We start from the raw sequence: 57,671 nt of genomic DNA, 5'->3' as shown, positions 1-57,671 counted from the left end.
TTCGGAAGCCGGCATGGTGATGGTCAACCTGCCGACCGCCGGCGTCGATTTCCACGTGCCCTTCGGCGGCCGCAAGGGCTCCTCCTTCGGTTCGCGCGAGCAGGGCAAGTATGCGAGCGAGTTCTTTACAACCGTCAAGACGGCCTACACGCTGGCCTGATGATACGGCGAGGGGGAGGTTGAGCCTCCCCCTTGTTCCACGCACTGCCGCTGCCGAGCGACTTAAGCCGGCGCAAACACCGCCTCGTTGGCCGAATACGAAGCCCGCTGCCGGACAGCGTCACCCGCAACGCACCGGCACCGCCGTCCGGAAGCAATCTGACCAAAATTGGCTGCTGGCTCTCACTAACTTTCAATGAACATATGAGGTAAGCATGCCTGCAGCAATGCACGCATGAGAAACCGAAAACACTGCAACGACATATCCCGTCGATGCAAGAAAACCCGCGTTCACGAAAATTACTTCGCAATACCACACTACAAAGAAAGAGTTGCGAAATGGCTGACCTGTCAGTTTTTCAATCTTACACGAATACGCCGCAGAGAAGAAATTCTTTCTATTGTTATTCTACAAAATTTTTCATTCAGGACGCAGCGATATTCTTTATACTCGTCGAGGCCTATCGCACCTATCGCAGCAAGAGGCAGGCGGTTTTCCTGAACGACTGGTTCATCGACGGCAAGATCCCGGACGATTTGCAGGAAGGCGGCTATCTCAGCCAGATCAACATCTCCTCCGACCTTCGCAAGGAATACAGCAAGGGAGCGTCCGACGCCGTCAACGCCGTCGGACGCACCTTTGCCGACAAGGCGAAAAACCATGGTGGCGGCATCACCGGCTTCTTCGGGGCGCTGAAACAGAAAACCGGTGATAACAGGCTGTCGGCCGGCGTTTTCGACGAACCGCAATCGCGGGTGGTCGAGATGCTCGACTCCAACAATGCCCACGGTTTTGGCGACGACGGCGGCGCCGGTGCGACGTTCAAGCCGCATCTGCACTACCAGCCCTTCGGCAAATTCGCCACCCAGACGCTGAAATTCCGCGGTGCGCTGAAAGCTGTCGGATTCAATCCCGACGCGCTGGGAATTTATTGACGCTGACGGAATGGGCTGGGGCCATGCCGAAAGAGGTGGAAATACCCAATTTTTGGGCAAACGAAAGAATTGACTAAAACCGGGTCATGTTCTAGCCTCACTCTCGAAAACGGCAGAAGATGCCAACGGCAATAGAGCCCCGACACCGCAAACGCGGTTTGGGGCTTTTTGCGTTTCTGGTGCTTTTTTTGCCGCCGATAACGGGGAGCCTGACTTGGCGACGACGCTGCATACGGCATGGATGGGTTTCGCGACGCCGCGCCAGGCGTGCGGACGACAGGTGCCGTGCCCATGACGCGCCACACCGTTCCGGTCTCCATCCTCTATTCGACCACCGGCGCCTATGCCAGTCTCGGCCGCGAGGCGCTGGCCGGCGCCATGGCGGCGATCTCCGAGGTCAATGCCGATTCCAGCCTTGCCTTCCGGATCGAGCCGCGGATCGACGATCCCGCCGGCCGGGCGGAACGGTATGCGCTGCTGTCGGAGGCGGCGATCCGCGACCATGGCTGTCGCCATGTCATCGGAACGATCACCTCCTGGAGCCGCAAGGACGTACTGCCCATCGTCGAGCGCCGCGGCGCGCTGCTCTGGTACGGTTTTCCCTATGAGGGCTACGAGGCGAGCGAAAGTGCCATCTATCTCGGCGCCTGTCCGAACCAGCACCTGCTGCCGCTGTTCGATCACATGCTGCCCCGCTACGGCCAGCGGCCGTTCATCGTCGGTTCCAACTACATCTGGGGCTGGGAAATCAACCGGCTGGCCCGCGAAGTCACGGAAGCGGCCGGCGGGCAGGTGGTGGCGGAACGCTTCGTGCCGCTCGGCTCGACCGAGATCGAGCACCTGATCGCCGAGATCCACCAGAAACAGCCGGATTTCGTGCTCTGCAATCTCGTCGGCGAATCGGCAACCGCCTTCATCGCCGCCTATCACGCCCTGCGCGAAACAGTATCGGTGCCGCCCGTCGCCACCTGCAACGTCACCGAACTGGAACTCGAAAACCTCGACGTCCCGGCCCGGGCCGGACACATCTCGACATCGATCTATTTCGACGACTTGGACACGCCGGAGAACCGTGATTTCAAGGCGCGCATGGCGCTGCGGCACGGCCGGGAACGCCGGCTGACCACCTCCTTCGTCGGCGCCTACATGAGCGTCTCCATCCTGGCGCGCGCCATCGCCGATGCCGCCACCGATGCACCCGATGCCATCCGCGGCACTGTCACCTCCCGGCTGTTCGACACGCCGATCGGCCAGGTCGGCATCGATCCGCGCACCCAGCACGCCAGCCTGCGGCCGCATCTGGCGTTCTCGGACCGGAACGGCGAGTTCCGCATCATCAGCAGCGCGCCGGCCGCCATCGAGGCGGACCCGTTTCTGGTCCACGCGCTCGGCAAACCTGCCGTCGGCAGGGACAACACCGGAACGGTGTTGAAGGTGATCAAATGAGCCGTGGCGACCGTCTTCCGCTCGCCACCTGGCGCGCCATCATCCTGCACCGGGAGCATCCGTCCGTCGATGCGCTGAAACGGCAGCTGGAGCTGATGCACATCCGCGTCAGCACCGTCTGGCCGCAGCTCGACGAAACGGATGCCGACGCCGATGTCGTGTTCTTCGATGCCGACATGGGGCATGACGGCCAGTTTCCCTGGCCCGCCGGCTTCGCACCGATGCCGATGGTCGCGCTGATCGGCTCGGAAGCGCCGGGGCGCGTCGAATGGGCCCTGGCGCAGGGGTCCAACGCCCATCTGCTCAAGCCGATCGGCTCGACCGGCGCCTATAGCGCGCTGCTGATCGCGGCGCATGCCTACCAGCTTTCCCGCAGCCAGGCCGACGACATCAAGACGCTGGAGGACAGGCTGCGCCAGCGGCCGGCCGTGGTCCATGCGGTGCTGAAACTGATGCAGCAGAACCGCTCCGACGAGGCCGGCGCCTGGAAGCGGCTGCGCAAGATCGCCATGGACTGGGGAATGACCGTGGAGGAGGCGGCGGAAGCGATCTGCCGCGACGAACGGCGCACGCGCAGCGGCGCCTGAGAGAGAGTGGAACAAGGAGAATGCAAGTGTCGATCACTGAAGGTTTTGCCCCTTACGGCGACTACAAGACCTGGTACCGCGTGACGGGGGATCTCGCATCGGGCAAGCCGCCGCTGATCGTGGCGCATGGCGGGCCGGGCTGCACCCATGATTACGTCGACAGTTTCAAGGACATTGCCGCCACCGGCCGCGCCGTCGTCCATTACGACCAGGTGGGCAACGGCAAATCGACCCACCTGCCGGAAAAGGGCGGGGATTTCTGGACCGTCGCCTTCTTCAAGGCCGAACTGCACAACCTCATCGACCATCTCGGCATCCGCTCCGGCTATTGCCTGCTTGGCCAGTCCTGGGGCGGCATGCTGGGCGCGGAATTCGCCGTCGACCGGCCGGAGGGCCTGAAGGCGCTGATCATCGCCAATTCGCCGGCCGCCATGGTCACCTGGATTTCGGAAGCCAACCGCCTGCGCGACGAACTGCCGGCCGATGTCCAGGCGACCCTGCTTCGTCACGAGCAGGCGGAAACCACCGGCAGCGCCGAATACAAGGCAGCCACCGATGTCTTCAACGAACGGCATGTCTGCCGCGTCGTGCCGATGCCGCCGGAGGTCAAGCGCACCTTCGACGCGATCGACGCCGACCCGACCGTCTACCACACCATGAACGGTCCGAACGAATTCCACGTCATCGGCACGATGAAGGACTGGTCCATCGTCGGCCGCCTGTCGACCATTTCGGTGCCGACGCTGTTGATTTCCGGCCGCTACGACGAAGCGACGGAAGCCTGCGTCATGCCCTATTCGCAGGAGATCCCCGACGTGCGCTGGCGCATCTTCGAGGAATCCAGCCATATGCCGCATGTCGAGGAGCGCGCGGCCTGCATGGCGGAAGTCTCAGCCTTCCTCGACGAGAAAGCCTCCTGAAACCTTTGCCTGCCGGACGAAAGTCCCAAAAAGCCGCCCGCAAAAGGGTGCACACCGAACAGTTCAATTCAAACAAGAGGGAACAATAGTATGGGTCTCAATTTTTCTTTCCTTACCCGCAAGACCGGCCAGCTGCTGGCCGGCGTGCTGCTGGCGCAGACGGCGCTGTGCAGCGCCGCACTCGCCGAAGACCGTGCGGAGCTGATGGCGAAACACCGCGGCGGCACGATGACGCTCGCCGCCGTTTCCGCTGCCGGCACCATCGATCCGATGATCAACTACACCGCCCAGTTCTGGCAGATCTACCAGATGACCTATGACGGCCTCGTCAAGTTCAAGCAGGCGGGCGGAACCGACGGCTTCGAGATCGTCCCGGCAATCGCCGAGGCGATCCCGCAGGCGGAAAACGACGGCAAGACCTATGTCTTCAAGATCCGCAAGGGCATCATGTTCTCCAACGGCAAGGAAGTGACGCCGTCCGACGTGCTGGCCTCGTTCCAGCGCATCTTCAAGGTCAAGGGCCCGACGACCGGCAGCTTCTACGGCGGCATCGTCGGCGCCGACAAGTGCATCGAGACGGCGGAAACCTGCACGCTCGAAGGCGGCGTGATCGCCGACGACGCAGCCGGCACGGTGACGATCAACCTCACCGCCCCGGATGCCGAGTTCTTCTCCAAGCTCGCCGTGCCGCACGCCTCGATCCTGCCGGCCGACGCGCCGCTGGCCGATGCCGGCACGACGCCCATTCCCGGCACCGGCGCCTATTTCTTCGAAAGCTACAATCCCAACGAACAGCTGGTCATGAAGCGCAATCCGCACTTCAAGGAGTGGAGCGTCGATGCGCAGCCCGATGGCTTTGCCGACGAGGTCATCTACAAGTTCGGCCTGACGGAAGAAGCGGCGATCAACGCCATCATCAACGGCCAGCTCGACTGGCTGTACGATACGCCGCCGGCCGACCGCCTGCCGGAAATCGGCTCGAAATATGCAAGCCAGATCAAGATCGACCCGCTGGCCGCCTTGTGGTACGCGCCGATGAACACCAACCTCGCGCCCTTCAACGATGTGAGGGTTCGCCAGGCGGTGAACTACGCACTCGACCGCGATTCGCTCGTCGGCCTGTTCGGCGGCGAAGTGCTGGCCCAGCCGACCTGCCAGATCCTGCCGCCGGACTTCCCCGGCCATGTCGACGACTGCATCTACACCAAGGAACCCGGCCCGACCTGGGCTGAGCCCGACATGGAAAAGGCGATGCAGCTCGTCGAGGAATCCGGCACGAAGGGCCAGAAGGTCACCGTCATTGCCGAAGACAACGCCGTTGCCCGCGGCATCGGCACCTACATCCAGAGCGTCCTGTCGGAACTCGGCTACGACGCTTCGATGAAGGCGGTTTCGCCCAACATCCAGTTCACCTACATCCAGAACACCAACAACAACGTGCAGATCAGCATTTCGCAGTGGTACATGGATTATCCGGCCGCTTCGAACTTCCTGAACGTGCTGCTGTCGTGCGCGTCGTTCACGCCGGGCAGCGATTCCTCCGTCAACATGTCCGGCTACTGCAACAAGGACCTGGATGCGACGATGAAGGACGCCATGACGCTGGCGCTGACCGACCAGAATGCGGCCAATGCCAAGTGGGCGGAAGCCGACAAGGGTTTCATGGAGCAGGCCCCGATGGCGCCGCTGTTTACGCCGAAGAGCGTCAACTTCACCTCGGCACGGCTGGGTAACTACCTGTTCAACAAGCAGAACCGCTGGATCATCTCGCAGTCCTGGGTTCAGTAATCAAGACAAGGGACAGGCGGCGTGACCGCGCCGCCTGCCTGCCGATCCGCACAGCCCCGCGCATCCGGACCTTCGGATAAGAAATGACCGACGCTTCCAATACCGTTCTGAACGACCCCGCCCTCCCGACTGCGGTTGCCGCTCGCCCCGCCTCCGGGCCATGGCAGCGCTCCTGGCGCATTCTCAAGCGCGACCGCGCGACGCTGCTTGCCGCCGCCGTGCTGATCCTCATCATCCTGTCCAGCCTGGCGGCGCCGTTTTACGCGCGCTACGTTTCGGGTACCGATCCGTTCCGCTCCAACCTCAGCGCCCGTATCACCATCGACGGCAAGCGGACCAAGGTCATGCAGGCCTCGACGGAAGGCCTCGGCCTCGGCGTCACGCCGATCGGGCCGACCTGGAGCGCACAATACATGCTCGGCGCCGATACGCAGGGACGCGACGTCGCCGCCCGGTTGCTCTATGGCGGCCGCAATTCGCTGCTGATCGCCGCGTCCTCCACCGCGATCTGTCTTTTCTTCGCCGCGGTGGTCGGCATATCGGCCGGCTTCTTCGGCGGCGTCGTCGACAAGGTGCTGTCGCGCATCCTCGATATCCTCTGGGCCTTTCCGGTCTACCTCCTGGCGATTTCGCTTTCCATCGTCTTCATCTCGCAGGGCATCGTCATCGGTCCGGTGGAAATCACCGGCGACAGCCTGTTGCTGCCGATCTTCATCATCGGCATCATCTACGTGCCTTATGTCGCCCGGCCGGTGCGCGGGCGGGTGCTGTCGCTGAAGGAAAGCGAATTCGTGCTGGCGGCGCGCGGGCTCGGCATTCCGGCCTGGCGCATCCTGGTCTACGACATCCTGCCCAACGTCTCGACCATGCTGATCGTCTTCGTGCCGCTGATGATGGGGCTGAACATCATCACCGAATCCTCGCTCTCCTTCCTGTCGATCGGCGTGCAGGCGCCCGATGCCAGCTGGGGGACGATCATCCAGGACGGCCAGACGCTGCTGTACACCCGGCCCGCCGTGGCGCTGGCGCCGGGCATCGCCATCGTCCTGACCGTGCTCTCGCTAAACGTGCTTGGCGACAGCCTGCGCGACGCGCTCGATCCGCGCACGAAACTGGTCTGAGGAGGGTCTTATGGTTTTTGCCGTTCTCCAGCGCATCGGCCAGATGATCTTCGTCATGTTCGGCATCTCGGCGCTCGTCTTCCTGATCTTCTTCGCCACCCCCGGCTCCGATCCGGCCGCCCGCCTTGCCGGCCGCAACGCCTCGCCGGAAACGGTCGAGGCGGTCCGCAAGGAATTCGGCTTCGACCGGCCGCTGCCGGTGCAATATGCCATCATGATGAAGCGGCTGTTCATCACCCAGGACCTGACGTCCTTCGTCAACCGCGGCTACAAGATCGTGCCAGCCGTCGCTTCCGCCGCGCCGGTGACGCTGTCGCTGGTCGCCGGTGCCGCCATCCTCTGGCTGATCGGCGGCGTCTTCGTCGGCGTCGTCGCGGCGCTGACGCGCGACAGCTGGATCGACCGCGGGCTGATGGCGCTGGCGCTGATCGGCGTCTCCATGCCGGTCTACTGGCTGGGTGAGGTGATGAACCTTGTCACCCAGAGCCGTTTCCACGACACCTGGTTGTTTTCCTGGGTGCCGGCGCTTGGCTACAAGCCGCTGCTCGTCGATCCCGTCGGCTGGTTCAAGACCCTGATCATCCCGTGGTTCACGCTTGCCGTGCTCTATATCGGCATCTACGGCCGGGTGCTGCGCGCCAACCTGGTCGAGGCCTATCAGGAGGATTTCATCCGCACCGCCCGCGCCAAGGGCCTCAGCCCGGCGCGCGTGATGATCCGCCACGCATTGCGCACCTCGCTCATCCCCTTCGTGACGATGTTCGGGCTGGATTTCGGTGTTCTGGTCGGCGGCGCAGCGCTTCTGACGGAAGTGGTGTTCAGCCTCAACGGCGTCGGCCGGCTGACCTACCAGGCGCTGCTCAACCTCGACCTGCCGATGATCCTCGGCACGGTGATGTATGCCTCCTTCTTCGTCGTGCTCGCCAATGCGCTGGTCGACGTCGTCTATGTGTTGATCGACCCGCGGGTCAGGGCGGATTGAGACGATGGAACAGAAAGACAAACCCATCCTTCTCGATGTCGACGGTCTGTCGGTATCCTTTGCCACCGACCGCGGCCCGGTGCGCGCCGTCAGCGACGTCTCCTTTCGTGTACACGAAGGCGAAATCCTGTCGATCGTCGGCGAAAGCGGCTCCGGCAAGTCGGTGACGCTGTTGTCGCTGCTCGGCCTGCACGATCGCAAGACGACGCAGGTTCAGGGCGCCGTGTCCTTCCGAGGACAGCACCTGCTCGACCTGCCGGCCAGCAGGATGCGGGCGATCCGCGGCAAGGAGATCGGCCTCATCTCGCAGGACCCGATGACGGCGCTGACGCCGGTCTATACGATCGGCTGGCAGATCGCCGAGCAGATCCGCGCGCATGAGGCGATTTCCGCCCGCGCTGCCCGCAAGCGTGCCATCGAACTGCTCGGCGAAGTCGGCCTTTCCAACCCCGGCGAGGCCGTCGACCGCTATCCGCACCAGTTGTCCGGCGGCATGCGCCAGCGCGCCGTTATCGCCATGGCACTGTCGTGCAATCCGGCACTGCTCGTCGCCGACGAACCGACTACGGCACTCGACGTCACGGTGCAGGCGCAGGTGCTGGACCTGATCCTCAGGCTGCGCAAGGATTTCGGCTCCGCCATCATCCTGATCACCCACGACATGGGCGTGGTCGCCGAAGTGGCCGACGAGGTGGCGGTGATGTATGCCGGCCGCATCGTCGAGCGTGGCCGGACGGAACAGCTGTTCTCGGCGCCGATGCATCCCTACACCTGGGGGCTGATGGCCTCGATACCGCCGCTTTCGGGCGCGCGCCTGCCGCGGCTGCGCTCTATACCCGGCATGCCGCCGACCCCGGAGACGATCCCGCCGGGCTGCGGTTTTGCCCCGCGTTGCGCCTTCGTGCAGCCGGCCTGTGCCGAGCCGCCGCCTTTGCATCGCGCCGGCGACCAGGCCGCCCTCTGCATCATCGACGACACCGAACGCCCGGCCCTCAGGCGGGCAGCCCTTCCCCTGGAGGAAACCCCATGAGCGCGGAAACCTCCGCTGCCACGCCGCTGCTGTCGGCGCGCACGCTGACGAAAAACTTTACCGTCGGCAAGACACTCAAGCCGGGCTCCGGCCGCACCCTGCATGCCGTCGATGCCATCAGCCTCGATGTCTATCCGGCCGAAACGCTCGGCCTCGTCGGCGAATCCGGCTCGGGCAAATCGACGCTCGGGCGCTGTCTCACCCGGCTCTACGACATCACCTCCGGACAGCTGACCTTCGACGGCGCCGACATCACCAAGGCCGGCACCGCCGCGCTGAAACCGGTGCGGCGCAAGATGCAGATGATCTTCCAGGACCCGTCCGCCTCGCTCAATCCGCGCCGCCGTATCCGCGACATGCTGGCCGAAGTATTGCGCGTCCACAGCATCCGCGAGGGCGCCGCCGTCAATGCGCGCCTGGAAGAGCTAATGGAACTCGTCGGCCTGCGCCGCGAATATCTCGACCGCTATCCGCACGAATTTTCCGGCGGCCAGCGACAGCGCATCGGTATTGCCCGCGCGCTTGCCGTCGAGCCGAAGCTGATCGTCGCCGACGAGCCGGTTTCGGCGCTCGACGTCTCCGTGCAGGCGCAGGTCGTCAACCTGTTCGGCGATTTGCGGGAAAAACTGAACCTCACCTATGTCTTCATCGCCCACGACCTGGCCGTCGTGCGCCATGTCTCGACGCGGGTGGCGGTGATGTATCTTGGCTCCATCGTCGAGACCGGCGAAACCGAGGCGCTGTATTCCCGGCCGCACCACCCGTATACGGAAGCGCTGCTTTCCGCCATTCCGCAGCCGCACAATCGCGGCCGGCGCGAGCGCATTCTGCTGCAGGGGGAAATTCCGAGCCCGCTCTCACCGCCCGCCGGCTGCAAATTCTCCAGCCGCTGTCCTTATGCCCGCGATATCTGCCGCGAGGTGCGACCGCCGCTGACGGCCATTGCCAGCGGACGCGAAGTCGCCTGTCATTTTCCGCTGGAATAGCGGTCAGCTGTCCGCGGACTTCCCGTCGAGCGGCATGCGGCACGCTTCGAGAAGATTGACCTTCATCGTCGCCAGCATGCCGAACAGTTTTTCGCGGTCGTCCGCCAAGATGCCCTCAAGCGCTTCTCCGCGGGTGACGTCGCCGATCTCCCGCATGACGTCGAGCAGCGGCCGGGCGTCCTCGCGCAGGTAAAGCAGCCAGACACGCCGGTCCGTCGGGTGCTGGCGCCGCTCGATCAGCCCGCGCTCGGACAGCTTGTCGAGAATGCGCACCAGCGTGATCGGCTCGACTTCGAGGATATCGGCAAGCCCGCCCTGGTGGATGCCCTCGTTGTTGGCGAGATAGGCCAGTGTCTGCCATTGCGAGCGTGTGAGGCCGAGCCCGCGGGCGCGCTGTTCGAAACGCTTGCGCAGCAGCCTGGCGACATCGTGCAGCAGAAAACCGAGGGTGGGTGTTGTGCTCATGAGAAAGAAAGCCTGCTTTTCGTAAGCTTCCTTATCATATAGGCCCGGATGATATCACGGCCAAGCGAAATCCCCTGAGCGCGCCCTCAAACAATCAGTATTGCCCTGAAATCGTTGACGTTCGTGCCTGTCGGACCGGGAACGAACAGATCGCCGGAAAGCCGGAAGGCCGACCAGGCGTCGTGACCGGCCAGGAAGGCACGCGGATCTCCGCCGGCCGCCCGAATGCGCGACACGCTGGCGGCATCCGCAAAGGCGCCGGCATTGTCTTCCGAACCATCGATGCCATCGGTATCGGCGGCCAGCGCGGTGATGCCTTCGGTGCCTTCGATATCCACGGCGAAGGAGAGCAGGAATTCGCTGTTGCGGCCGCCCTTGCCGTAACGATCGGTGATCGTCACCGTCGTTTCGCCGCCGGACAGGATGACGACAGGCTTGGGGAACGGCCGGTTGCGGCCGGCAACCTCGCGGGCGAGCGCCGCATGCATGCGGCCGATGTCGCGGGCTTCGCCTTCGATGGCGTCGGAGAGGATCACCGCCTCGATGCCGGCTTGCCGGGCGCGTTCGGCGGCGGCTTCGAGCGAGACGCGCGCCGACGCGATGACATGGCATTCATGGTTTGCAAAAGCGGCGTCACCGGGGTCGGGAGCGGCGGCGGCCGGCGACCGCAGATGGTCCATCACCGCCTGCGGCAACACCATCCGGTATTCGGCGATGATGGCAAGCGCGTCTTCCGCCGTCGATCCATCGGGAATGGTCGGGCCGGAGGCGACGAAGGCCGGATTGTCTCCCGGCACGTCGGAGACGATGAGGCTGACCACCCTTGCCGGTGCCGCGGCATACGCCAGGCGGCCACCCTTGATGCGCGAGACATGCTTGCGCACGACGTTCATCGCCGAAATCGGCGCGCCCGAGGCCAGCAGCGCCTTGTTGACGGCAATCTCGTCCGCCAGCGTCAATCCCTCGGGCGGCGCCGGCAGCAGCGACGATCCGCCGCCGGAGATCAGGGCGATGACGAGATCGTCCTCCGTCAGCCCTCCCACCAGCTTCAAAAGCGCCGCCGAGCCGGCAAGGCCGGCCTCGTCGGGGACGGGATGGGCGGATTGCAGCACTTCGATCCGTTCGCACGCCTCGACCGGGCCATGCCGGGCGACGACGACACCTTCGATCGGTCCATCCCAGCAGGCTTCGAAGGCCGCCGCCATCTGGCTTGCGGCCTTGCCGGCGCCGACAATAATCGTCCGGCCTTTCGGTTTGGCCGGAAGGTGCGCCCGGATCGCCGCCAGCGGATCGGCGGCGATGACGGCAGTTTCGAACAAGGATGTCAGGAAGGAGCGGGGGTCGATGGACGTCACGGAATCACCTGTCTGGAGCATGCACCGGAAAATCTGCAGATTCTTCGGATAATCATACATGAAAACAAAAGGTTAGAGAGAGAGATGCTTCATCTCGCTCCAGGATTTCGGCGTCACCTTATATCGGCGCGGGCGCGGGGGCGAGCATCGTTGCGCTCATGGCTGAAAATCGTCGGCGGCAGCGGATCGCGGTTGCGGATGATATCGGCCGCCTTTTCACCGACCATGATCGTCGGCGCATTGGTGTTGCAGGAGGGAACCCGCGGCATGACGGAGGAATCGCAGACGCGGAGGCCTTCCAGCCCATGCACCTTCAGATCGAGGCCGACCACGGCCATCGGATCGGTGCCCATCCTGCAGGTGCCGACGGGATGGTGATCGGTCTTGGCATTGGCGCAGCCGTAGTCGAACAGCTCTTCTTCCGTATTGACCTTCGGCCCCGGCAGGCGCTCGGCAAGGATGTAGGGCTTCAACGCCGCCTGCTGGAAGATTTCGCGGGCGATGCGCAGGCCTTCCAGCGACATTGTCCGGTCGTGCGGATCGGACCAGTAGTTCGGGTCGATCAGCGGCGCCGCCGCCGGATCGGAGGAAGAGAGGCGCACCGTGCCGCGCGAGCGCGGGTGCAGGTAGGCGGAATTCAGCGTGACGCCGGCATTCTTCAGCTTTTCGACGCCGGCCTCGATGCCCGAGCCGAGCCCGAGATGGAACTGGATGTCGGGCGAGCGGGCATCCGGGTCGGCATACCAGAAGCCGCCGGTCTCGAACAGCGACGAGGCGACGGGGCCGGAGCGGAACAGCACATATTGCAGCCCGGCCCACAACGTCCGATGCAGCCTGGCGACACCGTCATAGGTATGGTCGCCGGTGCATTCGGAGATAACGAACAGGTCGAGATGGTCCTGCAGGTTGGAGCCGACGCCCGGCAGGTCGTGGCTCACCTTGACGCCGACGGAGGTCAGGTGATCGGCAGGGCCGATGCCGGATTGTTGCAGCAGTTTCGGCGAGCCGATGGCGCCTGACGTAACCAGCACCTCCCGCTCGGCCCGGATGATCTCCGATCCGCCCGAGGTCACCACTTCGACACCGACCGCCCGCCGGCCTTCGAGCACGATGCGGGTGACGCGGGCGCCGAGCTTCACCGTCAGGTTCTTGCGGTGGCGGATCGGCGAGAGATAGGAGAGCGATGCGGAGGAGCGGCGGCGATTGCGCTGCGTCAGCTGGTAGAAACCGACGCCGGCCTGCTGGCGGCCGTTGAAATCATGGTTGTAGGGAATGCCGAGTTCCTGGCCGGCGCGGATATAGGCGTCGCAGATCGGCAGGGCCGAGACCGGCATCGAAACGCCGAGCGGGCCGCCGTAGGAATGGTAATCGTCGGCAAAACGCTGGTTGTCCTCGGCGCGCTTGAAATAGGGCAGGATCGAGCGGTAGTCCCAGCCGGCGCAACCGTCTTCGCTGGCCCACAGGTCGTAATCGGCGGCATTGCCGCGGGTATAAAGCTGGGCGTTGATCGAGGAGCCGCCGCCGATGACCTTGGCCTGGGTGTAGCGCAGGACCCGGCCTTTCATGTGTTTCTGCGGCACGGTTTCCCAGCCCCAGCTGGCGACGCCCTTGGTCATCTTGGCGAACCCGGCCGGCATGTGGAACAACGGGTTCCAGTCGCTGCCGCCGGCCTCGATGAGCAGCACCGTGACGGCGGGATCCTCGGTCAGGCGGTTGGCAAGCACGCAACCGGCCGGGCCTGCGCCGGTGATGATGTAATCATAGGTCATGTCGTCGTTCCTCAAATGATTTGGCGGACGCAGTTGGCGCCGCAGCGCCTAAAGCCGCCCGATCGCCAATCCGCCATCCGCCTGGATCACCGATCCCGTCGCGAAGGCGAACTGGCCGGAGGCCAGCGCAGCGCAGATCGAACCGATATCGCCGGCTTCGCCCCAGCGCTTCATCGGCACCAATCCGGCTTCGATCAGCCTGTCGTATTTGCCGGCAACGCCTGATGTCATGTCGGTGCGGATGATGCCCGGCCGGACCTCGAAGACGCCGATGCCGTCTTCCGCCAGCCGGAGCGCCAATCCCTGGCTGAAGGTCGCAAGCCCCGCCTTGCTGATGCAGTAATCCAGCCGCTCCGGCGAACTCAGCGCGGCAGAGACGGAGGTGATGTTGATGATCGAACGGGGGCCATCCAAGTTGGCGGCTCCCAACATGCGCTTGACAACGGCTTGCGTGAAAAACACCGTGCCGCGCAGATTCGTCGCCAGGATCGTGTCGAAATTTTCCGGCGTCAGATCGAGGAAATCGCCGCGGACGACCGAGGCCATGCCGGCATTGTTGACGAGGCAATCGATGCGGCCGAAGCGGCCGACGACGGTCTCGAGGGCGGCCTCATGCGTGGCGAGGTCGGAAAGATCGGACTGGACGTAGATTGCCTGGGCACCGAGATCCCGCAGCTCCTGCAGGGCCGGGTCCGCCGGATCTTCCGGGCCGATACCGGTGAGCGCGATATCGAAACCGGTACCGGCCAGCGCCTTGGCGATACCGAGGCCGATGCCGCGCCGGCCGCCGGTGACGATGGCGACGGGGCGGGTCATGCGCCAAACTCCGTCTTGGTGATATGGTCGGCAACCCGCAGGGCTTGCGCTGCAACCGTCAGCGCCGGATTGACGGCGGCCGAGGTCGGCAGGAAGCTGGCGTCGACGACGAACAGATTTTGGTGCTGGAAGGCGCGGCAATAGACATCCAGCGGCGCTTGCGCCGGGTCCGTGCCGATCACCACCGTGCCGCATTGATGCGATGGCGTGCGCTTGTCGAAGGCGCGCGACAGCACGATGGGGAAACCGGCGGCGCGCAAGACACCCTTTAGCTTCGAGACGAGATCGAGATGCGCCTGCCAGTTGGTGCGGTGCCATTTCAGCACGATGCGGTCGCCATCGACCATGATGCGGCTTTCCGGATGCGGGATGTCCTCGCTCATGGCGTAGAAATCGATCGCATGCGATGCGACGCGATCCAGCAGCCATTCGGGAACGCTCGGCATGTTGGCCTTGAGGATCTTTCCCGAAACCTTGCCGAGCAGCTGGACATTGCCGAGCGGCGGGCCGCCTTCGCCGTCGGAAAGATAGAAATCGTTGAAACCAAACGTCTTTTGGTAGACGGCGTCGTTTCTGTATAAGGGTGAAAGCGCGATGACGGCACTCGAATTGTGGTTCATGAAGTTGCGGCCGACCTGATCCGAGGCGTTGGCAAGGCCGGTCGGATGCTTGTCGTTGGCCGAGCGCTGCAGCAGCACGGCGCTCTGGACGGCGCCGGCCGAGAGGATCACCAGTTTCGGCGAAATTCTGTGCCGCTCGCCGGCCTTTTCGTATTCCACCGTTTCGATGGCGCCGCCATCGGCGGCGGTGACCAGCCGGGTGACCCGCGCGCCGGTCTGCAGCCGGACGTTCGGATGTTGCAGGGCAAGCGCCAGCGCCACGGTTTCCGCATCCATCTTGCCGTCGGCGCTGTTGGGGTGCGCGTCCCACGGCGTCTTCGCCTTGGCGAGCCAGCGATCGATATCGACGCCGAGCGGCAGCGAGTAGGGATGGATGCCGTTCGCCTTCAGCCGGGCGCGCACTTTGGCGATGGCCGGCTCCTCGGGAACCGGCGGGAAGGCGTAAGGGATGGAGTGGGCGGGCTCGGTCGGGTCCTCGCCGAGCGCGCCGCGCACCTGGTACATCTGCTCAGCCTTCGAATACCAGGGCTCCAGCTCTTCATACGGAAACGGCCAGGCGGGCGAAACGCCTTCCAGATGCGCCATTTCCTCGAAATCTTCCTTGCGATAGCGCACCAGCACCGCGCCGTAGAATTTCGAATTGCCGCCGACATTGTAATAATTGCCGGGGTTGAAGGCGGTTCCATCCGCCTCGTACCAGAATTCCTTGGGGCGGAAGTGGCCACGCTGGAAGATGGCGCGCTGGTCGCGGTTCTCCGGCCGGTCCTCGATGTGGTTGCCCGCCTCGAGGATGAGGATATCGGCGCCGGTCGCCGCAAGCCCTGCCGCGACGGTCGAGCCGCCGATGCCCGAGCCGATGATGACGATATCCGGTTGTGTGCTCATGGTCCGTCTCAGGCTATGCGCGACTGGCTCTGCGGATCGAAGAACACCGCCTTGTCGAGGTTGAATGCCAGGCGGGCGACCTGTCCGGCGGCGATCTTGGCATCGGCGCGCAGGCGGGCGACGACTTCCTTCATGCCGAGCTTGGTGACGGCAAAGGTGTCGGAACCGGCCGGCTCGACCACCTCGATGGCGCAGTCGCCTTCGGCAATGGTCTGGGCGTTGCGGTCGGCGCCGTCAGGATCGGTCAGGGCTTCCGGGCGGATGCCGAAGATGACCTGTTTGCCGACATATCCCGCGAGCGCATCGCGGCCGGGGGCGACGGGCAACTTGAGCGGCGCTGCGTTCGGCCGCTCCAGCGACACCTGCAGGGCATCGCCGTTCTTCTCGATGGTGGCGGACAGCAGGTTCATCGCCGGCGAGCCCATGAAGTCGGCAACGAACATGTTGGCCGGGTTGTTGTAGATCTCGGCGGGCGAGCCGAACTGCTGCAGGATGCCGTCGCGCAGCACGGCGATCTTGGTCGCCAGCGTCATCGCCTCGATCTGGTCGTGGGTGACGTAGACGATGGTGGTCTTCATCCGCTGGTGCAGGCGCTTGATTTCGGTGCGCATGTCGACGCGCAGCTTGGCGTCGAGGTTCGACAGCGGTTCGTCGAACAGGAAGACCTGCGGGTTGCGCACCAGCGCCCGGCCCATGGCGACACGCTGGCGCTGGCCGCCGGAAAGCTGGCCGGGCTTGCGGTCGAGCAGGTGGCCGATCTGCAGCATGTCGGCGACCTCCTTGATCGCCTTTTCCCGCTCGTCCTTCGGCACGCCGCGGATTTCCATGCCGAAGGCGATGTTGCCCGCCACCGTCATGTTCGGATAAAGCGCGTAGGACTGGAACACCATGGCGATGTCGCGCTTCGACGGCGGCAGGTCGGCGACGTTGCGGCCGTTGATGGCGATCTCGCCGGATGAAATCGGCTCCAGGCCGGCGATGGTGTTGAGCAGGGTCGACTTGCCGCAGCCGGAGGGGCCGACCAGCACGAGGAAGCCGCCTTCCTCGATCTCCAGGTTGATGTTCTTGAGGATTTCGAGCGCGCCGTAGGACTTGCGCAAATTGGTGATTTTCAGGAACGACATGGTTCTTACCCCTTGACGGCGCCGGACATCAGGCCGCGGACGAAGTAGCGGCCGGAAACGATGTAGACGATCAGCGTTGGCAGGGCGGCGAGGATCGCGCCCGCGAAGTGGACATTGTATTCCTTCACCCCGGTGGAGGAGGAGACGAGGTTGTTGAGCGCGACGGTCATCGGCGTCGAGGTGGCGCCGGAGAAGGAGGCGCCGAACAGGAAGTCGTTCCAGATGTTGGTGAACTGCCAGATGACCGAGACGACGATGATCGGGCCGGAAGACGGCAGCAGGATGCGGTAGAAGATCTGGAAGAAGCTCGCGCCGTCGATCTGTGCCGCCCGCACCAGCTCGGTCGGGAAGTTTTCGTAATAGTTGCGGAAATAGAGCGTGGTGAAGCCGAGGCCGTAGATCACGTGCACCATGATCAGCCCCCAGATGGAGCCGGCGAGGCCGAGCATGCCGAGAATGCGCGCCATCGGGATCAGCACGATCTGGAACGGGATGAAGCAGGAGAGCAGCAGCAGGCCGAAGAAGATGTTCGAGCCCCTGAACTGCCACTTGGTCAAAACATAGCCGTTCAGTGCGCCGAGGATCGTCGAGATGGCGACGGCCGGCACGACCATCAGGATGGAATTGAGGAAGAACGGCTTCAGGCCGGTCGGCTGCACGCCGATCTGCGCCGTCGACCAGGCGGAAATCCACGGCTCGATGGTCCAGACCTGCGGCAGGTTCAGCATGCCGCCCTGGCGGATCTCGTCCAGCGGCTTGAAGGAATTCACCACCATGACGTAGAGCGGCAGCATGTAATAGACGGCGAAGAGGATCAGCGCCGCATAGATCAGCGTGCGGGTCAGGTGGCCGTGGGAAATGGCGTTCTGGGGGTTGGCGGCTCCGCTCATCAGCGTTTCCCTCCACGGATTTCGGAATAGAGATAAGGGATGATGATCGAGAAGATCATCGCCAGCATGATGATCGCCGAGGAGGCGCCGATGCCCATCGAATTGCGGGTAAAGGTGTAGGAATACATGAAGGTCGCCGGCAGCTCGGTCGCCTGCCCGGGTCCGCCGCCGGTCAGCGCCACGACGAGGTCATAGGCCTTGATGGCGAGGTGGGCGAGCACGACGAAGGCGGAGAGGAAGACCGGGCGCATCAGCGGGATGATGATGCGGCGGTAGACGGTGAGCGTCGAGGCGCCGTCGATCTGGGCCGCCTTGATGATCTCGTTGTCGACGCCGCGCAGGCCCGCGAGGAACATCGCCATGACAAAGCCGGAGGACTGCCAGACGGCGGCGATGACGACGCAGTAGATGGCGTAGTTGCGGTCCTTGATCCAGTTGAACGAGAAGCTTTCCCAGCCCCAGATGTGCATGGTGTTCTCAAGGCCGATGCCGGGGTCGAGGAACCATTTCCATGCCGTGCCGGTGACGATGAAGGACAGCGCCATCGGATAGAGATAGACCGGCCGCAAAAAGCCTTCGCCGCGGATCTTCTGGTCGAGCAGGATGGCGAGGAACAGGCCGAGCACCGAGCAGATGATGATGTAGAGCGAAGCGAAGATCGCCAGGTTGGTGATCGCCCGCCACCAGTGCGGCAAGGCCCAGAGCTTCGAATAGTTGGTGAAGCCGATCAGGTTGTAGGACGGCAGCATCTTGCTGTCTGTCAGCGACAGATAGCCGGTATAGGCGATGAAGCCGTAGACGAAAATCAGAATGACGACGAAGCTCGGCGCCAAGACCAGCTTGGGCAAGAACTCCTGCAATCGGCTGCGACTGTCCATGTCGATCACCACCTGGATGCGCCTCTGCGGGCGCTTTTATTGAAAGAAAGTGGAGAGCAAGCCCCCTCATCCGGCTGCGTCCTGCGGACCCTTCCACCCGCTGGGGAGAAGGCCTTTGCGGCTCGCTCGACATCCCCTCTCCCCTCGGGGAGAGGGCAGGGTGAGGGGGAAGTTCTCCAGCGTCTGCCGGGTGAAGCCTGTTCACCCGGCAGGGTGTTGATGCTTACTTCGCAGCCTCGACGGCGGCAGCCAGTTCCTTCACGGCATCTTCGGCACTCAGTTCGCCGTTGAATTCGCGGGTCACGACGTCGTAGATGGCGTTCTTGACGGCAGCCGGGTTGGCATGGCCGTGTGCCATCGAGCCGAACAGCTTGCCGTTCTTGTCGGCGTCTGCGAGGTCGGCGATCGCCTTCTTGCCGCAAGCGTCGAAGGCTTCGTTGGACACGTCGGTGCGTGCCGGAGCCGAACCCTTGACGACGTTGAAGGCCGACTGGAAGACCGGGCTTTCGATTGCCGAAGCCATGGCCATCTGCGCCGGGATCTTGTCGTCGGCAACCTTGAACATCGCGAACTGGTCGGAGTTGAAGGTGACAGCGCCTTGGGTTTCCGGATAACGGATGCAGACGAAGTCGGTGCCGGGCACCTTGTTGGCCTTGACGAACTCGCCCTTCGCCCAGTCACCCATGAACTGGACGCCGGCCTTGCCTTCGATGACCATGGCGGATGCCAGGTTCCAGTCGCGGCCCGAGAAGTTGTCGTCGACGTAGGACCGCAGCTTGGTCATGCGCTCGAAGGCGGTCTTCATCTTGTCGCCGCCGAGAGCCGCCGGGTCGAGATCGATGAAGGCGCTCTTGTAGAAGTCGGTGCCGAGCGAAAGAACGACGGCGTCGAAGATCGTCGCATCCTGCCACGGCTGGCCGCCATGGGCGATCGGGGTGATGCCCTGGGCCTTGAAGTTGTCGAGCAGGGCGACGAGTTCGTCCCAGTTCTGCGGCTCCTTGCCGCCGGCCTTGTCGAGGGCAGCCTTGTTGATCCACATCCAGTTGGTGGAGTGAACGTTGACCGGCGCGGCGATCCAGTGGCCGTCATACTTCGAGAACTGCTGCAGGGCGCCCGGGATCACCTTGTCCCAGCCTTCCTTGGCAGCGACCTCGTCGAGGTTGCCGAGCGCGCCTTCCTTGGCCCAGTCGAGAATGTCGAAACCGAGCATCTGCACGGCGGTCGGCGCGTTGCCGGCCGTAACGCGGGCGCGCAGGACGGTCATGGCTTCCGTGCCGCCACCGCCGGCGACCGGCATGTCGGTCCAGGAAATGCCCTTGCCTTCGAGGTCCTTCTTGAGGACGTCGAGCGCGGCAGCTTCACCGCCTGAAGTCCACCAATGCAGGACTTCCACGTTCTCGGCAGCCTGTGCGGCGCCTGCCATCATTGCCAATGCTACTGCCGTCGTCGTCAAAAACTTGCGCATCGTATACCTCCCGTTTGCAAGTTGTATCGGCGGAAACTCCCTCTCCGCCTGCTGTGCTCATCGCGTCCTTCCCGAGGACGAGTGGGCCACGGCCTCCCGGCCGTTGGTGCCATTTAAAACGTTATAAATCCTGTCAAGTCAAGATCCGTTTCCATTGACCGGGGAATTTGACCCCGACATCATTACCTGTTGAATTCCAATGCTTTTTCCTGAGTACGCATAATGCCTTACGTACCGCATCGCACAATTTAAATCGTTTGCAGTGCAAGATTGCCTGCCTTGCCCGACCGCGTTATGGTGCCGCCGCAAATGCCGAGAGGGAAGACGACCGACGTGTCCAGCATACCGAAATTTCCCGCCGCGAAGGGCAAGCCCACCCTGCGCACCATCGCGGAGCTGACCGGCCTTGCCGTGACCACGGTTTCCCGCGCGCTGAGCGATGCGCCGCAGATTTCCGCCGAGACCCGTCGTCGCGTTCACCAGGTGGCGTCCGAGATCGGCTATTCGCCGGATCGGGCGGCCCAGCGCCTGAAGACCGGGCGAACCAATGTCATCGCCGTGCTGCTCGAACCGCACGAGGAAATCCTCGGCTACGGCACCTCGATCATGGCCGGCGTCGCCAAGGCGATGCAGGGCACCGCCTACCACCTTATCGTCATGCCGAACCTGCTGCACGCCAGCAACATCGCCGCCGTCAGCTACATCATCCGCAACGGCATGGCCGACGGGCTGATCATCTCGCGCACCGAGCCGCTCGATCCGCGCGTCAAATTGCTGATGGAGAACGACTTTCCGTTCGTCACCCACGGCAGGACGGAGCTTTCCAGTTCCCACCCCTATGTCGACTACGACAATTTCACCTTCACCTACGAGGCCACCAAGCGGCTGATCGCCAAGGGAAGGCGCAAGCCGGCGCTGATCAGCGGTCCGTCGCAATTCACCTTCGCCAGCCATATCCTGCACGGATTCATGACGGCCGTGCGCGAGGCCGGCTGCCCTTACGAGATCATTTCCGATATCGACCTCGACCACCCCGCAGGCGTGATCCGCGACCGGATCGCCACACGCTACCGGCAGGGCGATGCGCCGGATGCCTATATGTGCGGCGGTGAGGTCTGCGCCCTGGCGACGATCACCGGCATGAGCGACTGCGGCCTGACGCTGGGCGTGGAATACGACATCGTCGCCAAGCAGACCTCGCAGCTTCTCTCCGCCATCCAGCCCAAGGTCGAAAGCATCTACGAGGACCTGATGGCGACCGGCGAGCATATGGGCCGCATCCTGCAGAAACGCATCGCCGGCGAGACGGATATGCAGGAATTGCAGGTGCTGCTCTGTCCGCAGGTGCCGTTCGCGGACACGAAGTAAGGAGGGCGCGAGACGCCCGGCATGTCCTGTCATCTTTTCCCTCCTTTCTTTCGAGAGCCGCTTCGTTTCCGACGATTATCGCGGCATCCACCAGCCGGTGCGATTGCCGATATGCATGTTGAGCGTCTTCGTCTCGGTGTAATCCTCCACCGCATGGCGGCCGAGTTCGCGGCCGAGGCCGGACTGCTTGTAGCCGCCGAAGGGCAGTTCCGAAGCGCCGTCCATGAACGTGTTCATCCAGACCGTGCCGGCGCGCACCTTGCGGCCGATCGTCAGGCAGGTGTCGAAATCGCGGCTCCAGACGCCGGCCGAAAGGCCGTAATCCACCGAGTTGGCGATGCGGATCGCCTCGTCCAGCGTCTCGAAGGTCAGCACGGAGAGCACCGGCCCGAACACTTCTTCACGGGCAACGGCCATGTCCGGCTTGACGTCGGAAAGAATGGTCGGCGCCATGAACTGGCCGAGGCCGAGATCGAGCGCACCGCCACCATGGGCCATGGTGGCACCGCCTTCCATTGCCCCCGATACATAGCGGCTTATCTTGTCGAGATGCTGCGGCGTGATGATCGCGCCGACCTGCGTCGAGGGGTCGAGCGGATCGCCGACCTTGACCTTCTTCGACAATTCGGCGACGCGGGCGACAACATCGCCGGCGATGCTCTTGTGCAGGATGAGGCGCGAACCGGCATTGCAGCATTCGCCGGCGTTAAAATAAGCGCCGAACACGGCGGCATCGACGAAGGCTTCGAGATCGCAATCGGGGAAGACGATCTGCGGGTTCTTGCCGCCGAGTTCCAGCGACACTTTTTTCAGCGTCTGCGCCGCATTGGCCATGGTCAGCCGGCCGACGCCGGTGGAACCGGTGAAGGACACCATGTCGACATCGGGATGGCTGGTGAGCGTCGGGCCGACTTCGGCGCCGGTGCCGACGATGATGTTGACGACACCTTCCGGCACGCCGGCTTCCAGCAGGATTTCACCGAGCACCAGCGTCGAGCCGGAGGTCAGTTCCGAGGGCTTGACCACCGTCGTGCAGCCGGCGGCGAGCGCGAAGGGCAGTTTCTGACCGACGATCAGGAAGGGGAAATTCCACGGCGTGATGATCGAGACGACGCCAACCGCCTCGCGCAGCACGACGCCGAGGGTTCCGTCGCCCAGCGTGTTGTAGCTTTCCCCGTGCAGGTCGCGGGCAAGCGCTGCCGCATAGCGCCAGATATCGACGGAACCGGCGATTTCGCCGCGCACCTGGGAAATCGGCTTGCCGGCCTCGATGGCATCGAGGAAGGCGAGTTCTTCGGCCCGGTCGGCGATCAGGTCGGCGACTTTCAATAGGATGCGCGAGCGCTCCGAAGCGGTCATGCGCGGCCAGGGGCCGGTGTCGAAGGCTTGGCGGGCGACGGAGATGGCGCGCTCGGCATCCGCCCTGGTGGCCGCCTGATAGCGGCTGACGGTGACGCCGTGGCTCGGCGCGATGCGCTCGATGGTGCGGCCTTCGGCGCCCTTGCCCCAGGAGCCGCCGATCAGCATGGAGAACTCGCGCAGCTTCAGGTCCGCTGAGGGCTTCGGGCGGATTTCGATCGTCATTACCATTCTCCCGTAAAATGTGCGGCGCGCTTTTCCGAAAAGGCCGCGACGCCTTCCTTCAGATCGCCGGTCTTGGCGACGAGGATGGAGCCCAGCGCCTCGACGGCTGCGCCATTGTCTTCACCGTTGGCAACGGCGAGCATCAGTTTCGAAATTTCGAGCGCTGCCGGTCCGCGGCTGGCGATGCGGGCGGCGTATTCTTTTGCCGCGGAGACGACGGTGCCGGTCTCGACCACCGCATCCGTCAACCCCAGCGCCAGCGCCTCGGAAGCGGAAAAGATCTCGCCGCCCAGCACCATGCGCCGGACGATCTGCGCGCCAAAACGCTTGACCAGCCGCTGCGTGCCCGACCAGCCCGGCACCATGCCGAGCGAGGTTTCCGGCATGCCGATGCGGATCTGGCTTTCGGCGATGCGGATATCGGCGGCACCGGCAAGCTCCAGCCCGCCGCCCAGCGCATGGCCGTTCATGGCAGCGATCAACGGCATGCGCAGCGTCGCCAGCCGGTCGAAAACCCGGTGGCCGAAGCGCACCCATTGATGGCCGAAGTCGTTGGCGCTCATGCCGCCCCAGGCCTTGATGTCGCCGCCGGCGGAAAAGCCCTTGCCTTCGCCGGTGAGGATGGCGACGCGGATATCGGCATTGGCCTCCACCGTATCGCAGGCGCCTGCGAGCGCCTTCAACATGTCGATGTCGAAGGCATTGAGCTTTTCGGGTCGCGACACGGTCATGATCGCGACGGCGCCTTCAATGTCGATGCGCACGCCCTTCTCAGCCATGGGTCGCTCCCCTCAGCGTGCGCGGCGCCTTGGTCGGCAGCGTCAGGTGGAGCGGCGCCTCGCTGAACAGCGCGGCATCCATGGTCTTGAGATTGTCGGAGACGATCAGCGGGAATTCCGCCTGGTCGAGAATATGGGCCTGCAGGTCGACGCCCGGTGCGATTTCTGTGAGCACGATGCCCTCGGGCGTCAGCTTCATCACCGCACGTTCGGTGACATAGGTGATATCCTGCCCCTGCTCGACGGCGCGGCGGCCGGAGAAGGTGACGTGCTCGACGTCGTTGACCAGCTTCTTCAGCTTGCCGTCCTTTTCGATCACCAGCCTGCCGGCCTCGATGGCGAGCTTGGCGCCGGCATTAAACATGCCGGAGAAGACGATCTTCTTTGCCCGGGCGGTGATATCGACAAACCCGCCGGCACCGGCCGTCACATGCGGGCGGAAAGAGAGTTTCGAGACGTTGACCGAACCGTCGCGACCGATTTCCAGGAAAGAGAGCAGCGAGGCGTCGAAACCGGCGCCCTGGAAATAGGTGAACTGGTAGGGCGAGGGCATGTAGGCATCGGCATTCGAAGCGCAGCCGAAGGCGAAATCGAGCAACGGCACGCCGCCGACGGCGCCCTGTTCGATCACCCAGGTAACGGCGCCATGCAGGCCTTCTTCGAGCAGGATGCGCGGCACGTTGGCGGAAATGCCGAAACCGAGGTTGACGCAGCTTCCGGCCTCCAGCTCCTGCGCCACACGGCGGGCAATCACCTTCTGGATGTTGAATTCCGGCACGCGAAAACTGTCGAGCGGGCGAAAAATTTCGCCCGAGATCGCCGGGTCGTAGACCGTCTGCGTCGTCTGCTTCTGGTCGGGATCGACGATGATATAATCGACCAGCATGCCGGGCACGCGCACGTCATGCGGCTTCAAGGAGCCTTCCTTGGTGATGCGCTTCACCTGGGCGATGACGATGCCGCCATTATTACGGGCGGCCAGCGCCTGGTCGAGGCCGCCGAGATAGGCGCCTTCATGTTCGTAGGTGAGGTTGCCGCGCTCATCGGCCGTCGTGGCGCGGATGATCGCCACCTGCGGCACGATGGCCGGGAAATACAGGTATTCGTCGCCGGCGAAGGTGATCTTTTCGACCACCGCTTCGGCCTTCGCCGCCTCGTTCATGGCGCAGCCATGGCGGGAGGGATCGACGAAGGTATCGAGGCCGATCTTGGTGATGACGCCGGGGCGCTTCGCCGCTGCCTCGCGGTGCATGTCGAACAGCACGCCGGAGGGGATGTTGTAGGCCGGGATCTCGTTGCCGGAAATCATCTGCCAGATCAGCGGCGGCTCGGAGGAAGACGGACCGGAAGGATAGGAGCCGCCGATGATCTTCTTCAGCAGCCCTTTTTTAGCAATATAATCCACTCCCTTTATGCCGCTCATGTCGCCGGCGGCGATCGGGTGCAGCGTCGTGATGTCCTGCGGATGACCGGTGGTCTCGAAACGCTCGCTGATCGCCTTCAGCATCAGGTCCGGGCAGCCGAGGCCGCTCGACGACGAGACGGAAACGATCGCTCCATCGGGGATCAGGGCTGCAGCCTCGGCGGGGGTGATATGCTTGTTCATGTCAACAACTCAGAGTCCGGGTTCGATCTTGGCGGTCGCGCCGCTTGCGGCAGCCTTGGCGACGGCAAGGCCGGTTGCCAGCGACCAGACGCCGTCCTCGCCGGTGCACAGCGGCTTGCCCTTGCCGGCAATGGCCGCGTCGAAGGCGGCCAGCGTGTTTTCATAAAGATTGCGGTGGTCGAGCGGCAGGGCCTGCTCGCCCTCGGCATTGCGCAGGATCACGGTGCCGACAGGCTTCTGGGTCATGCAATGGCTGCCGAGAAGCGAACCTTCCGAGCCATGCACCTCCAGCGCCGTCACCGCATATTTGGTGGTGAAACCGTCGTGGAAATGGGCGATCAGGCCGGACTTGAAGCGCAACACGCTCATCGCTGCGTCTTCAAGGCCGGATTTGGCCATGCCGCCATGCTGGGTGAGCGCAATCGCCTCCACCGGATCTTCGCCGAGAACGAAGCGCAGGGCATCGGTATCATGCACCGTCAGGTCGAGGATTGCGCCGCCGCCGGCTTCCGGCTTGTCGAGGCGCCAGCCCTGCAGGTGCTCCGGCAGGTAGCCGGCATGGCAGATGCGGGCAGCGATCGGCTTGCCGATCCTGCCGGCGGCAATGGCATCGCGGATGGCGCGGTGCGTGGCCGCGCCGCGCAGATGATGGTTGGTGGCCATGACGACACCGGCGGCGCGCGCCGCCTCGACCATGGCGCGGGCATCGTCCAGGCCGGTCGCCAGCGGCTTTTCGCACAAAATGTGCTTGCCGGCTTTCGCTGCGGCGAACACCTGGTCGCGATGCAGCTCGTTGGTGGTGGAGATATAGACGGCATCGATCTCGGGATCGCCGACCAGCGCCTCAAGCGAGGTGACCGATTTCGGGATGGTGTGGTCGGCCGCATATTTGGCGCCGCGCTCGGCGCTGGTGCTCATCACCGAGACGATCTCTCCTCCGACCGCCCGGATCGCATCGATCACCCATTCATGGGCAATCGTGCTGGCGCCAATCAAACCCCACCGCGTCATACCGCATTCCTCCACTGCTGGTTTTTCATTCCGGCGCCGCAGCTCTGCCTGACGACGAGGCGCACCGCACCGACGATCGCTTCCGGCTCCGCCTTGCCGGCATTGATCTGCTTCATTAAAAGCTGCGCCGCCCGCCGGCCCATACCCTGCGGATCGACATTGACCGTGGTCAGCGCCGGCACCGCCGTCTTCGCCTCGATCACATCGTCGAAGCCGATCACAGCAAAATCGGCGCCGGGCTCCATGCGCCGGGCACGCAGGCCGTCGCAGACGCCGAAGGCGACCGCATCGTTGAAACAAAGCGCTGCCGTCGGCCGCTCGGCGATCAGCATGGCGCGCTCGATCGCCTCGACGCCGCCGGCACGCGAGGGCGCCGAACCGACGATCAACTCCTCGGCAAACGGCAGGCCAGCGGCCGCCAAGCCATCACGAAAACCCTTCAGCCTGTCTTCGAAGACGGCGGTATCGGGAAAACCGCCGAGGAAGGCGATACGGCGATGGCCGAGACCGGCCAGATGCGCCACCGCCTGTGCCGCACCCATGCGGTTGTCGGAGAGCAGCGACGACACCTTGGCGCCGGAAATGTTGCGCACCGTCAGCACCACCGGAATGCCGCTGGCCACCAGCGGCTTGAAATCCGCCGCTTCCGTGCCGCGGGCAGGCGAAATGATCAGCCCGGAAATGCCGTGCTCGCGCATCGAGGCAATGACCTCGCGCTGGCGGTCGATGCTTTCGCCGGTGTTCGACAGGAACTGCACATAACCCGCCGACTGCACGACCATGTCGACGCCGACGGCCAGCTCGGCAAAGAAGCTGTTGGTCAGGTCGTTGACGACGATGCCGATGATTTTTGAAGACGCGGTCTGGCGCAGGTTGGCGGCGGCACGATTGTAGACGTAGCCGAGATCGCGGATGACCGCATTGACCTTCGCCCGGGTCGCCTCGTTGACCAGCGGACTGCCCTGCAGGACAAGGGAAACGGTCGACTTCGACACGCCGGCGGCATGCGCGATATCGACAACTGTCACCCGTCCCTTGCTCATCGTTTCCTCCGCGGCCCTCCCGGCCTTTGTGTCGTTCATAATTGGATCGATCCAAATTTGTCAAGCGTGAAAATAGGGAATGTATGGAATAGGGAGGTCTATTTCACGCTGCCGAGCGCCGCTAGGCTCGAACTGCCATGAATGCAAAGGCCAGATGGAACGGGCGACAATCCCCCGAACCCCGTCATGCTCGGGCTTGACCAGAGCATCCAGGCACCCTCTCGATAGGCTTTTATTCTATTGATATAATTAAAATAATGACAGAACCGCAGATCCTCGGGTCAAGCCCGAGGATGACGAAAGAGGAGAGGGAGGCAGGCAACGGTGAACGCCTCTGCGGATTATAGGCATGCTCGGCACGGCGTATCGGAGAGCCCTTCCCGGGCGCCGCCCCCACATCACCAACTCGCCCTTGCAATTTGGAACGATCTAAATTATCACCCTCCAAAATCGCGGAGGAACCCAATCGATGACAAGTGTAAAGCTCCCGAAGGCGGATGGGACGGTCGAGACCTACAGCCTGACCGGCACGCCGACCGGGCGTCCGGCGGCCGTGCCGACGTTCAATCGCATCGCTTATGCGGCTGCCCATGTCGTGTCCGATCCGGGCCATGAACGCGATCCGTGGAACCGCCCGGCGATCGACTGGAAAGCGACGATGGGTTTTCGCCATCATCTCTGGTCGCTCGGCTTCCGGATCGCCGAAGCGATGGACACGGCGCAGCGCGGCATGGGCCTCGACTGGACCGGCGCTCAGGAACTGATCCGGCAGTCGCTGACGGAAGCAAAAACCGTCGAGGGTGCCTATCTCGCCTGCGGCGCCGGCACTGACCACCTGTCGCCGGCCGAGACCAGGACGCTGGACGACGTGATCCGCGCTTACGAAACCCAGGTCTCCTTCGTCGAAAAGCACGGCGGACGCACCATCATGATGGCCAGCCGGGCGCTGGCGCGGGTGGCCCGCTCCAGCGACGACTATGCTGCCGTCTATGGCCGGATCCTCGGCCAGACGAAGGACAAGGTGGTGCTGCACTGGCTGGGCGACATGTTCGATCCGCAGTTGGCCGGATATTGGGGCGGCGACACATTCGAGGCGGCGCTGGAAACGGTGCTGTCGATCATCGCCGACAACCGGTCGAAGGTGGAAGGCATCAAGATTTCGCTGCTCGACAATGCCAGGGAGATCGAACTGCGCAAACGCCTGCCGGATGGCGTCCTGTGCTTCACCGGCGACGATTTCAATTATGCCGAACTGATCGAAGGCGACGGCGAGCGGCATAGCCATGCGCTGCTCGGCATTTTCGACGCCGTCGCACCGCAGGCTTCCAAGGCACTCGCTGCCCTCGCCAGCGGCGACACGGCGACCTTCCGCGCCGTTATCGAGCCGACCGTGCCGCTGTCGCGCAAGATTTTCGAGGCCCCGACGCAATATTACAAGGCGGGCGTCGTCTTCCTCGCCTGGCTGAACGGCCACCAAAATCATTTCACCATGCCGGCCGGCATGCAGTCGGCCCGCGGCATCCATCATTATGCCGATATCTTCCGCCTTGCCGACCAGGCAAACGTGCTCGACAGGCCGGACCTGGCGATCCGCCGGATGAGCCATCTGCTCGCCGTCAACGGCATCGAATGACAATGAAAAGGGCGATGGAAAAAGTTCCATCGCCCTGAAAAAATATTCTAATCCTGAACTTTCACCTGACGGTCATCTTTTTCTCTCCGACTGAGAAAACAAGGACCGAAATACCCCTGCTCCGGCACAACCGCAGCACGATTTACCCTGCACCTCAGGCGTAGGGAACAGCTTCGTTCTTGCTGGCCAGCAGATCGGCGATGGCGCGTTTCACCGCTGCCGGTGAATCGAAATGCTGCTCATCCAGGTCATGGACGTGGAATTTCACGGCGATAAACTTCAGACGATCGTCGTCCGGGATGACAATTCCTACAGGAACCCCTGCGAATTCAATGACTTGCTTTTGCATATGCGTACTCCCTCCGCGCGACGGCGCAGACTAGGCGAATTGACGTGTGAAAAATCCGGAAGTGGACTCAGAACGACATTCGACAGGACGAACGGGAGGTGGGGTGCGAGCATTTCACCACAAGCGCCGACTGTCCAAGGATGGACGTAATTGGATGTTTTTTGAACATGTCACTCTCCCCAGTTGGTGTTGCGCTCGGTTTGACCCCGGATCGAAAGACAATTCGATCAACTCGAACTATCTACCTCAATCCCGATTCCCGTTCAATGGCAAAAAACACCTTAGATAGAATTTTTTTCCATTTGATGACGAAAAGGAGGCGGCAACGTGAAAAGTTGATTTTTTCCGAAGCGCTCCCGATCGACAGACTCCTTCCCAAGATCGGCAACAGGGTGGAAATAGGAAGCCGAGACGGCGGCGGCAATGGCTGACGCCGAAGGCAGGATTCACAAGATCGTGTTGGTGCAGCGCGAAACCCTGAGCCGGCAAACAACAAAAAACCGCCGGCGGGGCACCGGCAGTTGCTCACGGCATCGATTTGGCCACGCCTAGCGGCGCAGAGCAGGGCTGAAGACCATCAGGCTCAAAATTTCGAACAGCACCTGCGCGCCCGCCTGGGCCGTGTTGAAGGTCGCGTCATATTGCGGCGCCACCTCGACGACGTCGCCGCCGACGATGTTGAGGCCCTTCAGGCCGCGCAGCAATTCCAGCACCTCGCGGGTGGTCAGGCCGCCCACCTCGGGCGTGCCGGTGCCGGGCGCAAAGCTCGGGTCGAGGCTGTCGATATCGAACGAAACGTAGGTCGGGCCATCGCCGACGATGGCGCGCGCCTTTTCGATGATCGCCGGGATGCCGAGGCCGGTCACTTCCTCCGCATGCACCACCGTCATGCCGGCCTCGTAGGAGAACTCCCAGAGATATTCCGCCGGGCCGCGAATGCCGATCTGGATGGTGCGCGTCGGATCGAGCACGCCGTCGAGCACCGCGTTGCGGAAGGGACCGCCGTGGTGGAATTTCGTCTGGTCGAACAGGCCGCTGGTGTCGCAATGCGCGTCGATGTGGATCATGCCCACCGGCGCTTTCTTGCCGACCGCCTTGAGGATCGGATGGGTGATGGAGTGATCGCCGCCGACGGAGAGCGGCAAGACACCGGCCTCGACGATCTGGCCGATGCGGCGCTCGATATCGTCATGGCTCATTTCCAGCCGGTAGCGGCTGGCGAACGGCACGTCGCCGATATCGGCAACCTTGATCTCGAAGGCCGGGGCGCATTTCAGCACGTGGTTATAGGGGCCGATACGATCGATGGCGCGCAGCGCCCGCGGCCCGAAACGCGAACCCGGACGGTTGGTGACGCCGAGATCCATCGGCACGCCGGTGATGGCCACCTGCAGGTCGCCGAAATCCGGATTGGCGGCATCCATCGGCTGGTAGGGCGCGCTCAGGAATGTCGGCACCCCGGCATAAGGCGCCACGCGCGTGCCGTTGGAAAAGATCTTGTCGGCAACCTTGGCGAAGGCGGGATCGAAGATTTCGCCGGCCTGGCCGTCGGAATATTTCGCGCGCAGCGCGTCGAGCTTGCTGTTGTCCCATGTCATTGTCGTTCACCTCTTTGTTTGGGGACCGCTTCTCGTCGAACGACGCGGCGTTCCCGATGGAATTGCAGACATTAGGGCGCAACTGATCTGGAAAGGCAATTGATATTGTTGTAGCGTTTCCTGTGAGAAAAATTCACGGATAGTCTCGATCCGATGTCAGTTCGCCTGCCGCCGCTCAATCCGCTTCGCGCCTTCGATGCCGCCGCCAGACGTGGTTCCGTCTCCGCCGCCGCGCGCGAACTGAATGTCACGCACGGCGCCGTCAGCCACCAGATCAAGACCCTGGAAGATACGCTCGCCGTCAGGCTTTTCGAACGCGGCGGCAAGCGGTTGCGCCTGACGCCGGAGGGCGCACTGCTTTTTCCCGCCGTAACCAAGGCGTTCGAGGATATCGCCGCGGCGACGGCGCTGCTTGCCAAGCCGCAGACCAGCGGCGCCTTCAAGGTCGCCTGCGTTCCGGCCCTTCTGTCCTTCTGGCTGCTGCCGCGCCTCAGCCAGTTCACCAGCCGCTTTCCCGATATCAGCCTCACCCTGATCGCCTCGAACGACCCGGCCTTGCTGCATGCGCCCGACATCGACCTCTGCCTGCTCTATGGCAACGGCCGCTGGCCGGAGGCCTGGGTGCGGCTGTGGAGCAGTTTCGAGCTGTTTCCGGTGGTCAGTCCGACGCTTCTCAGCAGCCGGCCGCTTCGGTCCGTCCGCGATCTGCGCGACCATGTGCTGCTGCACGGCGATGACGGCGGCGAGTGGCAGACATGGCTGGCCGCCGCCGATGCGCTCGACCTGCCGCGGGCGCAACAGCATTTCATAAGCGACGCACGGCTGTCGACCGAGGCCGCGCTCAACGGGCAGGGGGTGGCGCTCGGCGATGCGATCACCGCCAGCACGCTGGTCGGCCGCGGCGACCTCATCATCCCGTTCGATCTCTCCGTTCCGGCCAAGGATGCCTATTATGTCGCCTGCCGCCCGGCCGCCAAGGCGACACCGATCGCCCAGGTGTTCATCGACTGGCTGTTTGCCAGCCTTGAAAGCGAACGCCTGGCCGAACCGCAGGGATTTGCCCGCCATATCGTCCGCAGCCGGGCCGGAAAGGCCGAGGTGGTGGAAAACCCGCCGCCGCATGGTTCCTGACGACAGGAAAATGGTATGACGACATCGCTGCCGAAACCACGCCGCTATCCGGGCCGCGCCGCCCTGCCGAGACGTCTTTTATTCCATCGTATTTTTAGGAACCGCCATGCCCCTGCCGACCCTCAATCCGCTGATCCGCTCCCTGTCCGCCCCGCCGGTTCCCTCCGTGCTGGCCTGGGGCAGGGAATACGGGGGAGACAGGGGGCCGCTCATCGATCTCAGCCAGGCGGTGCCCGGCTATCCGCCGCACCCTGATATGCTGGCCTGGCTTTCCGAGGCGGCCGGATCGCGGCGCTTTACCGGTTACGGCGCCATCGAAGGCGAGGATGAGCTGCGCCAGGCCTATGCCGCGCATGAAACCGCGCTCTACGGCGCCCCGCTGGAAGCAGGCAACATCCACATCACATCCGGCGCCAACCAGGCCTTCATCAGCGTGCTGATGGCCGTTGCCGGCCACGGCGACAGCGTGGCGCTGACCAACCCCTTCTATTTCAACCAGGAAACGACGATGGCCATGCTGGGCATCCGGCCGGTGACGATCGAATGCGATCATGCCGGCGGCTTCCTGCCGGGCATCGATGCCGTTCGCTCGGTCCTTGCCGGCGGCGTCAAGGCGCTGGTGCTGGTGACGCCCAACAACCCGACCGGGGCGATCTATCCGGCCGGCCTGCTGCGGCAGATTTTCGATCTTTGCCGCGCAAACGGTGCCTGGCTGATCCTCGACGAGACCTACCGCGATTTCCTTCCGGCCGAAGAAGAGCAGCCGCATGGGCTATTTGCCGTTGCCGACTGGCAGGACACGCTGATTTCGCTCTACAGCTTTTCGAAATCCTTCTGCATCCCCGGCCATCGCCTCGGCGCCGTGACGGCAGGTCCGGAGGTGGTCGAGCAGGTCGCCAAGGTGATGGACAACCTGCAGATCTGCGCGCCGCGCTCGGCGCAGGCCGCCGCCGCCAGGGCCTTGCCCGCCCTGAAGGAATGGCGCGACGGCAACCGCAACGAAATCATGCACCGCGCCGCCGCCCTGAAGGGCGTGATGGCCGAACTGCCGGCCTGGAAGATGGATGCGATCGGCGCCTATCTCGCCTTCATCCGCCATCCTTTCGACGGCGTGCCTTCCGCGCTGGTGGCTGAAAAGCTTGCCAAACAGGCCGGTGTCGTCTGCCTGCCCGGCGTCTATTTCGGCCCGACGCAGGACGCCTACCTGCGCTTTGCCTTCGCCAATGCCACCTCGGAGACGATCGGCCGGCTGACGGGGCGCTTGAAGGCGTTTGCGATCTGAGGCAGCGCGGCGGCTCTTCATCCCCCTGCCGCGACGTAGCCTTTTCCCCTTCTCCCCCGCGGGGAGACGGCGGCCCGAAGGGTCGGATGAGAGGGCGAGGAGCAACTCCTTACGTCAGTGCCCAACGCCTTGAAAACCCTCAGCGAAGCTGGCTGCGCAGGGTTTCGGCGACGACGGAATCAAAACTGTCCTTCTTGTCCTCGGTCTTGCGCTTTTCGGCGGTAAAATCATCCCGCTTCTTCACCAGATCCGCCATGCGTTTTTCCAGATGGTCGCGCTCCTCGATCTTCTGCTTGAGATAGACTTCGCGTTCACCGGAGGTCTTCGACTGCATCGGCTCGGGAAGCGCGTCGTCGGCCACCTCTTCGAGGCGTTTTGCGCCGTTCTTGATATCGGCGACGAGATCGCCGCCGCCGGTGATGACTTCACGCGAAATCATCCGCTTGGAATAGAATTCGGAGTTCTCGACGACGACCGAGGAGGGGGCGGCAGCCTTGGCCTCCATCTTGCTGCGCACTTCCTCCTGCTTTTCCGCATCGCCATACGGCATCACGGTGCCGTCGATCTCGCGCTGCAGGTGGATGATCTCGTCGTCGTAGGGTGTCTCGATGACGACGATTTCACCGCCGTCCTGCGGAATGGGAATGTATTCGCCATGCCCCATCTGGGCGATTTCCCGCCAGATGGCGCGGGTATCCGGATCGTCGCCGGCCTGGACGGCATTGACGGTGATATCGCGCTCCGCCGCCGTCTTCAAAACCTCGGGATATAAGGGCGCATTGTCGTAATCCATGTGCGGCGGCGCATCGCCGACCAGGAAGATGATGCGGCGGGTCGCCTCCGCCTTGTCCCAGCCGAGCTTGCGCACGGCGGTATCGAGCGCCTCGTTGACCGATTCGGGCGTGTCGCCGCCGCCATCAGCCTCGAAACGGATCAGCTTGCCGTAAAGACCCTGCAGATCCGGGCTCATGTCATGCGTCTCCACGACATAGTCGTCGCCGCGGTCGCGGTAGCCGATCAGCGCCATGCGGATATCGGCATCGGGATTGATATCGACGATCGTGTTGGCGATGCTCCAGATCTTGCGTTTGGCGCCGTCGATCAGCCCGGCCATCGATCCCGTCGTATCGAGCACGAAGGCCACTTCGATGCGCGGGGCGCCATTGGCGGCGAAAGCCGGGAAAGGCAGCGAAAACAGCGAGCCGCCCAGCAGGGCAACAGTCAAAAGATTGCGTGTGAGCGGCATGTGGCGGTCTCCCGTGAAGCAATATCGATGCGGGATATTGTGCGGCCGGTTTTATGGCGAAGTTTCGATGCCATTGCGGCTGCAGCATGTCGTGTGACATTCGTCACGTTTGCTGCGCACCGCCATGCGCCGTTACCTGCACCTAGGAGCATGTTCCGAACGCGTGATTTTTCGGTTGAAAGTGCTGGAAACCGACACCTTGCAGATTGCGTCGGGCGCCGTGTTGCCATTCAATTCGCGCACGCAAGGAGTCACTGCAATGCAGCAATTGCCCGATACCCCGATCTTTTCGCCGGAGCAGGACCTGTTCTCGCTTTCGCCGTTTTCGCAGCGCCTGGCGCGGGTGTTGCGGACGGCGCAGGCCCGGGAAAACATGGTCGTCGGCCTGAACGGCGTCTGGGGCGGCGGCAAGACCAGCGTGCTGAACATGGCCGTCGCCTGGCTGATGGCGATGGAAAAGGCAGGCCTTGACCGCTACGCCGCCTCCGAACGAGACGAAATCCAGGCGATGGACACGCTGATCGGCCGGGTCCACCCCGATGACCATGCCCGACACCTCACGGCGCTGGAGCGGGAATGGGGCGGGGCGGCCGGCGGACAGACGGTGATCGTGCGTTACAATCCCTGGCTTGCGTCGGGCCACGATACGCTGGTGTCGGATTTCTTCCGTGTCCTCGGCGACCGGCTGGACGAGGTTCTCGACGACGAGATCCGCCTCTATATCCGCGCAACCGCCAGCCGGCTGGCGGATTTCATGGATCTGACCCGGCAATCCTCCTCCGGCATGGGCCGGCTGCTGGCGCTTTATGCCGAGGCCAGCGGCGGCGGGCCGCTGGCCGACAAGCAGGAGGGCGCCAAGCGCACCGGTTTCCTCAAGGGCCTGTTCCGCAAGGTGACGGCGACGCCGATCCCCGAGACATTGCAGGAAGCGCGCGACCAGCTCGCAGCGCAACTGGACAAGCTCAAGAACTGCCGCATCCTCGTGGTCATCGAGGATATCGATCGCCTGCGCCCGGACGAGGTGCGGTCGCTCCTGTCGATGATGAAGGCGATCGGGCAGTTGCCGAACATCACCTATCTCATCGGTTACGACCGTTCGGTGCTGGAAAAGGCACTCGGCGAGGACGGTGACGAAAACGGCCTGCCGAAATTTCTCGAAAAGATCGTGCAGGTCGACCTCGACCTGCCGCGCGTGCCCGGCGAACGGCTGCTCGAAGCCCTGCTGGCACATGCCGGCGATATTTTTGGCACGCCGCTGGATGCCAATGAGCGTCAGGACCTGATGCAGACGTTCAAGCGCCGCCGGGTGCTGCTTACCACGCCCCGCGACGTCGGCCGCCTGCGCAACGCGCTCGTCTTCGCCGATGCCGCCACCGGGCGCTCGATCCGCACCACCGACCTGATGCGCTTGGAAATGCTGCGCCTGAAGGAGCGTGACGTGTTCGACTGGATCATGCGCCACGCCATCTATTTCCACCCGCGGATCGGCATGTCGACCGCCGATGTCAATGCCGAGGACCGCGCCTTCATCGAAGCGGGCATCGCCCAGGCGAGCAAGATCAACCGCGACGCGGTCGCCGATACCCTGGCGCATACGTTCGAAAACGTCGCCCAGGCGCTGGGGGGCGCGGCACCCGACCCGAAGGACCGGCTGCACGAGCTGGATACCCGCTATCCGCTCTACAGCTGGGAGGGGTGGGAATGTTACCTGCAATCCTTCCCGAACACCGATGTCATCGCCCAGGAGGAATGGGGCTACGTTCGCCAGATCGGCAGTGACCTGCCGAAGGCACGCAATTACGTGCAGACGCTGCTTTCCCGCCGCCGCTCGGACGGCAAGCCGCTGCTCCTGTCCTTCCTCGACGGGCTGGACCGGCTGCTGCCAGGCGGCCCCGAACCCGTCGGCCTGCTCAATGCGCTGCTCGAACTCGACGACACCACCGTTTCGACCGGTTTCGGCATGACGCATCAAAGCGCCTTCCGCGAACTGCACAGGCTGTTTGCCCGGTGCGAACATCCGGTGGAAGTGTTGACCGGCCTGACCCTCAAGGAAGGCGTCAATCCTTTCGCCGTGCTGATCGTCCTCGAAGTCTTTGCCGAACAGCTCGGCCTGATGACGAAGGGCAAATCGCGCGAACCCTGCGTCTTCAGCGAAAACGATCTCGTCGAGAGCATTTCCACTGTCTACCTGAGAATGTCGTCGGTGCCGGCGGAACGCTCGGCGGAATGGTTTTCCACCGTCGACATGCATCGCCTGCTGTCGCTCGGTCTCGATCGCAAGACGCTGCTGCAGTTCATCCAGAAGGCGCTCTCCAAATCCGCCGAGCAGCTGCGTTATCTCCTCGAGGAAGTCTGCACCAACTGGCCGTCCCGCCACGGCGTGCGCCTGCTTCTCACCCGCCGGCCGGAGCCCGATGTCTATCCGCTGCAGGACATGCGCAACTATGCCGCCCGCATGGCGCGCAAATATCCCGATGACGACTTTTTCCACGATTTTGTCGAGGGCGCAGACGAATTCCTGGCAACGCCCGGCCTGAAGGATCGCAGCCAGCGACTGAAAATGTGAGGCGCGGCTGACATTCCGGCCGGCCTTTTTCGACGGATTGATTCCATCGCCTTTTGATGGAATTCATCTTTTTTATTCTTGGTGTAATGTTGTAAGTCATTGAAAAATAAAGACTTGATCGACGCCCTTGACGCGACTCGACAATTTCACCACGCTCTAACGGAAAAAGACGCAGATTCTTCATTCCGGCGTAACCGGACCGATCGTCTGTTAGAGTAACTGTCCAGCGTATTTACACGAGTGATGGAATCGCACGACAAGGCAAACTCAGCTTTCATGAGAAGGCTGCAGTTTGACGACACCGGCGGTGGATAACGGAGAAGCATGCATATGGCATCGGTATCGAGACAGCTTGCAAGCCGGGACGCGGAAGGCGACATGCGCCTGCCCGCCGACGAGGCGATAGCCGCCGATGCACGCGCACTGTCCGAACAGCTCAAGGCCATGCGCGAGCGGCTGTTTCCGCCGACATCGCAGAAATCGCTGCGCAGCTTTACCTCCGGCGAGGCGGCCAAGCTCATCGGTGTTTCCGATGGCTACCTGCGGCAGCTTTCGCTTGCCGGCGACGGGCCGCAGCCGAGCATCGGCGTTGCCGGCCGGCGCTTCTATTCGCTGGCCGATATCAACGCGTTGCGCCGCTACCTCGCCGACCAGGCTATCGCCAAGGGCAACGCCGCCAAGGCGCGCACCTATCTTCCCTGGCGCAATGCAGCACGCGGCGAACATATCCAGGTGATCTCGGTCACCAATTTTAAGGGCGGCTCCGGCAAGACCACCTCGTCGGTGCATCTCGCCCAGCATCTTGCGCTGACCGGTCACCGCGTGCTGGCGGTCGATCTCGATCCGCAGGCGTCGTTGTCGGCCCTGTTCGGCTACCAGCCGGAACTGGATCTCGACGGCAACGACACGATCTACGGCGCGATCCGCTACGACGGTTCGGCACGGCCGCTGAAGGATCTGATCCGCAAGACCTATGTCGACGGCCTCGACCTGGTGCCGGGAAACCTGGAACTCCAGGAATTCGAACATTCGACGCCGCAGGCGCTCAGCCAGCGCCATAACGGCAAGGATGCCGGGCCGCTGTTTTTCGCGCGGATTTCCGCCGCCCTGCAGAGCGTCGCCGACGATTACGACGTCGTCGTGCTCGATTGCCCGCCGCAGCTTGGTTATCTGACGCTGTCGGCGCTCTGCGCCTCAACTTCCGTCGTCGTCACCGTACATCCGCAGATGCTCGACGTCGCCTCGATGAACCAGTTCCTGTTCATGACCTCGGATCTGCTGAACGTCGTGCGCGAGGCCGGCGGGCAGCTGAATTTCGACTTCCTGCGTTACCTCGTCACGCGTTTCGAGCCCAATGACGGGCCGCAGGCGCAAATCGTCGGTTTCATGCGCTCGCTGTTCGGCGAGCGTGTTCTGACCGCCAGCATGTTGAAATCGACGGCAATTTCCGACGCCGGACTGACGAAGCAGACGCTGTACGAGGTTGGACGAGAAAATTTCACCCGCGCGACCTACGACCGCGCGATGGAATCACTGCATGCCGTCAACAGCGAGATCGAACGCCTGATTCACACGGCGTGGGGTCGCTGATCCCCGGCACATTGTTTCGTGTTACCATGACGTAAGCCCTGGTAAACCGCGTTAAAACCGAATTGAGCTTGAGAAAGGAATATCGAGAGCAAGAAAAAAGGCCCCCAAAACGTCGCCATTTCGGAAGCCCTCTTCTATGTAGCAATTCAAGAGAATCACTTCCAGCAATCAAAGTCAAGCGCCGCCGGCATCTTTTGCTGACGGGATGATTCGTTATGCCCTGAAATGTCCGTCGCGGGTGCCTCTTGCCTCTTTCGAAGAGGACCCTTTGGCATGGAAAGATTAGCGACGACGCCTTTTGGCGGCGCACGCATGCGTGCGGACATATTTAGCCTGCAGGCCGCTATCGCCCGGCGGCAGCAGGTTTTGAAAAAGGGCGAGGGTAATGACGAGACCGGCAGTGCCGACAAATGGCAGCTGCTGCGGGCCCTGACCGAGGCACGGGACGCCTACGGCCTATCCGACAGGACGCTTTGCGTGCTGGAAGCTTTGACGAGCTTCCACGGCGAACGTGTGCTCGACGGCCGCAACCCGATCATCGTCTTTCCCTCGAACACCGAACTGTCGTTGCGCGCCCGCGGCATGTCCCCGGCAACCTTGCGCCGGCATCTGGCTCTGCTGGTCGAGGCCGGCCTGATCATGCGTCGCGACAGCGCCAACGGCAAACGCTTCTGCCGCCGTGACGACAATGGTGCTGTCGAAAGCGCCTTCGGCTTCGACCTCGCACCCCTGGCACTGCTTGCGGGTGAAATCCACGCCCATGCGGAAATCGCCCGTGCCCGTGCCAAGGCCGTGCAGGCCCTGCGCATGGAAATCACGCTGCACCTGCGCGACATCGCCAAAACCATCCAGGCCGCCCACATGGAGCAGCGTTCCGGGCCCTGGACGGATTTCGCCGAACAGCTCGCTGCCCTTTCCGGCCGGATCTCACGCGCTGCGGACATGGACGGCCTCCATCTGCGCCGCGATGCCCTGCTTCTGCTGCGCAACAGCGTGGAAAAGACCTATCTCGAAAGCCTCAGCGAACAAGAAATGAGCGCCAATGAATCCGATTTTGAGCGGCATATTCAAGATTCAAATATAGAATATAAATCTGAATCGATCGCTCCGGAAAAATCGACAGCCAAAATCGTGCCAGATCAACGGCATGCCTTAAGTGAGACGAAAGAAATGCAGCTTTCACTCAAGCAGTTCCTGCAGGCCTGCCCCGATCTGTCGGCTTATAACCGCGACACCATCCGCAGTTGGAACGATGTCGCCCACACTGCCGACTTCGTCCGCGGCATGCTGGGGATCTCGCCGGAAGCATGGGGGAAAGCCCGCCGCGCGATGGGCGAGCTCGGGGCCGCAGTCACCGTTGCCGCCATCCTCCAGCGCGGCACCGATATCCGCTCTCCCGGTGGATATCTGCGGAATTTGACCGGGAAGGCCGAGACCGGCCGCTTCTCGGTCTATCCGATGATCAGGGCGCTCTGCAGTGATCGGCAGAGGGGAAATATTTTGCAGTAAAACTGCAAGAAATTTTTGACGAAACCCTTGGCAACCGTTGCCAAGGTCCGGATTTGGGTTCATACCTCCATGCGAACCGACGTCGCGGAGCGTCCTGCTCCGACGATCAACATGATGGGGAAGCGGATGAAGAACGTCGATATTGCAGTACGCAAGAATGAAGCCATTTCGCGTGGCGTCGGCATGACCACGCAGGTCTATGCCGACCGTGCCGAAAACTCCGAGATCTGGGACGTCGAAGGCCGCCGCTACATCGATTTTGCCGCCGGTATCGCCGTCGTCAACACCGGCCACCGTCACCCCAAGGTCATCGAAGCCGTCAAGAACCAGATCGATCGTTTTACCCACACCTGCCACCAGGTCGTGCCTTACGAAAACTACGTGGCGCTTGCAGAACGCTTGAACGCCGCCGTCCCCGGCAATTTCGCCAAGAAGACGATTTTTGCGACCACCGGTGCGGAAGCCGTTGAAAACGCCATCAAGATCGCCCGTGCTGCCACCGGCCGTTCCGCCGTCGTTGCCTTCACCGGCGCCTTCCATGGCCGTACCTTCATGGGCATGGCGCTGACCGGCAAGGTGGTTCCCTACAAGGTCGGCTTCGGCGCGATGATGAGCGACGTGTTCCACGTGCCGTTCCCGGTCGATCTGCACGGCATCACCGTCGACATGGCGCTCGATGTTCTCGACAAGCTGTTCAAGGCCGATGTCGATCCCAAGCGCGTTGCGGCGATCATCATCGAGCCGGTGCAGGGCGAGGGCGGTTTCTACGAAGTCCCGCGCGTGCTGATGAAGGCGCTGCGCCAGCTATGCGACGATCACGGCATTCTGCTCATCGCCGACGAAGTGCAGACCGGCTTTGCCCGGACCGGCAAGCTGTTCGCCATGGAACATTACGACGTCGTCGCCGATCTCACCACCATGGCCAAGGGCCTTGCCGGCGGTTTCCCGCTGTCTGCCGTCACCGGCCGCGCCGAACTGATGGATGCGCCCGGACCGGGCGGCCTCGGCGGTACTTATGCCGGCAACCCGATCGGCATTGCCGCATCGCATGCGGTTCTTGACGTCATCGAGGAAGAACAGCTTTGCGACCGCGCCAACCTGCTGGGCAACCGCCTGAAGCAGCGCCTCGAATCCCTGCGCGAAGGCGTGCCGCAGATCGTCGATATCCGTGGTCCGGGCTTCATGGTCGCCGTCGAGTTCAACCATCCGGGCACCGAAAAGCCGAATGCCGACTTTGCCAATGCGGTCCGTCTGAAGGCGCTTGAAAAGGGCCTGATCCTGCTGACCTGCGGTGTCTATGGCAACGTCATCCGCTTCCTGTCGCCGATCACCGTCCAGGACGGCGTCTTCCAGGAAGGTCTCGACATCATCGAAGCATCCATGCGCGAATGCGCCGCAGAGGCGAAATAATCATGAGCATCTCCAACGCACTGTCTTCCAAGCTCAAGGATCCGTCGCTTGCTCCCGATAAGGCTCTGGTCGGCGGCCAGTGGCTTGCGGCCAGCGAAAGCGGCAAGACCTTCGAAGTGACCAACCCGGCAAACGGCGACGTGATCGCCGTTCTGCCCGATCTCGGCAAGGTCGAGGTCTCCAAGGCGATCGATGCCGCCCATGCCGTACAGAAGGCCTGGGCGAAAAAGACCGCCAAGGAGCGCGCGACGATCCTGCGCAAGCTCTTCGACCTGATGGTCGCCAATGCCGACGACCTCGCCACCATCCTGACTATCGAGATGGGCAAGCCCTGGGCCGAAGCCCGCGGCGAAGTCCTCTACGGCGCATCCTACGTCGAATGGTTCGGCGAAGAAGCCAAGCGTGTCTACGGCGACACCATCCCCGGCCACCAGGCCGACAAGCGCATCATCGTCATCCGCCAGCCGGTGGGTGTCGTCGGCGCAATCACGCCATGGAACTTCCCGAACGCCATGCTGGCCCGCAAGATGGCGCCGGCGCTGGCGGCAGGTTGCACCATGGTTTCCAAGCCGGCAGCGCAGACGCCGCTTTCGGCGCTGGCGCTGGCGCTGCTGGCCGAACGCGCCGGCGTTCCGGCCGGCGTCTTCTCGGTGGTGACCTCCACCCAGTCGGCGATGATCGGCCAGGAAATGTGCTCGAACGAGAAGATCCGCAAGGTCACCTTCACCGGTTCGACCAATGTCGGCAAGATCCTGATGCGTCAGGGTGCCGACCAGATCATGAAGCTCGGCCTGGAACTCGGCGGCAACGCCCCGTTCATCGTCTTCGACGATGCCGATGTCGATGCCGCCGTCGAAGGCGCGATGATCTCCAAGTACCGTAACAACGGCCAGACCTGCGTCTGCGCCAACCGCATCTACGTTCAGTCCGGCGTCTACGATACGTTTGCGGCCAAGCTGGCCGAGCGGGTTTCGAAGATGAAGGTCGGCGACGGCATGGCGGAAGGCGTCAACGCCGGACCGCTGATCGACCAGAATGCCCTGAAGAAGGTGGAAGAACATATTTCCGACGCCGTTTCCAAGGGTGCCAAGGTTGCCGTCGGCGGCAATCGCGATGCGCAGGGCGGCCTGTTCTACCAGCCGACCATTTTGACCGGCGTGACCTCCGAGATGATGGTCGCTCGCGAAGAGACCTTTGGTCCGGTGGCACCGCTCTTCAAGTTCGACACCGAAGAGCAGGTCATCGAGATGGCCAACGACACGGAATTCGGTCTTGCCTCCTACTTCTATTCGAAGGACGTCGCGAAGATCTTCCGCGTTGCCGAACAGCTGGAATACGGCATGGTCGGCATTAACACCGGCCTGATCTCCACCGAAGTCGCCCCCTTCGGCGGCATCAAGCAATCCGGCCTCGGCCGCGAGGGCTCAAAGTACGGGCTGGAGGATTACACCGAGCTGAAATATCTCTGCCTCGGCGGCATCGAGTGATATGACAAGAAGAGCCTCGGAGCGATCCGGGGCTCTTTTTTATCTACCGCGCAACTTTTTCTGATAGGCAAGAAAAAGCCTCCGAAACCCTGGGTCCCGGAGGCTTTGTCAAAGCGGTATTCGGCTGAATATCAGTCCTTGGCGCGTTCCACGTAGGAATTGTCTTCCGTCATGATCACCACGCGGGTGCCGGCGCTGACATGCGGCGGCACGGCGGTGCGCACGCCGTTGGACAGGATGGCCGGCTTGTAGGACGACGATGCCGTCTGGCCCTTGACGACCGGTTCGGTCTCGGCGATTTCGAGGATGACGTGGCGTGGCAGTTCGAGCGCGAGCGCCACACCTTCGTGGATCGACAGCGTGACGGTCATGCCTTCCTGCAGGTAGGGCTTGGCATCGCCGACCGTATCGGCATCGACGGCGACCTGGTCGTAGTTTTCCGGGTTCATGAAGTGGAAGCCTTCGCCGTCTTCATAGAGGAACTGGAACGGGCGGTCTTCGACGAAGGCGCGCTCGACCTGTTCCGTCGTCCGCCAGCGTTCCGAAACCTTCACGCCGTCGACGATGCGGCGCATGTCGACCTGCGTTACCGGCGTGCCCTTGCCGGGATGAAAGTTCTGGGCGGTGAGAACGACATACAGCTTGCCGTCCACATCGAGAACGTTGCCCTTGCGGACCGAAGAGGCGATGATCTTGACCATAAGACTTCCTTGTAACTCGCGCCATGGCGTCGTAGAGGACTGGCAACAGCCATGCCGGAGACGCTTTATTTGTTTTTCTGGGGCGCCACTACCGCAAATCGGCGGAAATAGCCAGCCTTCCGTGATCGAAAGCCGTAAAGAAACCGTTGGAAATGACAGCTTCCTCCTTCAAACCGTCGCCCTGGTGGCAACCCGGCGTGCATGCCGACCGCCGGCCTTTCCTGATGGCGCGCAACCGCATTCGCGCGGCACTCGCCGGATATTTTTCGGCCGGCGATTTTGTCGAGGTGGATACGGCGACGCTGCAGGTTTCACCCGGAAACGAGGCGCATCTGCATGCTTTCGCGACCGAGGGCATAACCACCAGCGGCGGACGGGCGCCGCTCTATCTGCATACCTCGCCCGAGTTTGCCTGCAAGAAGCTGCTGGCGGCGGGAGAGGCGCGCATCGCCTGCTTTGCGCATGTCTACCGCAATCGTGAACGGGGGCCGCTACACCATCCGGAATTCACCATGCTGGAGTGGTATCGCGCCGGGGAAAGCTACGAGGCACTGATGGCCGACTGTGCCGCCCTGCTGGCGCTGGCGGCGGAAACGGCCGGACAGGCGAGCCTTACCTATCGCGGCGAGACCTGCGATCCGTTTGCCGAGCCGGAGCGGCTGAGCGTCGCCGAAGCTTTTGAGCGGTATGCCGGCGTCGACCTGCTCGCGGCCGTTACGCCATCGGGCGAAACGGATCGGGATGGCCTTGCGGCACGCGCAAGTGCTGCCGGCATTCGTGTGGCGGCCGATGATGGCTGGGCCGATATCTTTTCCCGCATCATCGTCGAAAAGGTCGAGCCGAACCTCGGTTTCGGCCGCCCGACCATTCTCGACGAATATCCGGTGAGCGAGGCGGCCCTGGCGCGGCCTTCGGCGCGCGACCCGCGGGTGGCGGAGCGCTTCGAGTTGTATGCCTGCGGTGTCGAACTCGCCAATGCCTTCGGCGAACTGACGGACGCGGCGGAACAACGCCGTCGGTTCGAGATCGAGATGGCGGAGAAGGCCCGCATCTATGGCGAGACCTATCCGATCGACGAGGATTTTCTGCAGGCTCTGGCGCTGATGCCGGCTGCAAGCGGCTCGGCGCTCGGCTTTGACCGCCTGGTGATGCTGGCGACCGGCGCTGCGCGCATCGACCAGGTGTTGTGGGCGCCGGTCGCGGATTACGGCCCATGAGTTTTGCCCGCGCCATCACCACTGCGGATGAACTGGAAGCCGCAGGCCTTGTCGATCAAGGCCAACGGGCGGGGATCGAGGCCGTCGTAGCGCGGTATGCCGTGGCGATCACGCCAGACATCGCCCGGCTGATCGAACCCGGCATGGCCGCCGATCCGATTGCCCGGCAGTTCGTGCCCGATCCGGCCGAACTGCTGACCGCGCCGGAAGAGCGGGCCGATCCGATCGGCGACCATGCCCATAGCCCGGTGGAAGGCATCGTACATCGCTATCCGGATCGGGTGCTGCTCAAGGCGGTGCATATCTGTCCGGTCTATTGCCGCTTTTGCTTCCGCCGCGAGATGGTTGGGCCGAAAGGCGAGGGAACGCTGACGGCGGAAAAGCTGGCGGCCGCCGTGGATTACATCCGCGGCCATCGGGAAATCTGGGAAGTTATCCTCACCGGCGGCGATCCGCTGGTGCTGTCGCCGCGGCGACTTGCCGCCATCATGGCCGAGCTGCGCGATATCGATCATGTGAAGATCGTGCGTTTCCACTCGCGGGTGCCGGTGGTCTCGCCTGACAGGATCGATGCGGCGCTGATCGACGCGATCCGAGCGTGCGGCAAGACGGTGTATATTGCACTGCACGCCAACCATCCGCGGGAACTGACAGCGGCGGCGCGGGCTGCCTGCGGCCGGCTGGTCGATGCCGGTTTCGCAATGATCAGCCAGTCGGTGCTCCTGCGCGGCGTCAACGACGATCCGGCAGTGCTGGCCGAACTGATGCGCAGCTTTGTCGAGATCCGGGTCAAGCCCTATTATCTGCATCACCCAGACCTTGCGCCCGGCACCGGCCATTTCCGCCTGTCGATCGAGGAGGGCCGGGCGATCGTCGGCGCCTTGCGCGGACGCATATCCGGGCTTTGCCAGCCAACCTATATCCTTGATATCCCCGGCGGTTACGGCAAGGTGCCGATCGGTGCGGAAGCCGTGACGGCGGTCGGGGACGGCTGTTATTCGGTGTCCGATTATCGTGGCGAGGATCATCTCTATCCGCCGGCCGGACCTTGAGCCTGTTCATTCTGGCACAGGGCGAGCCGATCTTGCACGGATAGCCGCGTCCTGCTGTCGCGGGGACGACCGGCGCGCCCGTTCCGAAACGATGCAATCGGCCGCAAATGCGACGTGCGGAGCGCCGGCCACGGCGATCTTTTGCCGATGACGGGGTGGGGGCCCGCCCGATCATTCAAATGCGAGGCAATTGTCTGACCGTCGCTTTACCACGTCGCTTAGACGAATCTTATGCTTTTTTCTCTACAGGATTTCCCTATCGGGCGGCATCAGGCCGCTCTTCTGTGTTCGTGTTATGAAGGATGTCGAGATGAACGAGACAATTCGAGGTCTGGTGACGAAATTTGGCGGCTTGCCGGTCGCCGTCGACCAGATTGCAGACGATGCCGATCTTTACAGCGCGGGCCTGTCCTCCTTCGCGTCGGTGCAGCTGATGCTGGGCCTTGAAGATGCCTTCGACGTCGAGTTTCCCGATACGCTGCTCAACCGCAAATCCTTCTCCAGCATCAACGCCATCGCCGCGACGCTGACACAGATCCTCGACAAGAGGGATGTTGCCTGATGAACATGTCCGTCAGCATCGCCGATGCCGGACTTATGGCACGCGCAGCGCGTGTCGCCACCATCGCGGCCAAACATGCCGATGCGGTCGATGCGGCGGGACGTTTCCCCCGGGAGGCCGTCGATGCGATGATCGCCGAGCGGCTGCTCGGCATCCAGATTGCACGCAGCCATGGCGGCGAAGACGCGGATTTTTCCAAGATCGCCGAGCTTTGCTCGATCCTGGGGCAGGCCTGCGCGGCCAGCGCCATGGTGTTCGCCATGCACCACATCAAGCTGTCCAGCCTGGTGCAGCACGGCAGCGAAAGCGCCTGGCACACGGCCTTCATGCGCCGCGTCGCCGATGAACAACTGCTGCTCGGCTCGGCGACGACCGAAGGCGGCATCGGCGGCAACCTGCGCAATTCCATCTGCGCCATCACGGTGAAGGACGGCGTCTGCCATCTCGAAAAGGATGCGACTGTCATCTCCTACGGCGATTATGCCGATGCGATCCTGATTACCTCGCGGTCCAACCCGGAGGCCGCATCCTCCGACCAGGTGATGACTGTCTTCCTTAAGGAGCAATATACGCTCGAGAAGACGCATGTCTGGGATACGCTCGGCATGCGCGGCACCTGCTCCGACGGTTTCCTGTTCAAGGGAACGGCGCCGGCCGAGCAGATCTTCCCGAAACCTTTTGCGGAAATCGCTGCGCAATCGATGCTGGCGGCGTCGCATCTTCTGTGGAGCGGCGTCTGGCACGGCATTGCCGCCGATGCCGTCTCCCGCGCGCAGGCTTTCGTCCGCGCCGCCGCACGCAAGTCGCCGGGCGCCATGCCGCCGGGAGCCCTGCGCCTGGCGGAACTGTCCAACATGCTGCAGACATTGCGCTCCAACGTCGTTGCCGGCCTGAAAGCCTATGAAGACGCCAAGGACGATCCGGACAAGCTGGCCTCCATGGGGTTCTCCGTGGCGATGAACGGCGTCAAGATCTGCTCGTCGGAGATGATCCTGCCGATCGTCAACCATGCGATGCTGATCTGCGGCATCATGGGCTACAAGAACGGCACGCCTTTCAGCCTCGGCCGGCATCTGCGCGACGCCCATTCGGCGCAGCTGATGATTTCCAACGACCGCATCCTGAGCAACATGTCGACCATGCTGCTCGTCCACAAACTCGACACGAGCCTATTGGGGTAAGACCATGGATATGCAGGTATCGTTTCTCGACCGCCTTTTCGAAGCCGGTCTTCTCATCGACACGGGCGTCGAAGGCCTTTATGGCCGCAGCGGCCAGTTCGAAGACGTGATCGCTGCTTTCGAGCGCCTGATCGACCGTTTCGGCGGTGCCGATGGCGCAGAAGCCATTCGTTTCCCGCCCGGCATGAACCGCGCCTATTTCGAGAAGAGCGGTTACATGAAGAGCTTTCCGCAGCTCGCCGGCACGGTACATTCCTTCTGCGGCTGCGAACTCGACCATGTCAGCCTGATGAAGTGCATGGATGAGGGCGGCGACTGGACGGGCGAGCAGAAGGCGACCGACATCGTCCTGACGCCGGCTGCCTGCTATCCGCTGTATCCGACGGTCGCCAAGCGTGGCCGCTTGCCGGCGGAAGGCGGGCTCTACGACCTGCAGTCCTACTGCTTCCGCCACGAGCCTTCCACCGATCCGGCCCGCCAGCAACTGTTCCGCATGCGCGAATATGTCTGCATGGGCACGCAGGACCACGTCACCGATTTCCGCCAGCGCTGGATGGATCGCGGCGTGCAGATGATGGATGCCGTTGGCCTGACCGTCGAGATCGACGTCGCCAACGACCCGTTCTTCGGCCGCGCCGGCCGCATGCTGGCCAACAACCAGCGCGACCAGAACCTGAAGTTCGAGCTTTTGATCCCGGTGACCTCGGCCGCCAAGCCGACCGCCTGCATGAGCTTCAACTACCACCAGGATGCCTTCGGCACCAAATGGGGCCTGGAGCTGGAGGACGGCAGCACGGCGCATACCGCCTGCGTCGGTTTCGGCCTGGAGCGCATCGCGCTGGCGCTGTTTGCCCATCACGGTCTCGACGTCAAGGATTGGCCGGCGCATGTCCGCAAGGCGCTGTGGGGTTGACCGGCGCAATGCAGGCCGTCTTTGCCAAACTCGATCCGGCCACCTACGCGCCGCATGCGCTGCATGCGGCCGGGCGGATGTGGCCGGAAACCAATTGTTACGTCGACCTGTGGATCGAGGTGCTGTCGTCCTTCGGCGTCGCGCCGGAAGCGATGCTCGGCTTTACGCTGACGCAGGATTTCGAGGGCGACCAGCTGACCTTCTTCAAGGTGCCGCTGGAGGATCTCGAAAGCCTCTACGGTATCCGGGTGGCGGAGCTGGCGATCTTCGACGACGTCAAGGGCCATGTCGCGCAGCAGATCGGCCGCGGGCGGTTGTGCCTGCTCGAAATGGACAGCTTTTTCATGCCCGACACGCAGGGCGTGGCCTATCGCAAGGAGCACGGCAAGACAACGGTTGCCATCAACCGCCTCGACCCGGAGCGGCGGGCAATGGAATATTTCCACAATGGCGGTTATTTCGGCCTGCAGGGGGATGATTTCGACGGCCTGTTTCAGCACCACCTCGACGAAACCGATCCGCCGTTTTTGCCTTATACGGAATTCGCCAAATTCCCGGCGGTCGCGCCCGGCGGAGAACACCAGCACGCCGAAGCGCGGCGCCTGCTGCAGGTCCATTTCCGCCGCCGGCCGGAGGCCAATCCGCTCCGCGCCTTTTCGGCCGTCTTCCCGCAGCAGGTGGAGGCGATTGCCGAGCGTCCGTTCGGGTTTTTCCACAAATATGCGTTCAACACGCTCAGGCAGGTGGGGGCGAATTTCGAATTGCTGGGCAGCCACCTGGACTGGCTGGCGCCGGGCGAATTCGATCATGCGGCAACGCAGGCGCGACGGATTTCCGAGGTGGCGAAATCCGTGCAGTTCCAGCTTGCCCGGGCCGTGACGCGCAAGAAATTCGAACCGCTGGCGACAGCGCTGGCGCCGGCTGCGGATGCCTGGGACAGCCTCATGGACGATCTCGGCCGCCGGATCGGCTGATTTTCACCCATACACGGAGCCGGCCGGCTGGCAAGACGGCCGGGAATCACCGAGAACGACAGCAACGTCCAACCGGAGCGCGTTTCATCATGCCACGTAGCCTCTCTCTTTCCGGCGGCACGCACAGGCCGCTTTCCGAAGGGTGGGCATTGGTGGTGACCGCCGCCGGGGCGCATGCCGGACCGGCAACCGTCGACGCAACGGCCGGCCTGCCGGCGCCGGTGCCGGGCACGGTGGCGCAGGCGCTGGAACATGCCGGGCTTTTCGACCGCGAGAAGCCGCAACCACTCCACGACAAGGACGTCTGGTATGTTCGCACGCTGACGGAATTCGGCAGCGGTGCGGCGCAATTGCGCTTCGAGGGACTGGCGACCGTTGCCGAAGTCTACCTGAACGACGAGCGCTTCCTGACTTCCAGCAGCATGTTCGAAGCGCATGCGGTGGATGTCGTCCTGACAGGGGCGGAAGACCGGCTGGCGATCTGCTTTAGGGCGTTGCGTCCTTTTCTCGATGCGAGCGGACCGCGTGCCCGCTGGCGGCCGCAGATGATGGAGACACAAGGCCTGCGGCTGGTGCGTACCACGGCACTCGGACACATGCCCGGCTGGTGCCCGCCGATCGATGCCATTGGCCCCTGGCGGGCCGTTTCGCTTCTGAAAGTGGACGATGTGGAACACATCACCACCGACCTGTCGCTCGCCGCCAGATTGGCCGAGGGTGGGGCAGGTGTCCTCGATCTTTCCTTCGCCTGCGCCGCGGATCTCTCCGATGTCCGCCTCGAATGCGCCGGCGAGAGTTGCGCCGTCACGCGTGCCGCCGATGGTCGCTGGCAGGCGGCGCTGACGCTGCCGCAGGTCGAGGCCTGGTGGCCGCATACGCATGGCCAGCCGCACCTTTACGACGCGCATCTTTTCGTCGGTGGAAAAACCATCCCGCTCGGCAAGGTCGGCTTCCGCAGTCTTGAGATCGATCGCGGGCAGGACGGCAAGGATTTTGCCGTCGTCGTCAATGGCGAACGGGTGTTCTGCCGCGGCGCGGTGTGGACGACGGCGGATATCGTCCGCCTTCCCGGCGCCAAGGAGGACTATCGCCCCTGGCTTCTGAGCGCCCGGGACGCGGGCATGAACATGCTGCGCATCGGCGGCACGATGGCCTACGAGACGCCGGCCTTTTTCGAGATCTGCGATGAACTCGGCCTGATGGTCTGGCAGGACCTGATGTTCGCCAATTTCGATTATCCGGCGAAGGACGACGCCTTTGTCGCGCATGTGCGGCGCGAGGTGGAGCAATTGTTGGACGGTATCCAGGCATCGCCGTCGCTCGCCGTCCTCTGCGGCGGCAGCGAGATCTACCAGCAGGGGGCGATGCTCGGGCTGCCGGAACGCATATGGAAGGGAACGCTGACCGAGGAGATCCTTCCCGATGTCTGCGGCAAGGGGCGGGCAGATGTGCCTTATGTCGCCAATTCGCCGTGCGGCGGCGCCATGCCGTTTTCGCCGAACGAGGGCGTGACCCATTATTACGGCGTCGGCGCCTATTGCCGGCCGCTCGACGATGCGCGGCGCGCCCAGGTGCGGTTTGCCGCCGAAAGCCTTGCCTTTGCCCATGTGCCGCAGGCGCGCACGCTTATGCAGCACCTGCCGGTGCCGGCGCTGCATCATCCGCGCTGGAAGGAGCGGGTGCCGCGGGATCGTTCTGCCTCCTGGGATTTCGAGGACATCCGCGATTTTTACCTGCAGGAGATCTTTGCCGCCGACCCCGCACGATTGCGCCGCGAGGAGCCCGACAGCTATCTCGATCTCTCCCGTGCCGTCACGGCCGAAGTGGTGGAGGCGATCTACGGCGAGTGGCGCCGGCCCGGCTCTTTCTGCAACGGCGCGCTCGTCTGGACCCTGCAGGACCTGCTGCCCGGTGCCGGCTGGGGCGTGATCGACGCGACCGGCGAGCCGAAACCGGTCTGGTACGGCCTGCGCCGCGCCTTCCGCCCGCTGCAGGTGATCCTGACCGACGAAGGCACCAACGGGCTCTATGCCCATGTGCTCAACGAAACGCCGCAGACATGGACCGGCACACTCGAACTTGCCTGCCTGCGCAATGGCGAACAGGTGGTGGTCTCCGGGCGCCATTCCCTGACACTGCCGCCGCGTGGAAAACAGAGCTTTGCGGCGACGGACCTGTTCGGCGCGTTTTTCGACACCACCTATGCCTTCCGCTTCGGCCCGCCCTCCCACGAGGTGACGGTGGCGCGCCTGCTGGACGGTGCGGGCGAGGTGATGGCCGAAGCCTTCGATTTCCCGCTCGGCCGCAGCAGGGCGTTTTATGATACCGACATCGAGGTTTCGCTGGTGAAGTCGGACCGCGGCTGGTGCCTCGATCTGGAGACGAAGCGTTTTGCCCAGTCGCTGCACATCGAGGCGGAGGGATATCGGGCCGAAGAGGACTGGTTCCATCTGCCGCCGGGCGGCCGCAAACGGATAAGGCTGCTGCCGCGGTACGGTGTCGATGTGTCCGCCTTGCCCGGCGGCGAAATCAGCCACATTGGCAGCCGCCGGATCATTCGATTTTAGGGAAAGCCGTTCGGTCGGGCCGCGGACAAGCAGCCACTGCCTCCACCCCGTCATTCGCGGCCTTGTTCCGAGCATCCAAGCACATCGGATACAGCCTTTATCATCAATGGCTTGAGAGACGTTGGCAGGTCCTCGGGACGAGCCAGAGGATAACGGAGGGGAGGTTATCGGCAAGCCTGGGCCGTTGCAGGCTCCCGCCCTTCGGGGAAACACTTCAGCGCCACCGCTTCGATTTCTCGCTGATAGAGAGCGCGGAAATGCGGTGTGGTGAGATCGTGATCGGCGTTGGCAACGATCACGAAGCGGGCATTCGGATACCGCGCCAGGCCGGCGCCGTCATTGCCGAAATGCAGGCTGAAATGGTTGAGCCCGACATCGGCCTGGCTGTAGAGCAGCGACAGTTCCGTGCCGTGCGCCTCGATCGCCTGGAAGACGTGATGCACCTCGCGGCGCTCGCGCGACAGCGAGGGAATGGCTTCGAACAGCGGGCCGGCGAATTTGAGGCTGCGTTTGCGCAAGGACCGCAGCGTGTTGATGACGGCGTATTTGAGGTTGACCTGGCCGCTGGCGATCCGCCGCCAGGTATGCGCCCGGAAGAGTTTGACGCCGTAGGTGGAGAGCTGCTGCGGCACGAATTGCAACAGTTCCTCGATCGACTGGCTGCCATCCCAGAAGAAAGCGTAAGGGTTTGCCGAGACCGCGCCGCGGATGCGGGCGTCGCGCGCAACGGCCCGGACGGCAAGGTATCCGCCACTGCAGCGCCCGGCGATGACGACCGGGCCGAGGCCGCGGCTGGCGATCAGCGCGACGGCGGCATCGACATCGTCATATTGCGCATCGGAATAGATGATCTGCTGCGGGGCGCCGGCAACGGGCGGGCTGTCGGCGGCATTGGCGGCGTCGAAGCGCAGCGAGGCTATGCCGGCGGCGGCGAGCTTTCTGGCGGTTTCCGTCGCCACCCGGCCCCAGCCCGACATGCGTTCATAGGCCGTGGTCAGCATGATGACGGTGGCGCCCCTGCGCCGGCCATCGGCCGGTTCGCAGAGGATGCCGAACAGCCGGCCGTTGTCGCCGAAGCGCAGCGGTGTTTCGCGGAAGTTTTCGCCCTGGAGCGGCGGCGGGTCAGCTGGCATCCTGACGGGCAGGGCGGGAGCTTGCGGCCTGGCGGCCTCCACCCATTTTACCCAGTTGACGACGGCCTCGATGACGGCGAGCGGCGGCCTGGAAAACACCAGATTGCCGACCAGCTGGTCGTAATCCTCGTAAGGAACGGTTTCGACCGAGGCACCCGCCGCCTGGAACCGTGCCCCGAGTTCGCCGTCTCCGGGCCTGTCGGCGCGGGCGGCGACAAAGCAATGGCGGGCCGGTGCCGTCTCGTGTTTGCCGAGGTTGATCTGCCTGATGCCGGCGCCGATGGCGTCCGGCATGGTGATACCGGCGACCGTCAGGCCGTCTCCCGTTTCCGCAGCGCCCCGGACCATGCGCGACCAGGCCGAAAGCTCGCGCAGATAGGCGCGGCCGGAGATGACCGGCGCCAGCAGCGCAACGCCTTCGACATTGCCGATAGTATCAGCGGCTTCGCAGGCGAGCGCGGCACCGAGGCCATGGCCGACAAGGATGAGGTCGCCGGCACCGGACAGGCTGCGCAGCTGCGTCGCCGCCTCGAGAATGCTGTCGCGCCACAGGTCGAGACCGGAGGCGGTATCGGTTACATCGAGGGCATCGCCGGTGCCGGGATAATCGAAGCGCAGGCTGGCGATGCCCGCCGCGGCCAGATCTTCCGCCAGCATACGCCAAAACTTGCGCACGCACATTTCCTCGTAGCCCCAGGGGCTGACGAGCAGGACCGCGATATTGCTGCTGGCAGTGCCTGGTTTTGGCGGCATGTAGAGCCCGACCGTCTGCGAGAAGGTGACCGGAAGAGCCGCCGCCTTTGCGAGCGCGTTTTCATCCGACGCTACGGCCGAGGGCTGGACTGTCGCGTGTATCGTCATCGTCGCATCGGTCTCCTCTCGTTGCAGCTCAGACGGGTTTGCCGCTGGCGATCAGGTTGAGCATGTGCCGGCCGGGGCCTTTCAGCCGGCCGGGCAGTTTTTGCAGCAGCCGTTCCATCAGCGCGATGTCGTCGGGCGGCACGACACGCAGCAGGCGCAACGCCAGGGCATAGACTGCCACCCCGGCGAGGATCGCGAGACCGACGCCGGCGAGGCCGTCGACGGCATCGGCGACGAAGAAGGCGGCGACGGCGCAGCCGATCGAAGCGACGAGAATCCGCACCAGAGAAGCGAACATCGGTGCCAGCGATCCGTCGAAATCCATGCGGCGCACCAGGAGAACGCTCATGATCAGCAGCGCGGCGACACGCGTCAGCGCCGCCCCTTCTCCGCCGAAATGGGGAACGAGGGCGAGGCAGCCGAGCACCATGGCGATGGCGCCGGCAATGCCGATCTTCAGCCGGTCGCGTTCGCGGTCGATGGCGAAGAGGTATTTGGTGGCGATCTGCACGAAAACCGACACCGGGGCGCTCAGCGCCAGGATGGCGACGATGTTGCCGGCCGGCAGGAAGGCTTCGCCATAGACCTCGGAGACCATTTCCCACGAGATGGCGGCAAGCCCGAGGCTCATCGGCAGCGTGAAATAGGCAAGGCTGCGGATCAGGTCCTCGAACAGCCGGACGGGCAGCTTGCCGTTCGGCTGCGCCTGCAGCTGTTCGGTATAATAGGGGACCAGGGTGCCGGTCAGTTGCACCGGCAGCTGCAGCGCCAGATTGGCGAGCGACAGGCCGATGGCGTAAAAACCGACGAGCTGGACACCGTGGAATTGCTGCAGGAACAGAAGCTCGATGCGGTTGAGGAAGATCGAATCGATGACGATCTGCAACGAGATGACGGCGGAGCTGCCGGCGAGCGTCCCGGCATGGGTGCCGCAGGCATTCGGCCGCACGGCAAACAGCCGGATGGCGTAGACGAAGAAAACACCCTGGCCGACGACATAACCGACGAGCGCGCCGGCAACGCCGTAATACAAGGCACCGAACAGCACGACGCTCAACTGCAGCGCCGCCGATAGGAGCGTCAGCTTGAAGAAGGTCGAGACCTGCTGCTCGCCGATCATGAAGCTGATCGACATCATGCCGAGTGATTGGACGAGGAACAGCAATCCGGTGATGATCAGCACGTCCGGTGCCGTCGAGGCCCAGTGCAGCCGTTCGGTTTCATAATAGCTGGCGGCGTAGAGGCAGAGGATGAAAAACACGACGGTGACGACGACGCGGGCGAGATGGGCGCCAAAACCGCGGCGGGCCATGGCGTCGTATCCGCGCGCCTTCAGCTGCGGCAGCATGCGCGGCAGGATGACGTCGGTGCCGAGCCCGGCGATCATGGTTGCCGTCGTCGACAGCCAGAAGGAAAAGGTGATGATGCCGTTCGCCTCGGGGCCGAGCAGCCGGGCAGCGATGATCGAGCAGGCAAAACCCGTGACGAGCATGGTCAAGCCGGCCGCCGCGTTCAGCAGCGAATTCGCCATGATGCCCTTGCTCATCTTGCGCACCACCTCCGTTGCAACGCCTGTCGCCGGCCTCGTCCTTCTGCGGGGCAACCGGATGGGTTTTTTATGCGAAAGAGCTTAAGGTTCTGCATGTCGATTGTATCGGATTGTCCGCAATTCGGTGTTTGTGACAAGGCGCTGTGCCCATTCCGCACAGCGCCGATGCTGACGCCGAGCCGGCGACTGACCCGCTTTCAGGGACGGGGTTTGGCGGGGACCGTCTCGTAGACATCGACATACCGGTCCGCGACGCTGTGCCAGGAGTAGGTGGCGGCTTCCGCGACGATGCGCTTTCCGGAGGCGCCGGTGCCGTCGAGGGCATGACGATAGGCATCCTCGAAGGCGTGGGCGGCACCGTCCGCTTCGCTGAAATCCACGAGCCGGATGCAGTCGTGGCGACCGGCAAGATTGCGATAGGCGTCGTTGGGGTGCAGCAGCGGCACGAGGCCGGCGCTCATCGCCTCGATGGCGACGACCCCAAAGCCCTCATATTCGGATGCCGAGGCGAAGAAGGACGCCTTGCCTATGCGTTCGGCGATCGTGGCATCCGCCACGCCGGCGTGGATCGAAACATGTTGCGACAGGCCGGCTTGCACGATCTGCCTCTCAAGGTCTGTCGCCGACAGGTCGGACGGGGCACCGATAATGTCGAGATGCCATTCCGGGTTGCTTTGGACGAGCGGCCGCATCATGGCGATGAGGCGGTCGAGGCGCTTGTTCACCGAGAAGCGGCCGATCGTGACGATATGGCGGGCGGGTGCCGGGGAGGCGCGGCCGGCGAATTTTTCGGTGTTGGCGCCGTTTTCGATCGTCACGGTCCGCTCTGCGGCGATCTGCGAAAACAGGGCGGCATCGGACTGGCTGCAGCAGACCAGCCGCCGGTAGCCGAGCGCCGAGGCGCGGGTGACGGTGCGGAACCAGATCTTCTTGAGCGCCGCATATTTTTGCGTGTGGAAGAAGCCGCCATGCGTCGTCGCCACCATCGGCCGGCGGTGCAGCAGACGGCCCCAGGACAGCGCGTCGAAGAAGAAATCGATGGCGTGGACATGGATCAGGTCGGCATCGGCGAGATGCCGGAAAACCTGGGGAGCGATGGGATAACGGGTGGAGCCGGACCACGGAATGCGGACCACCTCGATGCCGTCGACGATCTCATGCGCCGGCAGGAGAGGGCCGGGCTCGGCGAATACCGAATTGCAGGTGACGACACGGACGCGAAAACCGCGCTTGAGCAATTGCCGGCAGAGATTGCCGATTACATCCTCCAGCCCGCCGCGGCTCGGCGCAAACTGCCGGGTGACGTGGACGATCAGCGGCGCGGTGCCGTTCGTCCGGCGGAGCGCCTGTGGGGTGGCGGTGGAGATCATGTTCATCGGGCACCTGGGGACACTGGGCTTTGGCAGCGTCGTCAGACGCATGGGCGGATAACGGCTTGCGGAGGCAAGGCCGGGCCGCTCTAAATGGTCGATAGACCCCTTAACATCGGGTGTATTTCCGGCTTTCCCGGTTGGAGCTTCGGGACGTGGTTAGCAAAGGTCGAAGAG

Annotated in this window: 47 protein-coding genes (1 of these 47 cut by a window edge); 26 read left to right on the top strand and 21 right to left on the bottom strand. The window is 63.4% G+C overall.

The window, feature by feature from the left end:
* The 10 genes from DEM27_RS13705 to DEM27_RS13660 form a co-directional block, all read left to right on the top strand.
* Window positions 1-160, top strand: the 3' portion of a protein-coding gene (locus tag DEM27_RS13705; protein WP_109458803.1) for an aldehyde dehydrogenase family protein. Its footprint begins 1,274 nt before the window's first position; 160 of the gene's 1,434 nt are visible here — the last part of the coding sequence; its start codon lies beyond the left edge, outside the window; its stop codon occupies window positions 158-160.
* Window positions 161-432: 272 nt separating this feature from the next.
* On the top strand, window positions 433-1,095 hold the full coding sequence (locus DEM27_RS13700; protein ID WP_128755505.1) for a hypothetical protein: 663 nt from the start codon (window positions 433-435) through the stop codon (window positions 1,093-1,095).
* A 291-nt stretch (window positions 1,096-1,386) separates the two neighbouring features.
* Window positions 1,387-2,541, top strand: a complete 1,155-nt coding sequence (locus tag DEM27_RS13695; protein WP_165823425.1) for a transporter substrate-binding protein — start codon at window positions 1,387-1,389, stop codon at window positions 2,539-2,541.
* The gene (locus DEM27_RS13690) at window positions 2,538-3,128 is read left to right on the top strand and encodes an ANTAR domain-containing response regulator (RefSeq protein WP_109458800.1); all 591 of its coding nucleotides are present in this window, start codon (window positions 2,538-2,540) and stop codon (window positions 3,126-3,128) included. Before DEM27_RS13695 ends, DEM27_RS13690 begins: the two co-directional genes overlap by 4 nt.
* 20 nt (window positions 3,129-3,148) lie before the next feature.
* On the top strand, window positions 3,149-4,048 hold the full coding sequence (locus DEM27_RS13685) for a proline iminopeptidase-family hydrolase (RefSeq protein WP_109458799.1): 900 nt from the start codon (window positions 3,149-3,151) through the stop codon (window positions 4,046-4,048).
* A gap of 90 nt (window positions 4,049-4,138) precedes the next feature.
* On the top strand, window positions 4,139-5,836 hold the full coding sequence (locus DEM27_RS13680) for an ABC transporter substrate-binding protein (protein ID WP_109458798.1): 1,698 nt from the start codon (window positions 4,139-4,141) through the stop codon (window positions 5,834-5,836).
* A gap of 83 nt (window positions 5,837-5,919) precedes the next feature.
* The gene (locus DEM27_RS13675) at window positions 5,920-6,957 is read left to right on the top strand and encodes an ABC transporter permease (protein ID WP_109458797.1); all 1,038 of its coding nucleotides are present in this window, start codon (window positions 5,920-5,922) and stop codon (window positions 6,955-6,957) included.
* Between the two features lie 10 nt (window positions 6,958-6,967).
* A complete protein-coding gene (locus DEM27_RS13670; RefSeq protein WP_109458796.1) occupies window positions 6,968-7,939 on the top strand; it encodes an ABC transporter permease in 972 nt (323 codons plus the stop codon).
* A gap of 4 nt (window positions 7,940-7,943) precedes the next feature.
* On the top strand, window positions 7,944-8,969 hold the full coding sequence (locus DEM27_RS13665) for an ABC transporter ATP-binding protein (protein WP_109458795.1): 1,026 nt from the start codon (window positions 7,944-7,946) through the stop codon (window positions 8,967-8,969).
* Window positions 8,966-9,955, top strand: a complete 990-nt coding sequence (locus DEM27_RS13660) for an ABC transporter ATP-binding protein (protein WP_109458794.1) — start codon at window positions 8,966-8,968, stop codon at window positions 9,953-9,955. The genes DEM27_RS13665 and DEM27_RS13660 overlap by 4 nt, the downstream gene beginning before the upstream one ends.
* Before the next feature lie 3 nt (window positions 9,956-9,958).
* Here DEM27_RS13660 and DEM27_RS13655 read toward each other — a convergent pair whose 3' ends face one another.
* From DEM27_RS13655 to DEM27_RS13615, 9 genes are all read right to left on the bottom strand, one after another.
* On the bottom strand, window positions 9,959-10,420 hold the full coding sequence (locus DEM27_RS13655; RefSeq protein WP_109458793.1) for a MarR family winged helix-turn-helix transcriptional regulator: 462 nt from the start codon (window positions 10,418-10,420) through the stop codon (window positions 9,959-9,961).
* 86 nt (window positions 10,421-10,506) lie between these two features.
* Entirely contained in the window at window positions 10,507-11,796 is a 1,290-nt protein-coding gene (locus tag DEM27_RS13650) for a glycerate kinase type-2 family protein (RefSeq protein WP_420028818.1), read from the bottom strand.
* A 92-nt stretch (window positions 11,797-11,888) separates the two neighbouring features.
* Window positions 11,889-13,544, bottom strand: coding sequence for a GMC family oxidoreductase (locus DEM27_RS13645; protein WP_109458792.1), 1,656 nt, complete (start codon window positions 13,542-13,544; stop codon window positions 11,889-11,891).
* A gap of 48 nt (window positions 13,545-13,592) precedes the next feature.
* A complete protein-coding gene (locus DEM27_RS13640; protein WP_109458791.1) occupies window positions 13,593-14,360 on the bottom strand; it encodes a 3-ketoacyl-ACP reductase in 768 nt (255 codons plus the stop codon).
* Window positions 14,357-15,865 carry an FAD-dependent oxidoreductase gene (locus DEM27_RS13635; RefSeq protein WP_109458790.1) on the bottom strand — a complete coding sequence of 503 codons (1,509 nt, stop codon included), beginning with the start codon at window positions 15,863-15,865 and terminating at the stop codon, window positions 14,357-14,359. The genes DEM27_RS13640 and DEM27_RS13635 overlap by 4 nt, the downstream gene beginning before the upstream one ends.
* 8 nt (window positions 15,866-15,873) lie before the next feature.
* Window positions 15,874-16,989 carry an ABC transporter ATP-binding protein gene (locus DEM27_RS13630; RefSeq protein WP_109458789.1) on the bottom strand — a complete coding sequence of 372 codons (1,116 nt, stop codon included), beginning with the start codon at window positions 16,987-16,989 and terminating at the stop codon, window positions 15,874-15,876.
* A gap of 5 nt (window positions 16,990-16,994) precedes the next feature.
* Window positions 16,995-17,879, bottom strand: a complete 885-nt coding sequence (locus DEM27_RS13625) for a carbohydrate ABC transporter permease (protein WP_109458788.1) — start codon at window positions 17,877-17,879, stop codon at window positions 16,995-16,997.
* The gene (locus tag DEM27_RS13620; protein WP_109458966.1) at window positions 17,879-18,757 is read right to left on the bottom strand and encodes a carbohydrate ABC transporter permease; all 879 of its coding nucleotides are present in this window, start codon (window positions 18,755-18,757) and stop codon (window positions 17,879-17,881) included. Before DEM27_RS13620 ends, DEM27_RS13625 begins: the two co-directional genes overlap by 1 nt.
* Before the next feature lie 223 nt (window positions 18,758-18,980).
* A complete protein-coding gene (locus tag DEM27_RS13615; protein ID WP_109458787.1) occupies window positions 18,981-20,222 on the bottom strand; it encodes an ABC transporter substrate-binding protein in 1,242 nt (413 codons plus the stop codon).
* 294 nt (window positions 20,223-20,516) lie between these two features.
* On the opposite strand from DEM27_RS13615, the gene DEM27_RS13610 reads away from it, so the two are divergent.
* A complete protein-coding gene (locus tag DEM27_RS13610) occupies window positions 20,517-21,590 on the top strand; it encodes a LacI family transcriptional regulator (RefSeq protein ID WP_165823434.1) in 1,074 nt (357 codons plus the stop codon).
* 75 nt (window positions 21,591-21,665) lie between these two features.
* On the opposite strand, the gene DEM27_RS13605 is transcribed toward DEM27_RS13610, so the two are convergent.
* From DEM27_RS13605 to DEM27_RS13585, 5 genes are read right to left on the bottom strand one after another with little or no spacing between them, the layout of a single operon-like run.
* Window positions 21,666-23,174 (bottom strand): aldehyde dehydrogenase family protein, encoded by a 1,509-nt coding sequence (locus tag DEM27_RS13605; RefSeq protein WP_109458786.1) that lies wholly within the window; start codon window positions 23,172-23,174, stop codon window positions 21,666-21,668.
* On the bottom strand, window positions 23,174-23,953 hold the full coding sequence (locus DEM27_RS13600) for an enoyl-CoA hydratase/isomerase family protein (RefSeq protein WP_109458785.1): 780 nt from the start codon (window positions 23,951-23,953) through the stop codon (window positions 23,174-23,176). Before DEM27_RS13600 ends, DEM27_RS13605 begins: the two co-directional genes overlap by 1 nt.
* The gene (locus tag DEM27_RS13595) at window positions 23,946-25,559 is read right to left on the bottom strand and encodes an acyl CoA:acetate/3-ketoacid CoA transferase (RefSeq protein WP_109458784.1); all 1,614 of its coding nucleotides are present in this window, start codon (window positions 25,557-25,559) and stop codon (window positions 23,946-23,948) included. The genes DEM27_RS13600 and DEM27_RS13595 overlap by 8 nt, the downstream gene beginning before the upstream one ends.
* A gap of 9 nt (window positions 25,560-25,568) precedes the next feature.
* Entirely contained in the window at window positions 25,569-26,570 is a 1,002-nt protein-coding gene (locus DEM27_RS13590) for a Gfo/Idh/MocA family protein (protein WP_109458783.1), read from the bottom strand.
* The gene (locus DEM27_RS13585; RefSeq protein WP_109458782.1) at window positions 26,567-27,613 is read right to left on the bottom strand and encodes a LacI family DNA-binding transcriptional regulator; all 1,047 of its coding nucleotides are present in this window, start codon (window positions 27,611-27,613) and stop codon (window positions 26,567-26,569) included. Before DEM27_RS13585 ends, DEM27_RS13590 begins: the two co-directional genes overlap by 4 nt.
* A 469-nt stretch (window positions 27,614-28,082) precedes the next feature.
* Here DEM27_RS13585 and DEM27_RS13580 point away from each other — a divergent pair, with 469 nt between their 5' ends.
* Window positions 28,083-29,246, top strand: coding sequence for a dihydrodipicolinate synthase family protein (locus tag DEM27_RS13580; RefSeq protein WP_109458781.1), 1,164 nt, complete (start codon window positions 28,083-28,085; stop codon window positions 29,244-29,246).
* 154 nt (window positions 29,247-29,400) lie between these two features.
* Here the strand turns inward: DEM27_RS13580 and DEM27_RS13575 are convergent, their stop codons facing one another.
* Window positions 29,401-29,595, bottom strand: a complete 195-nt coding sequence (locus tag DEM27_RS13575; RefSeq protein ID WP_109458780.1) for a hypothetical protein — start codon at window positions 29,593-29,595, stop codon at window positions 29,401-29,403.
* Window positions 29,596-30,143: 548 nt separating this feature from the next.
* On the bottom strand, window positions 30,144-31,193 hold the full coding sequence (gene speB / locus DEM27_RS13570; RefSeq protein WP_109458779.1) for an agmatinase: 1,050 nt from the start codon (window positions 31,191-31,193) through the stop codon (window positions 30,144-30,146).
* 153 nt (window positions 31,194-31,346) lie between these two features.
* Between speB and DEM27_RS13565 the strand changes: the two genes are divergently transcribed.
* Both DEM27_RS13565 and DEM27_RS13560 read left to right on the top strand, forming a co-directional pair.
* Entirely contained in the window at window positions 31,347-32,324 is a 978-nt protein-coding gene (locus tag DEM27_RS13565; RefSeq protein WP_109458778.1) for a LysR substrate-binding domain-containing protein, read from the top strand.
* Between the two features lie 112 nt (window positions 32,325-32,436).
* The gene (locus tag DEM27_RS13560) at window positions 32,437-33,606 is read left to right on the top strand and encodes an aminotransferase (RefSeq protein ID WP_109458964.1); all 1,170 of its coding nucleotides are present in this window, start codon (window positions 32,437-32,439) and stop codon (window positions 33,604-33,606) included.
* A 139-nt stretch (window positions 33,607-33,745) separates the two neighbouring features.
* Here the strand turns inward: DEM27_RS13560 and DEM27_RS13555 are convergent, their stop codons facing one another.
* Window positions 33,746-34,852: a vWA domain-containing protein gene (locus DEM27_RS13555; protein ID WP_109458777.1), complete on the bottom strand. Its 1,107-nt coding sequence runs from the start codon at window positions 34,850-34,852 to the stop codon at window positions 33,746-33,748.
* A 259-nt stretch (window positions 34,853-35,111) separates the two neighbouring features.
* Here DEM27_RS13555 and DEM27_RS13550 point away from each other — a divergent pair, with 259 nt between their 5' ends.
* From DEM27_RS13550 to DEM27_RS13530, 5 genes are all read left to right on the top strand, one after another.
* Window positions 35,112-37,418 carry a KAP family P-loop NTPase fold protein gene (locus tag DEM27_RS13550; RefSeq protein ID WP_165823423.1) on the top strand — a complete coding sequence of 769 codons (2,307 nt, stop codon included), beginning with the start codon at window positions 35,112-35,114 and terminating at the stop codon, window positions 37,416-37,418.
* 330 nt (window positions 37,419-37,748) lie between these two features.
* On the top strand, window positions 37,749-39,008 hold the full coding sequence (gene repA, locus DEM27_RS13545) for a plasmid partitioning protein RepA (RefSeq protein WP_109458775.1): 1,260 nt from the start codon (window positions 37,749-37,751) through the stop codon (window positions 39,006-39,008).
* 225 nt (window positions 39,009-39,233) lie between these two features.
* Window positions 39,234-40,517, top strand: a complete 1,284-nt coding sequence (gene repC / locus DEM27_RS13540) for a plasmid replication protein RepC (RefSeq protein ID WP_337250474.1) — start codon at window positions 39,234-39,236, stop codon at window positions 40,515-40,517.
* Window positions 40,518-40,643: 126 nt separating this feature from the next.
* Window positions 40,644-41,927: a 4-aminobutyrate--2-oxoglutarate transaminase gene (locus DEM27_RS13535; RefSeq protein ID WP_109458963.1), complete on the top strand. Its 1,284-nt coding sequence runs from the start codon at window positions 40,644-40,646 to the stop codon at window positions 41,925-41,927.
* A gap of 2 nt (window positions 41,928-41,929) precedes the next feature.
* Window positions 41,930-43,414, top strand: a complete 1,485-nt coding sequence (locus DEM27_RS13530) for an NAD-dependent succinate-semialdehyde dehydrogenase (protein ID WP_109458773.1) — start codon at window positions 41,930-41,932, stop codon at window positions 43,412-43,414.
* A 131-nt stretch (window positions 43,415-43,545) separates the two neighbouring features.
* On the opposite strand, the gene efp is transcribed toward DEM27_RS13530, so the two are convergent.
* Window positions 43,546-44,115, bottom strand: coding sequence for an elongation factor P (gene efp / locus DEM27_RS13525; protein WP_109458772.1), 570 nt, complete (start codon window positions 44,113-44,115; stop codon window positions 43,546-43,548).
* A gap of 152 nt (window positions 44,116-44,267) precedes the next feature.
* On the opposite strand from efp, the gene epmA reads away from it, so the two are divergent.
* From epmA to DEM27_RS13490, 7 genes are all read left to right on the top strand, one after another.
* Window positions 44,268-45,332, top strand: a complete 1,065-nt coding sequence (gene epmA, locus DEM27_RS13520; protein WP_109458771.1) for an EF-P lysine aminoacylase EpmA — start codon at window positions 44,268-44,270, stop codon at window positions 45,330-45,332.
* Window positions 45,329-46,384 carry a lysine-2,3-aminomutase-like protein gene (locus DEM27_RS13515; protein WP_109458770.1) on the top strand — a complete coding sequence of 352 codons (1,056 nt, stop codon included), beginning with the start codon at window positions 45,329-45,331 and terminating at the stop codon, window positions 46,382-46,384. Before epmA ends, DEM27_RS13515 begins: the two co-directional genes overlap by 4 nt.
* Window positions 46,385-46,694: 310 nt before the next feature.
* Window positions 46,695-46,946, top strand: coding sequence for an acyl carrier protein (locus DEM27_RS13510; protein ID WP_109458962.1), 252 nt, complete (start codon window positions 46,695-46,697; stop codon window positions 46,944-46,946).
* Window positions 46,946-48,127: an acyl-CoA dehydrogenase family protein gene (locus tag DEM27_RS13505; RefSeq protein WP_109458769.1), complete on the top strand. Its 1,182-nt coding sequence runs from the start codon at window positions 46,946-46,948 to the stop codon at window positions 48,125-48,127. The genes DEM27_RS13510 and DEM27_RS13505 overlap by 1 nt, the downstream gene beginning before the upstream one ends.
* Window positions 48,128-48,131: 4 nt before the next feature.
* On the top strand, window positions 48,132-49,040 hold the full coding sequence (locus DEM27_RS13500; protein ID WP_109458768.1) for an amino acid--[acyl-carrier-protein] ligase: 909 nt from the start codon (window positions 48,132-48,134) through the stop codon (window positions 49,038-49,040).
* On the top strand, window positions 49,031-50,014 hold the full coding sequence (locus tag DEM27_RS13495) for a DUF1839 family protein (RefSeq protein ID WP_109458767.1): 984 nt from the start codon (window positions 49,031-49,033) through the stop codon (window positions 50,012-50,014). Before DEM27_RS13500 ends, DEM27_RS13495 begins: the two co-directional genes overlap by 10 nt.
* Before the next feature lie 89 nt (window positions 50,015-50,103).
* Window positions 50,104-52,581 carry a glycoside hydrolase family 2 protein gene (locus tag DEM27_RS13490; RefSeq protein ID WP_109458766.1) on the top strand — a complete coding sequence of 826 codons (2,478 nt, stop codon included), beginning with the start codon at window positions 50,104-50,106 and terminating at the stop codon, window positions 52,579-52,581.
* A gap of 164 nt (window positions 52,582-52,745) precedes the next feature.
* Here the strand turns inward: DEM27_RS13490 and DEM27_RS13485 are convergent, their stop codons facing one another.
* The 3 genes from DEM27_RS13485 to DEM27_RS13475 all read right to left on the bottom strand — a co-directional run bounded on the left by DEM27_RS13485 (window position 52,746) and on the right by DEM27_RS13475 (window position 57,494).
* Window positions 52,746-54,575 carry a serine aminopeptidase domain-containing protein gene (locus DEM27_RS13485; RefSeq protein WP_109458765.1) on the bottom strand — a complete coding sequence of 610 codons (1,830 nt, stop codon included), beginning with the start codon at window positions 54,573-54,575 and terminating at the stop codon, window positions 52,746-52,748.
* Window positions 54,576-54,603: 28 nt separating this feature from the next.
* Window positions 54,604-56,121 carry an oligosaccharide flippase family protein gene (locus DEM27_RS13480; protein ID WP_109458961.1) on the bottom strand — a complete coding sequence of 506 codons (1,518 nt, stop codon included), beginning with the start codon at window positions 56,119-56,121 and terminating at the stop codon, window positions 54,604-54,606.
* 200 nt (window positions 56,122-56,321) lie between these two features.
* Window positions 56,322-57,494: a glycosyltransferase family 4 protein gene (locus DEM27_RS13475; RefSeq protein WP_420028823.1), complete on the bottom strand. Its 1,173-nt coding sequence runs from the start codon at window positions 57,492-57,494 to the stop codon at window positions 56,322-56,324.
* Window positions 57,495-57,671: the final 177 nt, after the last annotated feature.

Origin of the sequence: Rhizobium album, assembly GCF_003122325.1 — a bacterium.
Lineage (GTDB): Bacteria > Pseudomonadota > Alphaproteobacteria > Rhizobiales > Rhizobiaceae > Metarhizobium > Metarhizobium album.
The sequence above is the reverse complement of the archived record's forward strand: the minus strand, read 5'-3'. Positions and strand labels throughout refer to the sequence as shown.

Coding starts and splice junctions, on each gene's coding strand:
- DEM27_RS13695 (WP_165823425.1), top strand. CDS start 1,387: ATGACGCGCCACACCGTTCCGGTCTCCATCCTCTATTCGACCACCGGC.
- DEM27_RS13485 (WP_109458765.1), bottom strand. CDS start 54,575: ATGACGATACACGCGACAGTCCAGCCCTCGGCCGTAGCGTCGGATGAA.
- DEM27_RS13665 (WP_109458795.1), top strand. CDS start 7,944: ATGGAACAGAAAGACAAACCCATCCTTCTCGATGTCGACGGTCTGTCG.
- DEM27_RS13615 (WP_109458787.1), bottom strand. CDS start 20,222: ATGCGCAAGTTTTTGACGACGACGGCAGTAGCATTGGCAATGATGGCA.
- DEM27_RS13490 (WP_109458766.1), top strand. CDS start 50,104: ATGCCACGTAGCCTCTCTCTTTCCGGCGGCACGCACAGGCCGCTTTCC.
- DEM27_RS13580 (WP_109458781.1), top strand. CDS start 28,083: ATGACAAGTGTAAAGCTCCCGAAGGCGGATGGGACGGTCGAGACCTAC.
- DEM27_RS13650 (WP_420028818.1), bottom strand. CDS start 11,796: ATGCTCCAGACAGGTGATTCCGTGACGTCCATCGACCCCCGCTCCTTC.
- DEM27_RS13475 (WP_420028823.1), bottom strand. CDS start 57,494: ATGATCTCCACCGCCACCCCACAGGCGCTCCGCCGGACGAACGGCACC.
- DEM27_RS13620 (WP_109458966.1), bottom strand. CDS start 18,757: ATGGACAGTCGCAGCCGATTGCAGGAGTTCTTGCCCAAGCTGGTCTTG.
- repC (WP_337250474.1), top strand. CDS start 39,234: ATGTCCGTCGCGGGTGCCTCTTGCCTCTTTCGAAGAGGACCCTTTGGC.
- DEM27_RS13675 (WP_109458797.1), top strand. CDS start 5,920: ATGACCGACGCTTCCAATACCGTTCTGAACGACCCCGCCCTCCCGACT.
- DEM27_RS13605 (WP_109458786.1), bottom strand. CDS start 23,174: ATGACGATCGAAATCCGCCCGAAGCCCTCAGCGGACCTGAAGCTGCGC.
- DEM27_RS13510 (WP_109458962.1), top strand. CDS start 46,695: ATGAACGAGACAATTCGAGGTCTGGTGACGAAATTTGGCGGCTTGCCG.
- DEM27_RS13550 (WP_165823423.1), top strand. CDS start 35,112: ATGCAGCAATTGCCCGATACCCCGATCTTTTCGCCGGAGCAGGACCTG.
- DEM27_RS13530 (WP_109458773.1), top strand. CDS start 41,930: ATGAGCATCTCCAACGCACTGTCTTCCAAGCTCAAGGATCCGTCGCTT.
- DEM27_RS13670 (WP_109458796.1), top strand. CDS start 6,968: ATGGTTTTTGCCGTTCTCCAGCGCATCGGCCAGATGATCTTCGTCATG.
- DEM27_RS13480 (WP_109458961.1), bottom strand. CDS start 56,121: ATGAGCAAGGGCATCATGGCGAATTCGCTGCTGAACGCGGCGGCCGGC.
- DEM27_RS13505 (WP_109458769.1), top strand. CDS start 46,946: ATGAACATGTCCGTCAGCATCGCCGATGCCGGACTTATGGCACGCGCA.
- DEM27_RS13700 (WP_128755505.1), top strand. CDS start 433: ATGCAAGAAAACCCGCGTTCACGAAAATTACTTCGCAATACCACACTA.
- speB (WP_109458779.1), bottom strand. CDS start 31,193: ATGACATGGGACAACAGCAAGCTCGACGCGCTGCGCGCGAAATATTCC.
- DEM27_RS13555 (WP_109458777.1), bottom strand. CDS start 34,852: ATGCCGCTCACACGCAATCTTTTGACTGTTGCCCTGCTGGGCGGCTCG.
- repA (WP_109458775.1), top strand. CDS start 37,749: ATGGCATCGGTATCGAGACAGCTTGCAAGCCGGGACGCGGAAGGCGAC.
- DEM27_RS13590 (WP_109458783.1), bottom strand. CDS start 26,570: ATGACGCGGTGGGGTTTGATTGGCGCCAGCACGATTGCCCATGAATGG.
- DEM27_RS13595 (WP_109458784.1), bottom strand. CDS start 25,559: ATGAACAAGCATATCACCCCCGCCGAGGCTGCAGCCCTGATCCCCGAT.
- DEM27_RS13515 (WP_109458770.1), top strand. CDS start 45,329: ATGAGTTTTGCCCGCGCCATCACCACTGCGGATGAACTGGAAGCCGCA.
- DEM27_RS13565 (WP_109458778.1), top strand. CDS start 31,347: ATGTCAGTTCGCCTGCCGCCGCTCAATCCGCTTCGCGCCTTCGATGCC.
- epmA (WP_109458771.1), top strand. CDS start 44,268: ATGACAGCTTCCTCCTTCAAACCGTCGCCCTGGTGGCAACCCGGCGTG.
- DEM27_RS13655 (WP_109458793.1), bottom strand. CDS start 10,420: ATGAGCACAACACCCACCCTCGGTTTTCTGCTGCACGATGTCGCCAGG.
- DEM27_RS13660 (WP_109458794.1), top strand. CDS start 8,966: ATGAGCGCGGAAACCTCCGCTGCCACGCCGCTGCTGTCGGCGCGCACG.
- DEM27_RS13585 (WP_109458782.1), bottom strand. CDS start 27,613: ATGAGCAAGGGACGGGTGACAGTTGTCGATATCGCGCATGCCGCCGGC.
- DEM27_RS13680 (WP_109458798.1), top strand. CDS start 4,139: ATGGGTCTCAATTTTTCTTTCCTTACCCGCAAGACCGGCCAGCTGCTG.
- DEM27_RS13600 (WP_109458785.1), bottom strand. CDS start 23,953: ATGGCTGAGAAGGGCGTGCGCATCGACATTGAAGGCGCCGTCGCGATC.
- DEM27_RS13645 (WP_109458792.1), bottom strand. CDS start 13,544: ATGACCTATGATTACATCATCACCGGCGCAGGCCCGGCCGGTTGCGTG.
- DEM27_RS13575 (WP_109458780.1), bottom strand. CDS start 29,595: ATGCAAAAGCAAGTCATTGAATTCGCAGGGGTTCCTGTAGGAATTGTC.
- efp (WP_109458772.1), bottom strand. CDS start 44,115: ATGGTCAAGATCATCGCCTCTTCGGTCCGCAAGGGCAACGTTCTCGAT.
- DEM27_RS13625 (WP_109458788.1), bottom strand. CDS start 17,879: ATGAGCGGAGCCGCCAACCCCCAGAACGCCATTTCCCACGGCCACCTG.
- DEM27_RS13535 (WP_109458963.1), top strand. CDS start 40,644: ATGAAGAACGTCGATATTGCAGTACGCAAGAATGAAGCCATTTCGCGT.
- DEM27_RS13690 (WP_109458800.1), top strand. CDS start 2,538: ATGAGCCGTGGCGACCGTCTTCCGCTCGCCACCTGGCGCGCCATCATC.
- DEM27_RS13685 (WP_109458799.1), top strand. CDS start 3,149: ATGCAAGTGTCGATCACTGAAGGTTTTGCCCCTTACGGCGACTACAAG.
- DEM27_RS13640 (WP_109458791.1), bottom strand. CDS start 14,360: ATGACCCGCCCCGTCGCCATCGTCACCGGCGGCCGGCGCGGCATCGGC.
- DEM27_RS13635 (WP_109458790.1), bottom strand. CDS start 15,865: ATGAGCACACAACCGGATATCGTCATCATCGGCTCGGGCATCGGCGGC.
- DEM27_RS13630 (WP_109458789.1), bottom strand. CDS start 16,989: ATGTCGTTCCTGAAAATCACCAATTTGCGCAAGTCCTACGGCGCGCTC.
- DEM27_RS13610 (WP_165823434.1), top strand. CDS start 20,517: ATGGTGCCGCCGCAAATGCCGAGAGGGAAGACGACCGACGTGTCCAGC.
- DEM27_RS13500 (WP_109458768.1), top strand. CDS start 48,132: ATGGATATGCAGGTATCGTTTCTCGACCGCCTTTTCGAAGCCGGTCTT.